Origin of the sequence: Mesorhizobium sp. WSM3626 (assembly GCF_000513935.1) — a bacterium.
Taxonomy (GTDB): Bacteria; Pseudomonadota; Alphaproteobacteria; order Rhizobiales; family Rhizobiaceae; genus Mesorhizobium; species Mesorhizobium salmacidum.
Genome location: NZ_AZUY01000012.1, coordinates 55,273 through 111,902, shown reverse-complemented (window position 1 = coordinate 111,902; position 56,630 = coordinate 55,273). Strand labels below are relative to the sequence as shown.

54 protein-coding genes and 2 tRNA genes (2 of these 56 only partly in view) are annotated in these 56,630 nt (G+C 62.5%); 20 read left to right on the top strand and 36 right to left on the bottom strand.

Features of this window, described 5'->3' with window-relative positions:
* Positions 1 to 94 carry the beginning of a recombinase RecA gene (recA, locus tag M653_RS0112505; RefSeq protein ID WP_013895892.1) on the bottom strand. It extends 1,007 nt beyond the left edge of the window, so only the first 94 of its 1,101 coding nucleotides appear in the window; the start codon lies at positions 92 to 94; the stop codon falls past the left edge of the window.
* A gap of 302 nt (positions 95 to 396) precedes the next feature.
* On the opposite strand from recA, the gene M653_RS0112500 reads away from it, so the two are divergent.
* Positions 397 to 1,341, top strand: coding sequence for a carbohydrate kinase family protein (locus M653_RS0112500; protein ID WP_027143664.1), 945 nt, complete (start codon positions 397 to 399; stop codon positions 1,339 to 1,341).
* A gap of 57 nt (positions 1,342 to 1,398) precedes the next feature.
* Positions 1,399 to 2,316, top strand: a complete 918-nt coding sequence (locus M653_RS0112495) for a pseudouridine-5'-phosphate glycosidase (RefSeq protein WP_027143663.1) — start codon at positions 1,399 to 1,401, stop codon at positions 2,314 to 2,316.
* Positions 2,317 to 2,500: 184 nt separating this feature from the next.
* On the opposite strand, the gene M653_RS0112490 is transcribed toward M653_RS0112495, so the two are convergent.
* Complete coding sequence (locus M653_RS0112490; protein WP_027143662.1) at positions 2,501 to 2,824, bottom strand: TfoX/Sxy family protein; 324 nt, start codon at positions 2,822 to 2,824, stop codon at positions 2,501 to 2,503.
* Positions 2,825 to 2,914: 90 nt separating this feature from the next.
* On the opposite strand from M653_RS0112490, the gene M653_RS0112485 reads away from it, so the two are divergent.
* Positions 2,915 to 3,412, top strand: a complete 498-nt coding sequence (locus tag M653_RS0112485) for a GFA family protein (RefSeq protein WP_027143661.1) — start codon at positions 2,915 to 2,917, stop codon at positions 3,410 to 3,412.
* A 35-nt stretch (positions 3,413 to 3,447) separates the two neighbouring features.
* On the opposite strand, the gene sufA is transcribed toward M653_RS0112485, so the two are convergent.
* From sufA to M653_RS0112450, 7 genes are all read right to left on the bottom strand, one after another.
* A complete protein-coding gene (gene sufA, locus M653_RS0112480) occupies positions 3,448 to 3,828 on the bottom strand; it encodes a Fe-S cluster assembly scaffold SufA (protein ID WP_027143660.1) in 381 nt (126 codons plus the stop codon).
* A 101-nt stretch (positions 3,829 to 3,929) separates the two neighbouring features.
* Positions 3,930 to 4,322: an SUF system Fe-S cluster assembly protein gene (locus M653_RS0112475; RefSeq protein ID WP_027143659.1), complete on the bottom strand. Its 393-nt coding sequence runs from the start codon at positions 4,320 to 4,322 to the stop codon at positions 3,930 to 3,932.
* Between the two features lie 5 nt (positions 4,323 to 4,327).
* Positions 4,328 to 5,569 carry a cysteine desulfurase gene (locus M653_RS0112470; RefSeq protein ID WP_027143658.1) on the bottom strand — a complete coding sequence of 414 codons (1,242 nt, stop codon included), beginning with the start codon at positions 5,567 to 5,569 and terminating at the stop codon, positions 4,328 to 4,330.
* Positions 5,570 to 5,775: 206 nt separating this feature from the next.
* Entirely contained in the window at positions 5,776 to 7,044 is a 1,269-nt protein-coding gene (gene sufD, locus M653_RS0112465; RefSeq protein ID WP_027143657.1) for a Fe-S cluster assembly protein SufD, read from the bottom strand.
* Between the two features lie 39 nt (positions 7,045 to 7,083).
* Positions 7,084 to 7,839, bottom strand: coding sequence for a Fe-S cluster assembly ATPase SufC (sufC, locus tag M653_RS0112460; protein WP_027143656.1), 756 nt, complete (start codon positions 7,837 to 7,839; stop codon positions 7,084 to 7,086).
* Positions 7,840 to 7,869: 30 nt separating this feature from the next.
* Positions 7,870 to 9,387 carry a Fe-S cluster assembly protein SufB gene (gene sufB, locus M653_RS0112455; RefSeq protein WP_027143655.1) on the bottom strand — a complete coding sequence of 506 codons (1,518 nt, stop codon included), beginning with the start codon at positions 9,385 to 9,387 and terminating at the stop codon, positions 7,870 to 7,872.
* Positions 9,388 to 9,602: 215 nt separating this feature from the next.
* Positions 9,603 to 10,763, bottom strand: a complete 1,161-nt coding sequence (locus M653_RS0112450) for a cysteine desulfurase family protein (protein ID WP_027143654.1) — start codon at positions 10,761 to 10,763, stop codon at positions 9,603 to 9,605.
* A 254-nt stretch (positions 10,764 to 11,017) separates the two neighbouring features.
* Between M653_RS0112450 and M653_RS0112445 the strand changes: the two genes are divergently transcribed.
* The gene (locus tag M653_RS0112445; RefSeq protein ID WP_027028091.1) at positions 11,018 to 11,692 is read left to right on the top strand and encodes an alpha/beta hydrolase; all 675 of its coding nucleotides are present in this window, start codon (positions 11,018 to 11,020) and stop codon (positions 11,690 to 11,692) included.
* A 97-nt stretch (positions 11,693 to 11,789) separates the two neighbouring features.
* On the opposite strand, the gene M653_RS0112440 is transcribed toward M653_RS0112445, so the two are convergent.
* The 4 genes from M653_RS0112440 to M653_RS0112425 are packed head-to-tail and all read right to left on the bottom strand — an operon-like array spanning position 11,790 to position 15,384.
* Entirely contained in the window at positions 11,790 to 12,611 is an 822-nt protein-coding gene (locus M653_RS0112440) for a phosphatase PAP2 family protein (protein WP_027143653.1), read from the bottom strand.
* A 25-nt stretch (positions 12,612 to 12,636) separates the two neighbouring features.
* Entirely contained in the window at positions 12,637 to 14,286 is a 1,650-nt protein-coding gene (locus tag M653_RS0112435; protein ID WP_027143652.1) for a glycosyltransferase family 39 protein, read from the bottom strand.
* 38 nt (positions 14,287 to 14,324) lie between these two features.
* Positions 14,325 to 14,657, bottom strand: a complete 333-nt coding sequence (locus M653_RS0112430) for a lipid-A-disaccharide synthase N-terminal domain-containing protein (protein ID WP_010909058.1) — start codon at positions 14,655 to 14,657, stop codon at positions 14,325 to 14,327.
* Entirely contained in the window at positions 14,650 to 15,384 is a 735-nt protein-coding gene (locus M653_RS0112425) for a glycosyltransferase family 2 protein (RefSeq protein WP_027143651.1), read from the bottom strand. The genes M653_RS0112430 and M653_RS0112425 overlap by 8 nt, the downstream gene beginning before the upstream one ends.
* A 323-nt stretch (positions 15,385 to 15,707) precedes the next feature.
* On the opposite strand from M653_RS0112425, the gene tyrS reads away from it, so the two are divergent.
* Positions 15,708 to 16,961 (top strand): tyrosine--tRNA ligase, encoded by a 1,254-nt coding sequence (gene tyrS, locus M653_RS0112420; protein WP_027143650.1) that lies wholly within the window; start codon positions 15,708 to 15,710, stop codon positions 16,959 to 16,961.
* Between the two features lie 7 nt (positions 16,962 to 16,968).
* On the opposite strand, the gene M653_RS0112415 is transcribed toward tyrS, so the two are convergent.
* The gene (locus M653_RS0112415) at positions 16,969 to 20,349 is read right to left on the bottom strand and encodes a DUF3971 domain-containing protein (RefSeq protein ID WP_027143649.1); all 3,381 of its coding nucleotides are present in this window, start codon (positions 20,347 to 20,349) and stop codon (positions 16,969 to 16,971) included.
* Positions 20,350 to 20,485: 136 nt separating this feature from the next.
* Between M653_RS0112415 and M653_RS01000000132395 the strand changes: the two genes are divergently transcribed.
* Positions 20,486 to 20,911: a peroxiredoxin gene (locus M653_RS01000000132395; RefSeq protein WP_051442650.1), complete on the top strand. Its 426-nt coding sequence runs from the start codon at positions 20,486 to 20,488 to the stop codon at positions 20,909 to 20,911.
* 41 nt (positions 20,912 to 20,952) lie between these two features.
* Here the strand turns inward: M653_RS01000000132395 and M653_RS0112405 are convergent, their stop codons facing one another.
* A complete protein-coding gene (locus M653_RS0112405; protein ID WP_032935250.1) occupies positions 20,953 to 22,089 on the bottom strand; it encodes a GNAT family N-acetyltransferase in 1,137 nt (378 codons plus the stop codon).
* On the bottom strand, positions 22,086 to 23,087 hold the full coding sequence (locus M653_RS0112400; protein WP_027143647.1) for a sterol desaturase family protein: 1,002 nt from the start codon (positions 23,085 to 23,087) through the stop codon (positions 22,086 to 22,088). The genes M653_RS0112405 and M653_RS0112400 overlap by 4 nt, the downstream gene beginning before the upstream one ends.
* Positions 23,088 to 23,390: 303 nt before the next feature.
* On the opposite strand from M653_RS0112400, the gene M653_RS0112395 reads away from it, so the two are divergent.
* The 6 genes from M653_RS0112395 (at position 23,391) to M653_RS0112370 (ending at position 29,909) form a co-directional block, all read left to right on the top strand.
* Complete coding sequence (locus tag M653_RS0112395) at positions 23,391 to 24,695, top strand: M23 family metallopeptidase (RefSeq protein ID WP_027143646.1); 1,305 nt, start codon at positions 23,391 to 23,393, stop codon at positions 24,693 to 24,695.
* A gap of 277 nt (positions 24,696 to 24,972) precedes the next feature.
* Complete coding sequence (locus tag M653_RS0112390) at positions 24,973 to 26,136, top strand: ROK family transcriptional regulator (RefSeq protein ID WP_027143645.1); 1,164 nt, start codon at positions 24,973 to 24,975, stop codon at positions 26,134 to 26,136.
* Positions 26,136 to 26,900: an ATP-binding cassette domain-containing protein gene (locus M653_RS0112385; RefSeq protein ID WP_027143644.1), complete on the top strand. Its 765-nt coding sequence runs from the start codon at positions 26,136 to 26,138 to the stop codon at positions 26,898 to 26,900. Before M653_RS0112390 ends, M653_RS0112385 begins: the two co-directional genes overlap by 1 nt.
* A gap of 39 nt (positions 26,901 to 26,939) precedes the next feature.
* Positions 26,940 to 27,980, top strand: coding sequence for a sugar ABC transporter substrate-binding protein (locus M653_RS0112380; RefSeq protein WP_027143643.1), 1,041 nt, complete (start codon positions 26,940 to 26,942; stop codon positions 27,978 to 27,980).
* A gap of 115 nt (positions 27,981 to 28,095) precedes the next feature.
* Complete coding sequence (locus M653_RS0112375) at positions 28,096 to 29,091, top strand: ABC transporter permease (protein ID WP_027143642.1); 996 nt, start codon at positions 28,096 to 28,098, stop codon at positions 29,089 to 29,091.
* A 47-nt stretch (positions 29,092 to 29,138) separates the two neighbouring features.
* Positions 29,139 to 29,909: an SDR family oxidoreductase gene (locus M653_RS0112370; RefSeq protein ID WP_027143641.1), complete on the top strand. Its 771-nt coding sequence runs from the start codon at positions 29,139 to 29,141 to the stop codon at positions 29,907 to 29,909.
* 100 nt (positions 29,910 to 30,009) lie between these two features.
* Here the strand turns inward: M653_RS0112370 and M653_RS0112365 are convergent, their stop codons facing one another.
* The 4 genes from M653_RS0112365 to M653_RS0112350 form a co-directional block, all read right to left on the bottom strand.
* On the bottom strand, positions 30,010 to 31,194 hold the full coding sequence (locus M653_RS0112365; protein WP_032935248.1) for an FAD-dependent monooxygenase: 1,185 nt from the start codon (positions 31,192 to 31,194) through the stop codon (positions 30,010 to 30,012).
* Positions 31,173 to 31,910, bottom strand: a complete 738-nt coding sequence (locus M653_RS01000000132390; protein ID WP_051442649.1) for a methyltransferase domain-containing protein — start codon at positions 31,908 to 31,910, stop codon at positions 31,173 to 31,175. Before M653_RS01000000132390 ends, M653_RS0112365 begins: the two co-directional genes overlap by 22 nt.
* Position 31,911: 1 nt before the next feature.
* Entirely contained in the window at positions 31,912 to 32,991 is a 1,080-nt protein-coding gene (locus M653_RS0112355; RefSeq protein ID WP_032935246.1) for a type III polyketide synthase, read from the bottom strand.
* A 264-nt stretch (positions 32,992 to 33,255) separates the two neighbouring features.
* Positions 33,256 to 33,331 (bottom strand) — tRNA-Val (locus M653_RS0112350).
* 217 nt (positions 33,332 to 33,548) lie between these two features.
* On the opposite strand from M653_RS0112350, the gene M653_RS0112345 reads away from it, so the two are divergent.
* Positions 33,549 to 33,625: transfer RNA gene (locus tag M653_RS0112345), tRNA-Asp, on the top strand.
* Between the two features lie 299 nt (positions 33,626 to 33,924).
* Complete coding sequence (locus tag M653_RS0112340) at positions 33,925 to 34,440, top strand: hypothetical protein (protein ID WP_027143638.1); 516 nt, start codon at positions 33,925 to 33,927, stop codon at positions 34,438 to 34,440.
* An 83-nt stretch (positions 34,441 to 34,523) separates the two neighbouring features.
* Here M653_RS0112340 and rbsK read toward each other — a convergent pair whose 3' ends face one another.
* From rbsK to ugpC, 3 genes are read right to left on the bottom strand one after another with little or no spacing between them, the layout of a single operon-like run.
* Positions 34,524 to 35,453 (bottom strand): ribokinase, encoded by a 930-nt coding sequence (gene rbsK, locus M653_RS0112335; RefSeq protein ID WP_027143637.1) that lies wholly within the window; start codon positions 35,451 to 35,453, stop codon positions 34,524 to 34,526.
* Between the two features lie 4 nt (positions 35,454 to 35,457).
* Complete coding sequence (locus M653_RS0112330) at positions 35,458 to 35,910, bottom strand: RbsD/FucU family protein (protein WP_027143636.1); 453 nt, start codon at positions 35,908 to 35,910, stop codon at positions 35,458 to 35,460.
* 27 nt (positions 35,911 to 35,937) lie between these two features.
* Positions 35,938 to 36,987, bottom strand: a complete 1,050-nt coding sequence (gene ugpC, locus M653_RS0112325; RefSeq protein ID WP_027143635.1) for a sn-glycerol-3-phosphate ABC transporter ATP-binding protein UgpC — start codon at positions 36,985 to 36,987, stop codon at positions 35,938 to 35,940.
* Positions 36,988 to 37,264: 277 nt separating this feature from the next.
* Here ugpC and M653_RS0112320 point away from each other — a divergent pair, with 277 nt between their 5' ends.
* The 3 genes from M653_RS0112320 to M653_RS0112310 all read left to right on the top strand — a co-directional run bounded on the left by M653_RS0112320 (position 37,265) and on the right by M653_RS0112310 (position 41,043).
* A complete protein-coding gene (locus M653_RS0112320) occupies positions 37,265 to 38,929 on the top strand; it encodes a sugar ABC transporter substrate-binding protein (RefSeq protein WP_027143634.1) in 1,665 nt (554 codons plus the stop codon).
* A gap of 68 nt (positions 38,930 to 38,997) precedes the next feature.
* Entirely contained in the window at positions 38,998 to 40,119 is a 1,122-nt protein-coding gene (locus tag M653_RS0112315) for a sugar ABC transporter permease (protein WP_027143633.1), read from the top strand.
* A gap of 6 nt (positions 40,120 to 40,125) precedes the next feature.
* Complete coding sequence (locus M653_RS0112310; RefSeq protein WP_027143632.1) at positions 40,126 to 41,043, top strand: carbohydrate ABC transporter permease; 918 nt, start codon at positions 40,126 to 40,128, stop codon at positions 41,041 to 41,043.
* Between the two features lie 47 nt (positions 41,044 to 41,090).
* Here the strand turns inward: M653_RS0112310 and M653_RS0112305 are convergent, their stop codons facing one another.
* Positions 41,091 to 41,834 carry a creatininase family protein gene (locus M653_RS0112305; protein ID WP_027143631.1) on the bottom strand — a complete coding sequence of 248 codons (744 nt, stop codon included), beginning with the start codon at positions 41,832 to 41,834 and terminating at the stop codon, positions 41,091 to 41,093.
* 3 nt (positions 41,835 to 41,837) lie between these two features.
* Positions 41,838 to 42,404 carry an SIS domain-containing protein gene (locus tag M653_RS0112300; RefSeq protein WP_027143630.1) on the bottom strand — a complete coding sequence of 189 codons (567 nt, stop codon included), beginning with the start codon at positions 42,402 to 42,404 and terminating at the stop codon, positions 41,838 to 41,840.
* A gap of 190 nt (positions 42,405 to 42,594) precedes the next feature.
* On the opposite strand from M653_RS0112300, the gene M653_RS0112295 reads away from it, so the two are divergent.
* Complete coding sequence (locus M653_RS0112295; RefSeq protein WP_027143629.1) at positions 42,595 to 43,617, top strand: aldo/keto reductase; 1,023 nt, start codon at positions 42,595 to 42,597, stop codon at positions 43,615 to 43,617.
* Between the two features lie 84 nt (positions 43,618 to 43,701).
* Here the strand turns inward: M653_RS0112295 and M653_RS0112290 are convergent, their stop codons facing one another.
* The 4 genes from M653_RS0112290 to clpP form a co-directional block, all read right to left on the bottom strand.
* Positions 43,702 to 43,974 (bottom strand): HU family DNA-binding protein, encoded by a 273-nt coding sequence (locus M653_RS0112290; protein ID WP_027143628.1) that lies wholly within the window; start codon positions 43,972 to 43,974, stop codon positions 43,702 to 43,704.
* 196 nt (positions 43,975 to 44,170) lie between these two features.
* Positions 44,171 to 46,582 (bottom strand): endopeptidase La, encoded by a 2,412-nt coding sequence (lon, locus tag M653_RS0112285; RefSeq protein ID WP_027143627.1) that lies wholly within the window; start codon positions 46,580 to 46,582, stop codon positions 44,171 to 44,173.
* A gap of 274 nt (positions 46,583 to 46,856) precedes the next feature.
* Complete coding sequence (gene clpX / locus M653_RS0112280; RefSeq protein ID WP_023759839.1) at positions 46,857 to 48,131, bottom strand: ATP-dependent Clp protease ATP-binding subunit ClpX; 1,275 nt, start codon at positions 48,129 to 48,131, stop codon at positions 46,857 to 46,859.
* A 295-nt stretch (positions 48,132 to 48,426) separates the two neighbouring features.
* Entirely contained in the window at positions 48,427 to 49,056 is a 630-nt protein-coding gene (clpP, locus tag M653_RS0112275; protein ID WP_027028064.1) for an ATP-dependent Clp endopeptidase proteolytic subunit ClpP, read from the bottom strand.
* Positions 49,057 to 49,443: 387 nt separating this feature from the next.
* On the opposite strand from clpP, the gene M653_RS0112270 reads away from it, so the two are divergent.
* Entirely contained in the window at positions 49,444 to 50,037 is a 594-nt protein-coding gene (locus M653_RS0112270) for a hypothetical protein (protein ID WP_027143626.1), read from the top strand.
* A 2-nt stretch (positions 50,038 to 50,039) separates the two neighbouring features.
* Here M653_RS0112270 and M653_RS0112265 read toward each other — a convergent pair whose 3' ends face one another.
* On the bottom strand, positions 50,040 to 51,143 hold the full coding sequence (locus M653_RS0112265) for an FAD-dependent oxidoreductase (protein WP_027143625.1): 1,104 nt from the start codon (positions 51,141 to 51,143) through the stop codon (positions 50,040 to 50,042).
* Positions 51,144 to 51,246: 103 nt separating this feature from the next.
* Between M653_RS0112265 and M653_RS0112260 the strand changes: the two genes are divergently transcribed.
* Positions 51,247 to 52,497, top strand: coding sequence for a cytochrome P450 (locus M653_RS0112260; protein WP_027143624.1), 1,251 nt, complete (start codon positions 51,247 to 51,249; stop codon positions 52,495 to 52,497).
* 116 nt (positions 52,498 to 52,613) lie between these two features.
* Here M653_RS0112260 and M653_RS0112255 read toward each other — a convergent pair whose 3' ends face one another.
* The 6 genes from M653_RS0112255 to M653_RS0112230 all read right to left on the bottom strand — a co-directional run.
* Positions 52,614 to 52,958, bottom strand: coding sequence for a cupin domain-containing protein (locus tag M653_RS0112255; protein ID WP_027143623.1), 345 nt, complete (start codon positions 52,956 to 52,958; stop codon positions 52,614 to 52,616).
* Positions 52,959 to 52,964: 6 nt separating this feature from the next.
* Entirely contained in the window at positions 52,965 to 54,245 is a 1,281-nt protein-coding gene (locus M653_RS0112250; protein WP_027143622.1) for an O-acetylhomoserine aminocarboxypropyltransferase, read from the bottom strand.
* Positions 54,246 to 54,435: 190 nt separating this feature from the next.
* Positions 54,436 to 54,957: a CoA-binding protein gene (locus tag M653_RS0112245; RefSeq protein ID WP_027143621.1), complete on the bottom strand. Its 522-nt coding sequence runs from the start codon at positions 54,955 to 54,957 to the stop codon at positions 54,436 to 54,438.
* Positions 54,954 to 55,736: an AAA family ATPase gene (locus M653_RS0112240; RefSeq protein WP_027143620.1), complete on the bottom strand. Its 783-nt coding sequence runs from the start codon at positions 55,734 to 55,736 to the stop codon at positions 54,954 to 54,956. Before M653_RS0112240 ends, M653_RS0112245 begins: the two co-directional genes overlap by 4 nt.
* On the bottom strand, positions 55,736 to 56,158 hold the full coding sequence (locus M653_RS0112235) for a VOC family protein (protein ID WP_027143619.1): 423 nt from the start codon (positions 56,156 to 56,158) through the stop codon (positions 55,736 to 55,738). Before M653_RS0112235 ends, M653_RS0112240 begins: the two co-directional genes overlap by 1 nt.
* A 10-nt stretch (positions 56,159 to 56,168) precedes the next feature.
* Positions 56,169 to 56,630: the 3' portion of an enoyl-CoA hydratase gene (locus tag M653_RS0112230; RefSeq protein ID WP_027143618.1), read on the bottom strand. Its footprint extends 363 nt past the window's final position; only the last 462 of its 825 coding nucleotides appear in the window; its start codon lies beyond the right edge, outside the window; the stop codon is at positions 56,169 to 56,171.

Here is a 56,630-nt window from a genome sequence, read left to right as displayed (position 1 = left end):
CGAAAGCCCGCTCGATTTGCGACAGCGCCGCATCCAGAGCCTTTGATTTGTCCACTGCCTTATCCTCTACCAGCCGCAAAGAATTCTGAGCCATGATACATCACCCCTTGGTCGTCAATGAAGGCCGGACAATCCGTAATCCTTGTCATTTTGTACCTTTTTTGTTCTCATTTGGCAAGGGGTGACAACCAGTTGAAAAACAAGCGTTATCCTGATTTGTTCTTTTTTTGTCTCGCAAACCCGGGCAGGAACAGGCTCCGCCCGGGCAGGAACAGGCCGCGCATTGGGCCAGACGGCTCGATCGTATCGCCCGGCCGAATCGCCGTCCTGCATGCGAAGCTCTGTCGCGCACTCTAGCGCTTGTGCGGTCCCAACAACAAAGGTCATATCGCCGCCATGGTGGATTCCTTGAAGGTACTGGCCGTGGGCGGTGCCCATATCGACCGGCGTGGCCAAGTGTCCGGCCCCTATGTGCCGGCCGCCTCCAATCCCGGCACGATGCGCGAGGATGTCGGCGGTGGCGTCTTCAATGCGTTGCGCAGCATGGTGCGGCGCGGCCTCTGCGCATCGCTGCTTTCGGTGCGCGGTGGCGATGCGTCAGCCGATACGGTTTCACGGGCCATCGCCGAGGCAGGCATCGCCGATCTTTCGGCGGTGTTCCTCGATCGTGCCACGCCGAGCTACACAGCGCTGATCGATCGCGAGGGCGAATTGATCGTCGGCTTTGCCGACATGGCATTGTACGACCTGGCTTTTCCCAAGCAGATCAGGCGTTCCAAGATACGCCAGGAAGTGGCCGCCGCGGATGCCATCCTGTGCGACGCCAACCTGCCGTCGGCCGCACTGGAGGGGTTGCTGTCGCTCGCCGCCGGTAAACCGGTTTTCGCCATCGCGATTTCCCCGGCCAAGGTGACGCGGCTGATACCGGTGCTCGGCGGACTGGCCCAACTCTTCATGAATCGACGGGAGGCCGCTGTGCTGGCCGGCGTCAACGCAAGTGCCGGCGAGCGGGAAATGATCGACGGGTTGCGGTGCAGCCGCCTTGCCAGCGGCGTGGTCACGGCAGGCAGCGGCCCTGTGCTGGGTTTCGACGGTACGGGCGCCTTCTCGATCCTGCCGCCTGCCCCCAGAAAAGTCGCGGATGTCACCGGCGCCGGCGACGCGCTGGCGGGCGCGACGGTCGCGGCGCTGCTGCGCGGCCTGCCGTTGCGCCAGGCCCTGCGCGAAGGCGTCGCGGCGGCAATCCTGGCCATCGAAAGCGCCAACGCGGTGCCCGAATTCACCGCGGCGAGCTTCGCGGAGGCGCTGGCTCTTGTGCCGGATGCCAGGGAAGTGGCATGAGACCGGCAAATTCATAGAGCGCAGTGGATGCGCCGCACTCCGGATTGAAGATCAGAGATGACGCCAGAAACCGCCCGCCCTTTCATCGATATCCACGCACCGGTGGCGCAAGCCCTGGCCGACGGGCGCCCGGTGGTGGCGCTCGAAAGCACCATCATCACCCATGGCATGCCCTATCCCGACAATGGCGCCATGGCGGCCAATGTCGAAAAGATCATCGCTGACGGCGGCGCGGTGCCGGCGACGATCGCCGTGATTGGCGGCCGCATCAAGATCGGCCTCTCCGACGGCGAGCGCGAATCGCTGGCGATGACGGGTGGCGCCATGAAGCTGTCGCGCGCCGATTTCGGCTTCGCCGTCGCGCAAGGCCGCACCGGGGGCACCACGGTCGCGGCGACCATGATCGCGGCTGACATGGTCGGGATAAAGGTATTCGCCACCGGCGGCATCGGCGGCGTGCACAAGGGCGCGGAAAAGAGTTTCGACATCTCGGCCGACCTCGATGAACTGGCGCGCACGCCGGTCATCGTCGTCTCGGCCGGCGCCAAGGCGATCCTCGACATCGAAAAGACGCTGGAAGTGCTGGAGACGCGCGGCGTGCCCGTTATCGGCCATGGCTGCGAGACGATGCCGGCCTTCTGGTCGCGGCAGTCGCCGTTCCGGGCGCCATTGACGCTGCACAAGCCGGAAGACATCGCGCATTTCTATCAGACGCGCCTGGCTCTGGGTTTGGGCGGCGGCTTGCTGATTGCCAATCCGGTGCCGGAAAACCACGAAATCCCCGCTGAAGAAATGGCGGGCTACATCGAAGCCGCGCAGAAAGCGGCCGAAGACCTCAACGTCACCGGCAAAGCGGTGACACCGTTCCTGCTGGGAAAAATCCTCGAACTCACCGGCGGCCGCAGCCTGAAGACCAACATCGCGCTGGTCGAGAACAATGCAAGGCTGGCGGCTGAGATCGCCAAGGCCTTGTAGTTCACGCGGCGAAGGCCCCCTCACTCGGATTGCCAAAACCGAATTGCAAAGAGCAATTCGGGGCAATCCGACCTCTCCCCGAGGGGAGAGGAGCTTGCAGCGCCGACGCCGACCTCTTCTCCCCTCGGGGAGAAGGTGGCCGCGAAGCGGCCGGATGAGGGGGCGGCCTCGCGCTTGCCGGAATCTACTTCCCCGCGCGCCGCCCCGCCTCATAGGCGCGGCGTGCCCAGACCGTCATTTCGTCCGGATCGTCAAAAGCGCTGTCGGGAATGCTCCAGTAGGGCATTGCCACCAGCTTGCCGTGGCGCGTGCCGGTGTAGGTCCACTGCCGGCAGCCCGCGGCTTCGAAATCCGGTGCGCTTTGCTCGTCGGCTTTCAGCAGCAATTCGCCACGCAGGACAATGGCGACGATGACGCCGTCGAAATAGATGCCCTTGCCGCCGAACAGTTTTCGGATGCTGACCGGACCGAGGCCCTCGAACAGTTCGGCGATGCGTTCATTGTCCATGCCGCGATCATGTCACCGGCATTTGGCCTTGTCATCGCCGCAACCAAAATCATGCTGACAGGTTGAGGCTATCCTGTCGGAGATTTTGCCATGCCTGTGCTGCTCAAGGGGTCCTGTCGCTGCAACGCCGTGCGTTTCGAAGTGGAAAGCCACACGCCCGTGCCGTTCATGCTGTGCTACTGCTCGATCTGCCGCAAGCAGCAGGGCGGCGGCGGTTTCGCCATCAATCTCGGCGCCGACTACGAAACGCTGAACATCAGGGGCAAGAGAAACCTTGGCGTCTATCGCGCCGAGATCGAGGACGACGAGCATCCCAACTGCGAGGTCTCGACCGGCGAGCGCAATTTTTGCCGCAAATGCGGCTCAGCGCTGTGGCTCTACGACCCGACCTGGCCGGAACTGGTGCATCCCTTCGCCTCGGCGATCGACAGCGACCTGCCGAAGCCGCCCGAAAAAGTGCATCTGATGCTGAAATACAAGGCGAACTGGGTCGAGCCCGATATCGGGCCGAAGGACAAGGTGTTCGACGTCTATCCCGAGGAATCGATCGCCGGCTGGCACAAGCGGACAGGCATGTGGGTGGATTAGCTTTCTTCACGCCGTAAACGGGGCGAAGGAAATGCTCAGGCCGAAGCGCGCGCCTCGGCCAAGGCTTTCAGATCGGCCGGCTTCAATTCGACCGATTCGCCGCAGCCGCAGGCCGAGCTCTGGTTCGGGTTGCGGAAGGTGAAGCCGGTGCGCAGCGTCGTCTGCTCGAAATCCATCTCGGTGCCGAACAGGAAAAGGGCGGCCTCGGGCGCGACGTAGACATGGGCGCCGTCGCGTTCGATGTGGTCGTCCTTGGCGTTGGGCTCGGTCACCAGATCGACCGTATATTCCATGCCGGCGCAGCCGCCCTTCTTGATGCCTAGGCGAATGCCATGCGCGTTATCGCGCGTGGCGACGATCTCGCGCACCCGGTCGGCGGCCTTTTCGGTCATCGTGATGACGGCAAAGCGTCCCATGTTTTTCCTTCTCCATTCTGTGCAGGTTCAAGGCCTGCCGAATGATTCCTCACCTAAAATGGTGAAGTTTTACCACTGGCGCAAGTGTACTGGGCTCGGTGCTAGTACCAGCCCACCGCGACCTGCGCCTCTTCCGACATGCGGTCGGGCGTCCAGGGCGGATCGAAAGTCATGTTGACCTCGACCCCGGACACGCCTTCGACGGCGCCCACGGCGTTCTCCACCCAGCCAGGCATTTCGCCGGCAACCGGGCAGCCGGGCGCGGTCAGCGTCATGTCGATCTTGACCGAGCGGTCGTCCTCGACGTCGATCTTGTAGACGAGGCCGAGCTCGTAAATATCGGCCGGAATTTCCGGGTCGTAGACCGTCTTCAGCGCCGAGACGATGTCATCGGTCAGCCGCGCCAGTTCATCGGCCGGGATGGCCGAGGCGGAAACGACGCTGTTGCCGGCGGTTTCCGGCGTAGCTTCGGTGGTGGTGCTCACATCATCCATGGTCGTCACCCGAAAAACTTGCGCGCTTTTTCAAGCGCCTCGGCCAAAGCGTCGACTTCGGCCCTGGTATTATACATGCCGAACGATGCCCTGCATGTGGAGGTTACGCCAAAGCGTTTCAACAGCGGCTGGGCGCAATGGGTGCCCGCGCGGACAGCCACGCCTTGCCTGTCTATCACCATCGACACGTCATGGGCATGAATACCTCTTAGTTCGAAGGAGATGATGGCGCCCTTGCCAGGCGCATCACCGAAGATGCGCAGCGAATTGATGGCGCGCAGGCGCTCATGGGCATAATTCTTGAGGTCTTCCTCGTGTGCCGCGATGCGCTCACGGCCGACAGAGTCCATGTAGTCGAGCGCGGCACCCAGTCCGATCGCCTGGACGATTGGCGGCGTGCCGGCCTCGAAGCGATGCGGCGGGTCGTTGTAGGTGACGATATCTTCCGTCACCTCCTCGATCATCTCGCCGCCGCCCATGAAGGGCCGCATGCCGGCGAGACTATCCTTCTTGCCGTAGAGCACGCCGATGCCCGAGGGGCCGTAGACCTTGTGGCCGGTAAAGACGAAGAAATCGCAGTCGAGATCCTGCACGTCAATGGGCATGTGCACGGCGCTCTGGCTGCCGTCGACAAGCACCGGAATGCCGCGGGCGTGAGCGATCCGGACAATCTCCTTGATTGGCGTCACCGTGCCCAGCGCATTCGACATCTGCGTGATGGCGACCAGCTTGGTGCGGTCGGTCAGGCGTTTTTCGAATTCCTCGATGTGGAAGACGCCGAGGTCGTCGACCGGCACCCAGACCAGCTTGGCGCCCTGGCGTTCGCGGATGAAATGCCACGGCACGATGTTGGAATGGTGCTCCATGATCGACAGCACGATCTCGTCGCCCTCGCCGATATTGGGCATGCCATAGCCATAGGCGACGGTGTTGATCGCCGAGGTCGTGTTCGAGGTGAAGACGATGTTGTCGGTGCTTGGCGCGTTGAGGAACCGGCGCACCGTTTCTCGCGCCTTCTCATAGGCGTCGGTAGCGGCATTGGAGAGGAAATGCAGGCCGCGATGGACGTTGGCATATTCCTGGCTGTAGGCGTGCTGGATGGTGCCGAGCACCACCTGCGGCTTCTGTGCCGAGGCGCCGTTGTCGAGATAGACGAGCGGCTTGCCATAGACTTCGCGCGACAGAATCGGAAAGTCACGGCGGATCGCCTCGACGTCGTAGGGGGTGGTTTCGATCTTCTGGTCCATCACAACTTCATCGCCTCATTCTGCCGCGCACCCCTCATCCGACCGCTTCGCGGCCACCGCCCAGGGCGAGTCACTTGCCTCGTCCGCCCTTCAGGCCCCACAATGGGAGAAGGAAGAGCGCTTTACCTTCTCCCCTTGTGGGAGAAGGTGGATTGGCGCGCAGCGCCAAGACGGATGAGGGGTGGCTTAGCCAGGCCCCATCCACTTCACCCGTGCGTCACGAACCACTCATCGAGCCGCGCTTCCAGCGCCTCGACGATCGCTTCGTCATCCAGTTCCTCGATCACCTCGGCGACGAACGCCTTGACGAGCAACCCCCGCGCGCTCTTTTCGTCGACGCCGCGCGCCATCAGGTAGAACAAATGATCGTGGTCGATCTCGGTGACCGTCGCGCCATGGCCGCAGACGACGTCGTCGGCAAAGATCTCGAGCTCCGGCTTGGTCGAGAACTCGCCATCGTCCGACAAAAGCAGCGTGTTGCAAGCCATCTTGGCGTTGGTCTTCTGCGCATATTGATGGACGTTGATGCGGCCCTGGAACACGCCCCGCGCCTTGCCGGTCACCACATTGCGGATGACCTCGGTCGATGTCGTATGCGGCACGGCATGGTCGAGCACCATGGTGACGTCGGTATGGGTGTCGCCGGCCAGAAGATTGATGCCGCGCAGCTTGAAGTCGGCGCCTTCGCCCGTCGTCTTGACCATGACTTCCTGGCGCACCAGCCTGCCGCCGGCGTTCATGACGAACAGCGTCAGTTTGGCATCCTTGCCGATATGGGCCTTGAACTGCGCCAGATGTGTCGCCGTATCCGGCTGCTCCTGGACGATCAGCCAGGTCACCTCGGCGCCCTCGCCAAGCACGAGCTGGCTGACCGAGCTCGTCAGCGCCGCGCCCTCGCCGGCCTGACGCTCGACGATGACCGCCTTGGCGCCGGCGCCAACCCGCACCGGCAGGCGCACATGGGTCTGGCCACCGGCCTGCAGGTTCTGCAGCTCGATCGGCTTTTCCAATTCAATACCGTCGGCGATATCGACAAAATAGCCGTCGGCAACGAAGGCCGTGTTCAGCGCGCCTATGGCATCGTCGCTGCCATAGGGATCGAGCCCCGGCGCTATGCTGCCGTCGGTCAGCTTTTCGGACAGACGCTGGACGCTGACGCCGTCGACGACCGGCGCCTTGGCGCTTGATACGCCGTTCAACAGGATGAGGACCGTCGAACCCTCGACGATTGGCGCGATGGCTTGCGCGGCGGCGGCCGGATCGAAGTCCGGCACCGCACTCAGCAGCCGGCGCAGGTCTGTATAGTGCCAGGATTCGATGCGCCGCGTCGGCAGGCCGTGCTTGACCGCCTCGATGGCGTCATCACGCTTCAGCATCACCGCGCCGTCTCCCGGCAAAAGCGACAGCCGTTCGCCGAAGGCGTCGATCAACGCTGTCTCGGCCGGTGTCCGCTGCGGTTGTGTGTGCATATTCATCAGTCTCGCCTGTCTTTTGGAACAAAATGACTTGGCACGTTACGCGGCTTGCCCGATGACGCCGGCATAGCCGTTCGCTTCAAGATCGAGCGCCAGCGACTTGTCGCCCGACTTGATGACCTGGCCCCTGTAGAGCACATGCACGCTATCAGGCACGATGTGTTCGAGCAGGCGCTGGTAGTGGGTGATAACCAGGAACGCCCTGTCCGGCGAGCGCAGTGCGTTGACGCCATCCGAGACAATCTTCAGCGCATCGATGTCGAGGCCGGAATCGGTCTCGTCGAGCACGCACAGTTTCGGCTCCAGCAGCTTCATCTGCAGGATCTCGGCGCGCTTCTTCTCGCCGCCGGAGAAGCCGACATTGAGTGGCCGCTTCAGCATCGCCATGTCCATGCTGAGCGAGGCGGCGGCTTCCTTCACCCGCTTCAGGAATTCCGGGATCTTCAGCGGTTCCTCGCCGCGCGCCTTGCGCTGCTCGTTCATCGCCACCTTGAGGAATTCCATGGTCGCCACGCCCGGTATTTCCATCGGATATTGGAAGGCGAGGAAGATGCCGGAAGTGGCGCGCTCGGCCGGGTCCATTTCGAGGATCGACTGACCGTTGTAGAGGATGTCGCCCTCGGTCACCTCATAGTCCTCGCGGCCGGCGAGGATGTAGGAGAGCGTCGATTTGCCCGACCCGTTCGGCCCCATGATCGCGGCGACCTCGCCGGCTTTCACCGTCAGGTTCAGGCCCCGAATGATCTCAGTGCCGTCATCGACGATGCGGGCGTGCAGGTTCTTGATCTCAAGCATTTTTGTTTCCTGAATATTTGTCCGGGCCGGTCAGCCCACCGAGCCTTCCAGCGAGATGCCGATCAGCTTCTGCGCCTCTACGGCAAACTCCATCGGCAGCTGCTGGATGACATCCTTGACGAAGCCGTTCACGATCAGTGCGATGGCTTCCTCTTCCGGGATGCCGCGCTGCATGACGTAGAACTTCTGGTCCTCTGATATTTTCGACGTCGTCGCCTCATGCTCGAACTGCGCCGTCGAGTTCTTGGCTTCCATGTAAGGCACGGTGTGCGCGCCGCACTGGTCGCCGATCAGCAGCGAGTCGCAATTGGTGAAGTTGCGGGCGTTGGTCGCCTTGCGGTGCGCCGAGACCTGGCCGCGATAGGTGTTCTGCGAGAAGCCGGCGGCTATGCCCTTGGAGATGATGCGGCTCGACGTGTTCTTGCCGAGATGGATCATCTTGGTGCCGCTATCGACCTGCTGGTAGCCGTTCGACACGGCAATCGAATAGAACTCGCCCGAGGAATCGTCGCCGCGCAGGATGCAGCTCGGATATTTCCAGGTGATCGCCGAACCGGTCTCGACCTGCGTCCACGAGATCTTCGAACGATGGCCACGGCAGTCGCCGCGCTTGGTGACGAAGTTGTAGATGCCGCCCTTGCCCTCGGCGTCGCCGGGGTACCAGTTCTGCACCGTCGAATACTTGATCTCGGCATCGTCGAGCGCGACCAGTTCGACCACGGCGGCATGCAACTGGTTCTCGTCGCGCTGCGGCGCCGTGCAGCCCTCGAGATAGGAGACGTAGGCCCCCTCCTCGGCGATGATCAGCGTGCGCTCGAACTGGCCGGTGTTCTTCTCGTTCATACGGAAATAGGTCGACAGCTCCATCGGGCAGCGCACGCCCTTGGGCACGAAGACGAACGAGCCGTCGGTGAACACGGCCGAATTCAGCGTGGCGTAAAAATTGTCGGAAGTCGGCACGACCGAGCCGAGATATTTCTTGACCAGTTCTGGATGCTCGCGGATCGCTTCGGAGATCGAGCAGAAGATGACGCCGGCCTGCGCCAGCTCCTTCTTGAAGGTGGTGACGACGGACACGGAATCGAACACGGCGTCGACGGCGACGCGGCCCGATTTATAGACATTGTCACTGACTTCCTCGAGCTCCGAGGCGTCGGTCTTCTGCACGCCGGCGAGGATTTCCTGCTCCTTCAACGGAATGCCGAGCTTCTCGTAGACTTTCAAGATCTCGGGATCGACGTCGCTGAGCGAAGTCGGTCCGGGCGTGCTCTTGGGCGCCGCGTAATAGTAGATGTCCTGGAAATCGATCTTGGGATAGTTGACGCGCGCCCAGGTCGGCTCTTCCAGCGTCAGCCAACGCCGATAGGCTTCGAGGCGCCATTCCAGCATCCAGGACGGTTCGTCCTTCTTGGCCGAAATGAAACGGATGATGTCTTCGCTCAGACCCTTGGGAGCCTTGTCGACAGCGATCTCGGTCTGGAATCCGTATTTGTATTGGTCGACGTCGATCTTTCGGACCCGATCGATCGTGTCCTGCACAGCAGGCATATGCGTTCTCCATCCACGCCGGGGTCAAGGCCCGACAGTTTTCAAACTATGGCACCGCCAAATGAACGCCCGAGAAGCGTCCGCGGCAGCGTAAGTTTCATATAGTGCGCCTCGACCGGAAATTCACCCGGCCAGCATGAAACGCACGGCTCTACCAGGCCGAAGCCTGATCCTTTTTCTCAAGCATCGGATTTCCCGGTCCGATGCCCCAACCGCTACGCGGCCTTCTCTCTACCCGCCCGACGCGCGGCAATGCTTGCCAGCGCGGTGCGGAACAGTTCGATGTCCTCGTCGGCGGTCGCGGCACCGACCGACACGCGCAAGGCACCAAGGCTGTCGCCGTGTCCCATGGCCTTCAGCACATGGCTCGGCCCGACCTTGCCCGACGAGCACGCGGAACCGGCGGAAAGCGCCACGCCCGCCAGATCGAAGGCGATCTGGGTGGTTTCGGCTTTGACGCCGGGAATAGCGAAGAATGTCGTGTTGGCAAGCCTTGGAGCGCCGGCTCCGAAGATTTCCACGTCCGGCACCAGCGTCTTGATTGACGTTTCGAGCTCATCGCGACGCTGACGCACGGCGCCGATAGCCTCCAACCCGGCCAGCGCTTCTCGCGCGGCGGCGCCAAAACCGGCAATGCCGGGCAAGTTCTCGGTGCCGCCACGGTGGCCCTTTTCCTGGCCGCCGCCATTGATCAGCGGCCTCGGCATCATCAGGTCGGCAGCAGCAACGATGGCGCCGGCGCCCTTGGGGCCGCCGATCTTATGCGAGGACAGAATCACATAGTCGGCGTATCCGGCCGACATATCGATCGAAACGCGGCCCGCGGCCTGAACGGCATCGACGACAAGAATGCCGCCCGCCGCCCTGACGATCTCCGCAATGCGGTCGATGGGCTGGATGACGCCGGTTTCGTTGTTGGCGGCGTGGATCGCGACCAACGGCAAGCCATCGGCCTTGTCGTGACCGCCGAGCGCTGCCGTCAAGGCGTCGAGACTGACGATGCCATCAGCGCCGACACCGAACCGCGTCACCAGGTTTGCCGGAAAGCGTCCGCCATTCAGCAGGCACGGATGGTCGGCCTCGCAGACGTAGAGCCGGCTCATGCGAATGGCGCCGCGCCCCATCTGCCAGTCCGGCGTCAGCAGTGTCGAGGCGGCCTCGGTCGCACCCGAGGTGAAGACGACATGTTCGGCCTTGCCGTTGACCAATGCCGCCACGTCGCGCCTGACATTGTCGACCAGCCTGCGCGCGGCGCGCCCCTCGGCATGGACCGACGAGGGGTTGGCTGCGTCAAACGCCGCGACCATGGCCTCGCGCGCCGCTGAAAGCAGCGGCGCGCTGGCATTATAGTCGAGATAGGCGCGTATCGCGGCCATTTTCGTCCAGTTCTTCCCGTCAAAAGCCATTCCGCCGACGTATGGCGTTATTTCCTTGAAATTCCAAGGCAAGCCGTCCTATTTACGCGGCTTGCGGCGAGTGCGACCGGGCGATTGCGTTTCGGCCACCCAGTTTTGAACAATTCTAAACTAGCTTCTAGGAAGACGCTCGCCCTGCGTCAAGGTCTGTGGAAGCGGGGCCAGAGCAAGAGTTCCGGGCGCCGCGCATTTGTATATGTCACGTGGAGTATTTCATGCCTGAGGTCATTTTTACCGGTCCGGCCGGCCGCCTGGAGGGACGCTACCAGCCCTCGAAGGAAAAGAGCGCGCCGATTGCCATCGTGTTGCATCCGCACCCGCAGTTCGGCGGTACGATGAACAACAAGATCGTCTATGACCTCTTCTACATGTTTCAGAAGCGCGATTTCACCACCCTGCGCTTCAATTTTCGCGGCATCGGCCGCAGCCAGGGCGAGTTCGACCACGGCACCGGCGAGTTGTCGGACGCGGCGGCCGCGTTGGACTGGGTGCAATCGCTGCATCCGGATTCCAAGAGCTGCTGGGTGGCCGGCTATTCCTTCGGTTCGTGGATCGGCATGCAACTCCTGATGCGCCGGCCCGAGATCGAGGGCTTCATCTCGATCGCGCCGCAGCCCAACACCTATGATTTCTCCTTCCTGGCGCCCTGCCCGTCCTCGGGCCTGATCATCCATGGCGATGCCGACAAGGTGGCGCCGCCGAAGGATGTGCAAGGCCTGGTCGACAAGCTGCACACGCAAAAGGGCATCACCATCACGCAGAAGACCCTGCCCGGCGCCAACCATTTCTTCGCCAACGACGCCGACGTGCTGATCGAGGAATGCGCCGACTATCTCGATCGCCGGCTGGCCGGTGAATTGTCCGATCCGCGGCCGAAGCGGCTGCGTTAAGACATTAGGCGATCCGTATCCCCGGGCTATGAGCGGGCGGGCAAGGCCCGCCCCCTCGACATGAGGCCGCCGCGGTGCGGACGGGTCCGGCAGCGACCTATTTTTCCGGGGCAATAAGCCGGAACGATGGCTTGCGGACCGGCAATCCTGAAGGTGCTGGCCTGAAGATGAAGCCGAGCCTGGCAAAGACCAGTCCGCACGCCAGCGCGAAGGCGCAGCCGAGGCCGAAGCCGGCAACGGTGTCGCTCGGATAGTGCGCGCCGACGAAGACCCTGGTCGAGGCGATGCAGGCCGTGACCACCAAGGCGATGTACCAACGCCGCGGAAACAAAAGCAGCAGGATGCCGAACACGGCGCCCATCGTCGTGGCATGGCCGGAGGGAAAGCCGGCAAAGCGCGCATCGAAGGCAAAAGGGTGCAGCGCAAGGACACCGAAATCCTGAAAATAGAGCGGGCGGGCCCTGCCAATGGCATATTTGAGGACATTAACCGTCAGGCCGGACAGGCCAACGGCGCTCAGCACCAGGAAAGCCAGGCAGGTCCAACTGTAGACCAGCATCAGCGCGCGCCGCGAAAGGCTTCGCCAATCCGTCAGATTGGCCGCGACAAGCAGCAGCGCGGACGGGACGAGATACCAGCCGCCCAGTCCGAACTGCGTGAAGAACTCGGCAAGCCTGGCGGCGCCCGCCGACCACTGGCCATGTGCTACTCCTGCCGGCGTATCGAGACGGACAAAGGCCGCGGCCGTCAGAAAGACCCAGACCAGGCCCCAGGCCCACCATGCGATGTTGGGATTGCGAGCGGGGCGAACGGCAAGGCGCCGTCTGGCGATCTGCAGGGTGTCACGAAAATTGCCGAGGGACCGGCGTCCTATCCCGAGGAGCGAACCGTAAACTGGAGGGCGCGGTTTCACGAGCATTGGGAACTCGACCCCATCATCGAAGTCATTGCGCTATACGGTAGAGACCGAGCGACAGTTTGTCTCCCGACGAATAGTTGAGGCCGTCGACTTCGGCGAGGCGGTTCGCCGACTTGCCTTGCACCGACAGCATGCCATTCAATTTCTGCTCGTCGCCGATCGGCACCAGGCCCAAGGAGCAAGCGGGATCGCCGAGCAGATGTTCCGCCACGCCCCCGACATCGGTCAGCACCGTTTTCGTGCCGACCAGGAACACCAGGCTCGGCTCCTGATAACGCGCCGAGGCCAGCACGGTCGTGTCGCAAGGTTTGTTGGCGCGCACCGCGTCCCTGATTGCCGGGCTCAGCCAGATCGGCTTCAGGGACGGGGCGATGACGCCGAACAGCAAGGCGTAGGCGATGCCCGCACAGGCGGCGGTGGCGCCGATGCGGGGCAGCGGCACCTGCAACTGCCGCGAAAACGCGAAATAGCCCGCGCCGAGTGCGGCCGCGGCCGCCGGAATGCTCCACCAGGAAAAAGTGTGGGTAAGGTAGATCGGCGCTCCGATGCAGACCGCCGCCAGGCCCAGACTGACCACGACAAGACCGAATGCGGTCGACCACCACAACCATTGCTGCCAGCGACTGAGCGGCGCATTGGCGTCCTGCGGCTGCAATGTCAGCAGCCAGCCGATCAGCAGCGCCATGCCGGGATAGGCGGGCAGGACATAATGCGGCAGCTTGGTGGGAATGAGTTCGAAAACGAGCCAGAACGGAATGTACCAGGCGAGGCAGAAGCGAAGCCTGACATCGTCGCGCATGCGGTTGAGGGCCTGCAGGCCAGCGCCTACCGCGATCAGGCCGAACGGCCACATGAACAGCGAATAGGTCAGCATGTAGAAGCCGGGCGGCAGGCCGTGCGATTCCGCGCCCGACGCGACCTTGCCGAGCATGTCCTTGCCGACCGCCTGCTGCAGGAAAGCACCGTGGCTCTTCCAGGTGATCGCGGCGAGCCAGGGCAGAGCAATCACCAAGACGAGTAGCAGGCCGCGCCCAACCCTGAGCTTCGACAGCCAACGCCCTTCGCGCTCGAAGGCAAACAGCACGGCGATGGTCAGCGCCGACAGCAGCGGCGCGATCGGTCCCTTGATCAGGATCGCGGCGCCTTGCGCGATCCAGAAGATCCACCAGAGATGGCCGGCGACCGCTTCATTGCGGCGCGATGCGAGATAAATCTGCGCCAGCGCGCCTTGCGCCGCAACGCAGCAGGCCAGCAGCATCGCATCGGTCTTGGCGTCGCGGCCCTCGAAAGCCGTGGCGAAGATCGCGGCCATCACCAGGCCGGCCACGAGACCGGCATTGGCACCGAAAAGATTGGTCCCTGTCCAGGCAATCGCCAGCACGGCAAGGGCAATGCCAAGTGCCGAAACGGTGCGATAGACCCAGATCGGTGCCTCGGCCCCCTGCCCGCTCAGCGCCACGGCCGCCGATTGCAGCCAGTAGATGCCGATCGGCTTCTGGTAGCGCGAGGTCTCCTGGAAGCGGATGTCGACATAGTCGCCGCTCTCGACCATCTGCTTGGAGGCCTGGACGAAGCGGGGCTCGTCACGGTCGACTGGCGGCATGGATGCCAAGCCTGAAGCCGTCATCACCAGGCTGAACAGGAAGAGGAAGATGTAGTTCCTGTTCAACGCCATTTCTGAGTCTCTCCGATCATTTCTTTTTGGGCGGTTGCTCAATCGACCTTGGTCATCGCCGCCTTGCGCTCATTGGCGATCAGCCAGAGATTTCTGATGTAGATGAACATGCCCATGGCCTGCCCGGCGATGAACACCGGATCCTGGCGCTGAATGGCATAAATCAGAAGCAGGCCGCCGCCGAACAGGGAGAAGAACCAGAAGGCCACCGGCACGACGCTGCGCTTGGCCTTTTCCGAGGCCAGCCACTGCACGACGAAGCGCATGGTGAAGAAGAACTGGGCGACGAAGCCGAGCAGGATCCACGCATCGAACTGCTTGATGAAAACCTGATGAAGCCAGGTTCCCAGTTCCTGAAGCACATTAAACACGCTTGATTTCCTCTATTTTTGGCATTCTGCGGCGCCTGCGGCGCAACCACCAGACACCGCAGAGATCGAGCACACCCTGCAGGCCGCGATCGAAAATGCCGTAATTCGATTTGCCGTGCCGGCGCGAGCGGTCGACGACATCGCAATGCACGACGCGATACCCCTCCTGGATGACCAGGGCCGGAACGAAGCGATGGGTGCCGTCGAAGAACGGCAGTTTGCGCAGGATATCGGTATGAACCGCCTTCAGGCCACAGCCGGTGTCGCGCGTCTCGTCATGCAGGATGGCGTTTCGCAGCCAGTTGGCGAAACGCGACGCCAATTGTTTGACCTTGCTGTCGCGGCGCTTGAGGCGCTGCCCTTGCGCGGCGCCGAAATCGGGCCCGGCTTGGCGCAGCGCATCGACCAGCACCGGAATGTACTGCGGATCGTTCTGGCCGTCGCCGTCGATGGTCGCGACGATGCCGCCGCGCGCCGCCCAGGCGCCCGAACGCACCGAAAGGCTCTGGCCGGCGGACTTCCGATGCCGCAATTCGCGTAGCGGAAACGGGCGTCGCGCCGCCTGTTCGGCGAGCACGGCAGCCGTCTCGTCGGTCGAGCCGTCATTGACGATGATCAGTTCGAAGTCGCGGCCGGCCATCGCCGCCTCGATCTCGTCGATCAGCAGTGGCAGGTTTGCCGCCTCGTTCCTGCAAGGAATGACAATGGATATCAATGCGTCCGGCATGTCGCGTCGGGGCTCTGTCGTCGGATATGGCATTTTATGGATGCCGTGCGGTGCCGCTTGAGGTCGTGGACTGTTAGAACCTTGTGGCGCGGCGCCTCATTACGCCAGCCGAAACAATGAAGCAAGCATTGCGGCCGGACCGCCGCTGGCACCATCCGCGCGGCCGCAAAACCGGAATCCACTTTTGCTGATCGCCAACTCTTGCTTGGCGCGCGATCCGGCGCAAAACCGGAATCCACTTTTGCTGATCGCGCTTGGGTGCTAAACGCGCGCGTTCACATATGCCCGCCACGGACCGTGGCGTACGCTTCGGGAAAGAAAACATGCCTGCCTTCAAATCCGATTTCCTGCGCACGATGAGCGAGCGCGGTTTCATCCACCAGACCTCGGATGGTGCCGGTCTCGACACTATTTTCGCCAAGGAAACGGTGACGGCCTATATCGGCTTCGACGCCACGGCCAAGAGCCTGCATGCCGGCTCGCTGATCCAGATCATGATGCTGCATTGGCTGCAGCAGACCGGCCACCGGCCGATCGCGCTGATGGGCGGCGGCACGTCGATGATCGGCGACCCCTCCTTCAAGGACGAGGCGCGCAAGCTTTTGACGCCTGCGGATATCGACGCCAATCTCGCCGGTATCCGCCGCAACTTCATGCCCTACCTCAAATTCGGCGGCGGTCCGAACGACGCGGTCATGATCAACAATGCCGACTGGCTGATGGAGATCAACTACGTCAATTTCCTGCGCGATGTCGGGCGGCACTTTTCCGTCAACCGCATGCTTGCGTTTGATTCCGTCAAGTTGCGGCTCGATCGCGAGCAATCGCTGTCGTTCCTCGAATTCAACTACATGATCCTGCAGGCCTATGATTTCGTCGAACTCTACAAGCGCCTCGGCTGCCGCCTGCAGATGGGCGGCTCCGACCAATGGGGCAACATCATCAACGGCATCGATCTCGGCCGCCGCATGGAGGATGCGCAACTCTACGCACTGACCACGCCGCTGCTCACCACCTCGTCCGGCGCCAAGATGGGCAAGTCGGCCTCGGGCGCGGTCTGGCTCGATCCGGAGATGCTGAGCCCCTACGAATTCTGGCAGTACTGGCGCAACACCGAGGATGCCGACGTTGCCCGGTTCCTGAAACTCTACACCACGCTGCCTTTGGAAGAGGTCGCACGGCTCGAGCGGCTGGGCGGTTCCGAGATCAACGAGGCAAAGAAGATCCTCGCTACCGAGATCACCGCTCATCTGCATGGCCGCGCGGCCGCCGAACAGGCCAGCGAGACGGCGCGCAAGACCTTCGAGGAAGGCGCGCTCGCCGACACGTTGCCGACCGTCGAGACGGACAAGGCCGCGCTCGAAGCCGGCGTCGGCATCCTGTCGCTGTTGGTCAGCGCGGGGTTGGCTTCATCCAACGGCGAGGCACGGCGGCACATCCAGGGTGGCGCCGTGCGCCTGAACGACCAGCCGGTAAGCGACGACCGTCGACTGGTCACGCTTCAGGATTTGAGTCCGGAAAACGTCGTAAAGCTTTCATTGGGCAAGAAAAAACACATCCTGGTGAGACCGGCCTGAGTACCCCTCACCGGTATTCGAAGATCGACCTAAATATCCCCGGCGCGATCACCGACAGCGGGTTGACGTCGAGCACCGGCTTGTTGGCATTGCCCCTGAGCCGGAAGGTGACGCCGATCAGGCCGCGGTCGCGGCCATTGCCCAGAAGCGCGCCGACGATGGGCAGTTCGCCGAAAATGCGGTTGAGGCCGTAGGCCGGCATGAAGGTGCCGGTCATGTCCATATTGTTGTTCTGGTCGTAGAGGATGCCCTGGAACGTCGTGCCGATGCGCGGGCCACGCAGCACGCCATTGGTCAGCTTCAGATAGCCGCTGCCCTTGTCGATCTCGGCGTAACCACGTTCGAATTTCACCCGCGACGTGTCGAGCTTGCCCTTCACCGCCTGGTTGAGGCTGCGGCTGTCGCCGGCCGGCGTGGTCGAGACGATGGAGGCGAGCTTGGGTTCGTTGACGACGAAGAAATTGCTGGTGTCGACCTTGCCCTTCATCGGTCCGTCGCTGGCCCCCGTCAGCGCCAGCGCGATCGACCCGCCTTCCATGTGCTCATAGATGTTGAGGAACCGCAGGATCGCGCCGGCGTCCGCCGACTGCACGTTGAGCGAGCGCCTGCCGCCGCCGGTGGTGTTGCTGATGGCGATGGCTGCGCCGGAACTCGCCGTCGCGCTGACCTTCAGTCCGTTGACCCTTGAACCAGCCGCACTGTAGTCGAGCTTCAGGTTGGACAGTTGCTCATCGTGGAAGCCGGTCAGCTGATCGACATCGGCGCTGACGGAAATGTTGTCTGTTCCCGTCGTCTTGGTTGCGGTGTCCACATCGGACGTGAACTGCTTGATGAGCGAACGAGCGTCGAGCGCGTTGCCAGTGATGTCGACCGCATAGCCCTTGCCCGATCGCTTCACCGAAACCGCCACGTCATCGCCCCTGTTCAAGGTGACCTTGCCAAACTTGGCCGAAGACAAGGCGCCGTTGACCAGCACGATGCTGCCGTCGATGGAGAACGTCTTGCCGTCGAGCTCGAAGTCGGACAGCGTCGTGGTGTCGCCGGACTTGGTCATGACAAATGTGGCGCTGGCAGGAACCCCCGCCCCCTTGCTCCAGCCGGCCCAGGGAATGTCCAACCTGGCATTGGTGAGGTCGGCCGACACATTCTGGTTGCCGCTGCCGCTCTTGTCGATCGCGACCTTCACCGTTCCGGCAAGCAGCGGCGTCAGGCCGGGCATGGCGGCGGCGCGGATCTTGTCGTCGAGTACCAGGGCTACCTTGCGGCTACGCGCCGGCCCGTCATCCGCCAGCGGCTCGACGAGATCGAGTTCGGCCGGAATGCCGTTTAGCGATGCCTTGGCCGAAATGACAGCCTTTTGCGGGTCGACGGTGATCGAGCCATCGGCATCGGTAACGGCCTGTCCCTCGAACGGCTTGGCCAAAGACAGGCCGGTGTAGTCGAGCGACACCAGCCAATCGAGCTTCGCGGTGTCGACGCCCGACTGCAGCGGAATGTCCGCCTTGACGTGGCCGGTGACGCCGCCGGAAAGGTCCTCCGGCAGAATGCCGACATGGCGCATGGCATTGATCGGTTCGTAGGATGCAAGTTCGGCGACGGCAGACGCATCGCCGGCAACGTCGATATCGAGAGCGCCGATGACCGGCGGGCGGTTGGCTGCCTTGACGGCCAATGTCCCGTTGCTGGCCGCCACCACGCGGCCACTGGGCATGAAGACGGTGCCCGACGACAACGAAATGTCGACGTCGTTGCCGTGGAATCCGACGACGCCCACCGCATCGCGTATCGGCGGAATGCGGCCGGCCGTGTCGAAACGCGCCCCCTCGATCTGGAAGCGGCCAAAGACCTCGTCGGCTGAAAGCGGCACGCCATTACCGAGGCGGTCCGGCACTACCTGGAACTGGAGATTGGCGTCGACCACACGGCCGCCGAACAGGTTGTCCAGACACCAGAGCCGCGCATTGCGCGCCGAAAACCACGGCCACAGCTGTTTGACATGCGAGACCGGCATGTCATGGATGTTGAGCGCCAGATTGATCCCGGGAGCCTTGCCGTCGACGAATTGCATCGCCGCGGTGCCAAGCACCTCGCCGGAACCGGCGGACCGAACCGCGATCTGCTCGGCCACCAGTTTACGGCTTTGCGGCTGGTAGACGCCGGCGATCCGCGCCAGGAAGATCAACGCGGGCTCAGGCGATTCCGATGGCGCCAAGGTCGAACCGTCGCTGGTCAGGTCGTAACGGTAGGAGGGTTCCTCGCCCGCCACCCCGGTTGCCGGTTTTGGCCCGATCGAGCCGCCGAAATCGAATGAAGACCGGCCGGTTTTCAGCAGCAACCTGTCTACCTGGATCTTGTTGGAGCCGTGGACCAGCGTCGCATTGACATCGGCATCCGCCGGCAGCAGCCCGCGCGTGCCAAGATCCAGCACCGACCCGGTGGACGAAAGGGCGGCCATCAAACGTGATGCGGTGGCACCTGAGCCTTCCGATCCTGTCAGCTTCAACGCGACGGCACCAAGCTTGCCGGAGCCGGCAGCAGTGTCACCAGCATCCGCCAGATTGATGCTGGCATCCAGGCTTATCACCCGATGCGCGGCGATATCGCGGGTGGCGGAGGCGGCAACGGTGACTGTCCTGCCGTCGACATCCGCCTCGGAGGTAAACTCCATGCCGCCCGGCCCCGACTGAACGACGGTGGCGTCGGCGATCTTGACCAGTTTGATCGATCCGGCGTCGGGCAGCACGAACTCGACATTGCTGAGATCGATGCGGCGCATCGAATCCTCCCGCACGGCGTCGAGCGCGCGATGGATGTTGCCGAACACCGCGTCCGATAGTTTTTCCGGATCGACGAGGCCGTTCTCGTTGCGCAGCGACGCGGTCCAGTCGCCGCCGGACGGCATCGCCGCCATGACGATGCGGGCATCGGAGATCCTGGCGCTGGTCAACCGCACCTCACCCCATAGCAGCGGCACGAGACGCACGCCAAAGCGCACACGACCGGCATCCGCCATCGGTTTGCCGTCTGATGTCTTCAGGCTGACATCGCTCACCTGGAGGGCGACGAAGCTCGAACTGTCGAGCGTGATGCGGGCTGGCCCGACCGCGACATCGACGTCGACGCCCGCCAGCCTCTCTATGGCGCTCTCCGCCTCGACGCGCAGCCTGTCCGACCCGATGCCGGAAAGGCCGATGAGATAGACGGCGACCGCGGCCAGCAGCATGAATGCGACCACGCCGGCAAACACGCGCGAAAGGATGCGAAAGCCGCGGCCGATCGCCGCCTGGCCGAGAGGCGGGACGCGGCACGCGGACGGCAAGGCTCCCAGGTCGGTGATTTCGTCCCGCCTGAACCGGATCTTCTCGTGCTGCGGTTGGTCCTGATCCACGCAATCTTCCGTTGTACAAACTCGCTCGTGGACGAATCCCCGCTCGACACTATATCGGTGTGGCTTCGCGCGTAACCTTAAACAAGGGCATCGATATGGCTGACCTGGAGTAGGCGATCCCGCGCCGCAATTCGATCTGCCGCGGGACGGCGGCGGATCGCTCAGCCTGGCCGCATCCGCCGGCAAGCCGGTCGTGCTCTATTTCTATCCGCAGGACGATACGACAAGCTGCACGCAAGAGGCGATCAGCTTCTCACAGCTGAAGCCGGAATTCGAGAAGGCCGGCGCCGTCGTCATTGGCCTGTCGCCCGACAGCGCCAAGAAACACGACAAGTTCAAGTCGAAATACGATCTCACCATCGATCTTGCCGCCGACGAGGAGCGCAAGGTGATCGAGGCCTACCATCTATGGGTCGAGAAATCGATGTATGGCCGCAAATACATGGGCGTCGAGCGGGCGACGTTCCTGATCGGCCGTGACGGGCGGATCGCCAGGATTTGGCGCAAGGTCCGGGTCAAGGGCCATGCCGAGGCCGTGCTGGAAGCTGTTCGCGAGCTTTGAGCGTCGCCGAAGCCCACCAAAGCAATCGACAATTATGGTCGCTACTCGTCAGGTGCCTCGGCCTTCGGCTGCCGCCCAGTCCTCCAGGATTTCGAAACATGGCTCACATGATCGGCCAGCGCGGCGAGATGACCACGCAGGCCGCGCGCGCCCATCATCGATGACAGCGTGACTGATTGCGTGGCGAAGCGCCGCTTGAAATCCTCGCCGCCGCAGAGAAAATCAATTGTGGCAAGGCCGCGGTCGAACGACCACTGGATATAGTCCATCATCAGTACCATACCCGGCGAGCCGCGCTCATATTCGGGATCGTAGGTGGTGACGAAAGCCATCATCGTGCCGTGCTGCTCGAAATTGATCGAGACGGCGACGATCGTGTCGTCAAGCTCCAGCACGAAGATGCGCAACAGCCCGAGATCGGCAAGCACCGAAATAAGCGCGGAGAGAACTGGCGAGCCCTTATCGAATAGATCCGAGGCGCGACCATGCCGGGCGAGCCAGAGGCGCTTCAACGTCGCGACCCGCTCGAGCACCGGCTCGCGCGGGTCCTCCGCATCTAGGAGCCGGAAACGCAATGCACCGCTCTCTTCCATGGACTTGCGGCCACGACGATAGTTCTGCCGGCCCTTCTTGGACAACGTCTCGAACCATTCCGCCCCACGTTGCCAGGGACCCGCAACACGATAGCTGATTTCAGTGCGGTGGTTGCGCCGAAGCGCCTTGCCATGGGCCGGTCCCAACAGGGCATGAACACCGGCATCCGGCAGCAGACGGTTGAGATAGATCAGGTCGAAGCCGCCCTGGTCAAAAACATACTGCCAAAGGCCGGAGATCGCTCGCGGGTCGCTGTCGGGTGCAACCAGCGCATCGCCATAGTCACTGTGATCCTTCGCCGCCCATTCGAGCATGCGGATGCCGGAGCGCCTGAAGGTCGCGAGCGCTATCACGCCATCGAGCCGGTCACCGTTCCAGGCAAGCCCGATCCTGAGCGCGCGCCGCTCCTGATGCGGGGTGGTGCGCCACCAGGCCGCAATCCAGTTCGGATGCTGGAAGACAAGCCCGCCGGCCCGCTGCCAGAGCGCACTCCAGGCCGGCGCGATCTCGGCCAGGCGCACCGCCGATGTCACGACTTCGAAGGTGCGTGTTCGCGGGATCGCGAGCACAACGGGAGCATTCATGGCCGTGTTCCTTCCGATGACCGCGCGGTCCTTGGCCGTGGCTTTCCTGGCCGCATGCGCCTGGCGATATGCCCCCACATCCGCTTCAGCGGCATGACGTAGAGCCCGGCGAGCGACTGGTAGTCACGCACATCGCGGTCGACCAGCCCGAACTTGAAGTCCTCGTCGGGCCTCGGCACACACAATGTTCCGAAGAGCCGATCCCAGAACGAGAAGAGCAGCCCGAAATTCTTGTCGTAGTGGCGCGGATCGACGCTGTGATGCAACTGGTGCCAATGCGGACACAGGATCAAATTGTTGAGCGGGCCGAACGAGATCTTGAAATGCGTGTGCCTGACGAAATCCATCATCAGTATGTTACGCATGACATAGACGTTGACGCCAAAGACGGTCAGTTCGACAAGGTTCAGCGAAATCAGCGACCAGATGCCGAAGCACAGCCCCACGATGAGGCCGTCCCAGGCTCGGTTCATCAACTCGTCCAGCGGATGGACCCTGTCTTTGGTGATCCCGACCATCACCTCGGCCGAGTGATGCACCTTGTGCAGTTCCCAAAGCAGCGGATAGCGATGCTGGGCGACGTGATAGAGATAATAGGAGATGTCGTAGGCCAGCAGCATGCTGACGGTGAAGATCAGCACCGTCACCGGCCCTGCCGGCCCCTCGATCAGAGGCGGCTGAAACTGGAACAGTGTCGAAAACAGCCAGTTGGTCCCGTAGCCCACCGCCGTGACGAAAACGATTCCGGCGGGGAGCATCAGGAAAGGCATCAAGGCCTTCTTCGTCACCCAGAACAGCAGGTCGGCCTTCGCCGAGGGATGGGTGATGACCTCATGTGGGATGACGAACTCGAAGAACTCCTTCCAGCTCTTCTCCTCGACCGTGCGCCAATAGGCCACGAGCGCGCTGACAAGGGCAGTCAGCAGCAAAAGCCCGGTCGCCAGCAGACTGGTGGCCGAAATCTTGTCGAGGATCTTGCCAATCAGATCGTTCAGCATCCCTACCGCCACGGTGAATCCGAAGTACCAGCACGCCTTTACTCGAAAAACGTCAACTAAATGCAATCGAAGACGGTTAAGAAACCCAAGCCTTGCTCTGCGGGCGACAGGCCACTGCTGACGGAGCATTGGTGCTCATCGCCAACGATTTCGCGACATGGCGGCCGCACCCCGGCGGTTTTCATGCAACCTCTTGCGCGCGCTGCGTGCATTCGGCGCGACGCAGCGGACAAGGCAAGCCTTTGTTAACCCTAATAATGTGTAATCAGGCTGTCGTGGTGTCGTAAACGAAAGCTTGGTCCCGTGAACGTAACCGGTCAGTCCGCAGTCTTCGGCAGGCGCAAGGAACCCCATACGGTCATCATCGCCCGGGGCAACGAGATCAGGCACTTCACGATACGGCCCTGGCTCGCGGCATGCATAGGTTCGGCACTCGCCGCCATTGCCATCGGTTATCTCCTGGCCACATCCTATCTTGTGCTGCGCGACGACCTGATCGGCGCAACCACCGCGCGCCAGGCGCGCATGCAGCAGGCTTACGAGGACCGCATTTCGGCGCTTCGCGCCCAGGTAGACCGCATCACCAGCAGGCAGTTGCTCGACCAGCAATTGATGGAAACCAAGGTCAGCGAACTGCTTCAGCGCCAGACACAGCTCAGCCAGCGGCATGGCCGTCTCGGCCCGCTGTTCGAACGTGCCGAGAACGACGTCGGAACGGTGCCCGCGGAAGATCCGGCCGCGACCGCCAAGCCGGACAAGCGCGCCGAGGTGACCGGCAGCATCAACCAGCCCGCGCAGACCTACGCGGTCGCCGGCCTGGGCGCCGACCTCGGCAGCGCCGACACAAGGCCCTTCTCCTTGTGGTCGACCCGCGCCGATCCGCTGCCCAGCGATTCATCCGCCGATCGTGCCGACAAGCTGTTCGTCTCGATCAACCAGTCGCTGAAATCCATCGAGAATGATCAGCTCAGCCGCATCAGCACGCTCGCGGACAACGCCTACAAAAGCGCAGATGCCATCCAGCAGGCGCTGCAGGCGGCCGGACTGCCGGTCGACAGCGATTTCGGCAAGAACGAAAGCGATGTCGGCGGACCGCTGATCCCGCTCGACTCCTCGATGATCTTCGACAGCAAGGTCAAGGAACTGGACGAGGCGCTGGACACGCTCGATCAGCTGAAAAAGGAAGCGCGCCGGCTGCCGCTCGCCAACCCCGCCCCCGGTCACTCCGTCACCAGTCCGTTCGGCGTGCGCACCGATCCCCTTCTCGGCACGGCCGCGCTGCATTCGGGAATGGACTTCAGGGCGCCCATCGGCATGGCCGCCAAGGTCACCGCGCCCGGCATCGTAACCAAGGCCGGCTGGAACGGCGGCTATGGCCGCATGGTGGAAGTCGATCACGGCAACGGCTTTGCGACCCGTTACGGGCATCTGAGCGAAATCGACGTGACCGTCGGCGAGAAGCTGGACGCCGGCGCCATCATCGGCAAGACCGGCAGCAGCGGCCGCTCGACCGGCCCGCATCTGCATTATGAAGTGCGGCACAATGGCGAGGCGATCGATCCGCTGCGCTTCCTGACCGTCGGCAGGAAAGTCGCGCAATATCTTTAGCAAGGGCAACCGCCCGCCTGCGGGCTGAATCGGGACCACCGGCCAGCTACGCCTCTCCCTCGCCAAGCAGTCTCCCGCACGGCGTCAAACTGCTGAAGGCCATCCGCCACTACAACGGCAGGACCGCAAACCGTCGCCTCTTAGTCTCATCCCTAATCCACACCGAAGGTGAGAAGCCGTGGAATCGGCGGCTCGGTCTGCGTTCCGATTATTTTTGAATTCCATTTGACTGAATAAATATTTGATGCGAACCTCACGTCAAGCAGGGGCGCAAGGCATGGCATTGCGAGGAACCAACCAGGAGTTCGGGCGGCCGTACAACCGGCGCATCGTGTTGGAGTCCATCCGCCGTCATGGCCCGATCGCCCGTGGCGACATCGCCAGGCATGTCGGGCTCACCGTCCAGACCGTGTCGACCATCGTTCGCGAGCTGGAGGAACAGGGCTATATCCTGTCCGTGCGCGAAGAGCCGAAGGGCCGTGGCCTGCCACCGGCGACACTGCGCATCAACCCGGAAGGCGGCTATGCCGTCGGCATCCACCTGACGCCGCTTGGAATAGACGCCGCACTGATCAATCTCAGCGGCGACGTCATCGAGAGTTCACGTCGCGAAGCGCCCAACGCGGCGCCCGATCATGCGTTCGAACAGATTGGCGCCATGGTCCGCGACCTGACGGGCAAGCGGCCCGGCGGCCGCGTCATCGGCATCGGCATGGCGCTTCCCGGCCCGTTCGACGTGGACTCCATGAGCTTTGTCGGCCCGACCACGATGACCGGCTGGAAACACGTGGCGCTGCGTGAGTGGCTGACGGCCGCGACGGGATTGCCGGCGTTCTTCGAGAGCGACATGGCCGCCGCCGCGATGGGCGAGCGGCTCTATGGCATCGGTGCCCGCCATTCCGACTATTATTATCTCTATTTCGGCGTTGGGCTTGGTGGCGCCATGATGCATGATGGAAGCGTTCTGCGCGGCGCCTGGGGCAATGCGGGCGAGATCGGCCATATTCCCGTGGTCCCTGACGGCGAGCTTTGCCCCTGCGGCAACCGAGGCTGCCTCGAGCGCTATCTCTCGCTCGAAGCGCGGGGCCGCCGGGCCGGCAATGACGCCGATTGGGTGGCGCAGGTCGGCCCGATCTTCCGCAACACCATCGCCATCATCGAAAACCTCTTCGACCCAGAGACGGTCGTGCTCGGCGGCCTGGCGGCATCGGAGTTGCTCGAACGCCTGGCAGACGCGGCCGAACCGCTGCACAATTCGGTTTCGGCCCGCGCGGACCGCAAGACGCCGCGCGTCGTCGTCGCCAGCGGCGGCCAGCATGCGGTGCTGCGCGGCGCGGCGGCACTCGCCGTTTCCGGGGTGTTGTCGCCACGCTTCGGCCAGATGTTCGCCGCCGAACGCGAGCGCGGCCGCGACAGCCTTTCGGCCAGGGAGGTTGCCTGATGAGCGAACCCCTGCTGGTGCTCGACAACGTGACCAAGAACTATGGCGCGATCGAAGCGCTGAAGGGGATCAGCTTTTCCATCGGCAAGGGCGAGGTGGTGGCGTTGCTCGGCGACAATGGCGCCGGCAAGTCGACGCTGGTCAAGATCATTGCGGGCGGTCTCGAACCGACCTCCGGCCGCATGCTCTTCGAGGGCAAGGAGTTCCTGGCCCGCTCGCCGGCGGAAGCCAAGGCGGCGGGTATCGAGACCGTCTACCAGGACCTGTCGCTCTGCACCAATGTCGACGTGGTGGCCAATTTCTTCATGGGCCGCGAGATCACCAGGAAGGTGCTTGGCATTCCCGTGCTCGATGAGCGTGCCATGGAAGCCGTCGTCGGGAAAGCGCTGGCCAGCGCCGGTACCCGCATTCCTTCACTGCGCACCAATGTCGAGCATCTCTCGGGCGGCCAGCGGCAGGCCATCGAACTCAACCGCTTCGTGCACTGGGGCGGCAAGCTGGTGCTGCTGGACGAACCGTTCGCCGCACTTGGTGTCGAGCAGACGCGGCGCGGCCTCGACATGATCCGCCAGGTGGCGAGCCAGGGCATCGGCGTCGTCATCATCACCCATATCATGCAGCAGGCTTTTCAGGTCGCCGGCCGGATCGTCGTGATCCGGCAAGGCGTCGTGGCGGGCGATGTCGCACGCAACAAGACAAGTCCCGACGCGGTGATCAACATGATCACCGGGGAGACGCTTGCCGGTGCCGGACCGGCGGGCTGAGGGACAAAGAGGGGTCCGGCTTAACAGGGAGCCAACGACATGAAGCGAATACTTCTTGCTGTCTTCGGTATCCTGGCACTGGCTTTTGCCACACTCACGCCGGCATTCGCGCAGTCCAAGGGTATTGTCTACTACATGGTGCCGACACTGCTCGACGAGTTCCAGACCGGCTCGGTGAGCGCGCTGGAGCTGTTCCTGAAACAGACCGGCTACGACATGAAGACGCTGAACGCCGACAACAAAACCGACGCCCAGCAGTCACAGATGAACGACGTCATCGCGCTGAAGCCGACGGCTATCATCCTGGCCGCCGTCGATTTCAATGCGCTGAAACCGTCGATCGAGGCAGCGCGCGCCGCCGGCATTCCGGTGGTCGAGTTCGACCGCCAGATCACGTCGACGCCGTCCGACTTCACGTCGGTCGCGGGTACCGTCGAGATCGGCTACGTCGCCGCCGACCAGGCCGAAAAACTTCTGAAAGCCAAGAACGGCTCGGTGAAGGGCAAGGTCCTGCAGGTGCTTGGCGATCCCGGCGATCCCTACACGCTCGACATCCAGAAGGGTTTTGAAGAAAAGATGAAGGCGTTCCCGGACGTCAAGATCATCTCGCTGCCCGCCATGCAATGGGAAGCCAGCAACGCCGGCACCATCGTTGCCGACCAGATGCTGGCCAATCCCGACATCGACCTGATCTTCAGCCATGCCGCGCACCTGTCGGTCGCCGCCGTCGCTTCGCTCGAGGCCGCCGGCAAGAAGCCTGGCGACGTCATGCTGATGAGTTCGAACGGCGCGCCGGTCGGTCTCGACCTGATCCGCAAGGGCTGGCTCAACGTCGAGGTCGAGCAGCCACTTTACGCACAGGCCGCGGCCGTCGCCATGTTCATGGACAAGGTCGTCAAGAAGGAAGAGATCAAGCCCGGCGAATACGATGTGCTTGGCCTGAAGTCGACCGTCACCAAGGAAGCCTGGGGCCCGAACATCAAGATCCCGGGCGCCGCAATCACCAAGGAGAATGTCGACAATCCGGCCTTCTGGGGCAACCAGAAGCCGCCGACCGATACGGTCAAACCGGTCGAATAGACAGATGGCCCAACCGCTCCGGGCCATACCCGGCCCGGAGCCCTTCCTGTCCGTATAGAATAAGACGCAGGCAATGTTCTGCGGCCTTGATTGCGCACGCCAACCGGATCGACATATGAACCCTCGCACACGCAACGCCCTGGAGTTCGTCCTCGACAACCTCGTCTGGTTCATGCTGCTCCTTGTCCTGGTCGTCTTCTCGCTGTTCATCCCGAACTATTTCCAGCTCGGCATCTTCGCCAACATCATCGAGGCGTCGAGCGTGCTCGGCGTGATGTCGATCGGCCTGGCGCTGGTCATCATTGCCGGTCACATGGACCTGTCGGTCGAATCCGTCGCCGCGCTCAGCGCCATGGCGGTGGGCATCCTGTTTTGTTCCTCGGGCATCGGCCTCGGGGTCCAATTGCACCCGGAATGGCTGATGGTTCCGGTGTCGCTGCTGCTGGCGCTGGCCGTCGGCGGCCTCATCGGCGCCTTCAACGGCTATCTTGTGGTCAAGGTCAAGATGAGCGCCTTCATCATCACGCTCGCCTCCTACATCTGGGTGCGCGGCCTGGTGCTGGTCATTTCGGGCGGCCGCTCGGCTCAGGATCTGGCACCTGCCATCCGCTGGTTCGGCATCCAACGCCTGATGGGCCTGCCGCTGACCGCCTGGATCGCGGTGGCCTGTTTCGTGGTGTTCTCGCTGATCATGGCCAAGACGCCGTTCGGCAGGCACCTCGTGATGATCGGCGGCAATGAAACCGCAACCTTCCGCGCCGGCATCCGGGTGAACCGCAACCTGATCATCGCCTTCGTGCTCGCCGGCGCCATAGCAGGGCTCGCCGGCTGGCTGCTGGCGATCCGCACCTCGGGCGCCACGGCCAATCTGGGCGTTGGCCTTCTGTTCAACGCCTTTGCCGCGGTCGTCATCGGCGGCGTCAGCCTGAAGGGTGGTGTCGGCACCTTGCCGGGCGTCTATGCCGGCGTGCTCCTGCTCTCTGCCATCAACACGGCGATCAACCTGATGGGCCTGCCCGCCAACTTCACCCAGGTCATCCACGGCCTGCTGGTTCTGGCAGCGGTGTTGCTCGACGCATTCAAACAAACCATTCGCCAAAGACTGGCGTGAGAGGGGATTGGCGTGAGGCGGGGATTTGGCATGACAGGACGGCTCGCATGACAGGACGACTGGAAGACAAGGTGGCGTTGATCGTCGGCGGCGCGCGCGGCATCGGCAAGGGCATCGCACTGCGCTTCGCCGAAGAAGGCGCAAGGCTGGTGCTGGCCGATACGGAGGAGGAGGCCGGGCAAGCAAGTGCGGATGAACTCGGTGTCCCCTTCATCCGCACCGACATCTCGCAAATGAGAGACGCCGAGGCCGCGGTGGCGATGGCGCTGAAACACCACGGCCGCCTCGACATCATCGTGCAGAATGCCGGCATCTATCCCTGGCAGTTGATCGAAAACACCAGTGCCGACGACTGGGACCGCGTCATGGCCGTCAACCTGCGCGGTACTTTCAATGCCAGCCGCGCGGCCCTGGTACCGATGAAGGCGCAGCGCTTTGGCCGCATGCTTTACACCTCCTCCATCACCGGCCCGCATGTCACCAGCCCTGGCCATGGCCATTATTCGGCGACGAAAGCGGGCATCAACGGCTTCATTCGTGCTGCGGCGCTGGAGTTCTCCGGCTACGGCATCACCGTCAACGGCGTCGAGCCGGGCAATATCCTTACCGAAGCCATCCAGCAGCATCGCGGCGCCGCCTATATCAAGAACATGGAAGATTCGATCCCGCTCGGCCGGCTCGGCAGCCCGCGCGACGTGGCCAACGCTTTCCTGTTCCTCGCCTCGGACGACGCCAGTTACATCACCGGAACCACCATTGTCGTCGATGGCGGGCAATTGCTGCCCGAGGGCAAGGATTTCCGGATGGTGCCGCCGTGAGCTGGGGGCAGCCATACGCCACGAACCGTGTGCCTGCTGAATTGCCGATTTGGCTCGAGCGCTTCGGCGAATTCCTCCAGGCGTCCGGCCGGCTCAGCCCTTACGGATGGCTGAGGGCAGGCAAGGCTTTCGTCTTGCCGGACAATCTGGCCCCTAAGGTCAGGCTATTCGGGAACCACCCCACGAACGCCTTCATCGCCGTATTGGACCTGGGGAGGACGGCAATGCGCGCCAACAGTGCGGCCGCATGAATGCGAGTGGCAAATTGCCGGCTCCACGCTCTTGAATAGCGGTTGCCGACGGCGAGGCGCGCCGTCCGGTCCCATTGTTCGAACCTTGCCAATTCGCCAGCGAGAAGCCAGCTGGACTGCAGGGCCATGGAGATGCCTTCGGCGATGATGGGATGGGACTCGCCGGCGATGTTGCCGACCCGAAATATGTCGTCGGCAAATCGTGGGCGCATCCCCGGACGTATGGGACCGGCGGCAAGCCATTCACCTTCGAGGCTGGCGTCGCCGATCGTGGAAACCACCGCCGGGCACGATGCCAGTATGTGCGCGTGAACGGCTTGGGCTGCTGACGTGGCACCGCCCTTTTTGCGCAGCCTGGCCAACACGTCGCGGCGTATGCAGCACGACAGCGATATCCTGTCCTGATCCGCCCACACTATGCCACCATAGCCGCCCGGAAACACCAGGAGCGGCATGAGATCCTGAGCGAGCGAAGCTCCCCTGAAATGGGCCTTGAAGCCAAACAGATCGGAGGCCGCGTTGCTCTTTGGGAGATTGGTCGGCAACCTGCCCTGGCCCCAGGAGCCATGCGCCGCAATCACCACCTGCCCGCTAAGACTTGTCTGACCGTCCTTGTTGGCGATCCGGACGATGGCACGATCGCCATTGCTGGCGATCTCCACCGCGCGCCACGGCTGAAAAACGTCGGCTCCGGCGTTGCGCGCCGTGTCCAAGAGGATGCCGTCCAGAACGTCCCGTCCAAGCGCCCGCCCGAAAGCATCTCCGGCGGCGCGCGGCATGCCTGCTTGTATGCAAGGGCCCGACGCGAACAACGCAACCCGCTTGACCTCCGGTCCTGCCTTGGCGCGAACCGCGGCGCCCGCCTCCAAACGGTCCAACAGCTCCAGATTGACCGCCGACATGAATTCGCCGCAGACCTTGCGGCGTGGAAACTCGCCTGCTTCGATGATGGCCACGGAACGACCTTGGCCGCGCAAGGCCAAGGCAGCCGACGAGCCGCTTGGGCCGGCACCTATGACGATGGCATCGTACATCGCGCAAATCCTTCCTTGGGGAAAACGCGGAAGGCGTGGGTAAACGGGCCAATCCTGCGTTCTTCACACTGCTGCGCGGAACCGAGAGGCCACAAACCGGAAAGTTCCTTGCCAGCGAAACCTGCGCGGACGCTCGCCGCCGCATCGTGCATGGTGACCTGGTTTGCACCGACAAGGCGCAGGAGCGAGCATGCTTTCAAGGCGATAACGTTTCGGCTTGGCTCGGCGGCGAGGAACACCGGTGCCAAACGGCGCAGGGCTTCGAACAGGATCTTTAAGGCGGCGTCGGAAAAATGGTGCAGGAACAGATTGGCCGAGACAACGTCGTACGCGTCACCCCCGGGTTTTGCGATCCAGTCGAAGACATTGTCGGTGAGTGTTTCAACCCGCCAGCCCAGTGCCGCGAAATCGGCGCGCCGCCGGTCGGTGATGAGGTCAACCTGGTCGAGCATGACCAGCTCCACGTCGATCCACTTCCTGGCGAGGCGCCTTGCAACCGAGAGCATGAATGCACCGTCACCGGACCCGACTTCCAAGATTCTGATCGAACCCTCGCGCACGCTTGCCTTCAGGAGGCTGGACATGATCGCATGTTGAAACATCAGCGAATTTATCCAAATCAAGTCACGCCGGGAGCCAATCGCCTTGGGATCGTCGGGAGGCAAATGATCGAGCAGTTCCGGCTGGATATGACGGCTGTCGAGACCCGTGGCCATGTCAGGCACTGCCGGCAGTGTGGAACATCATCGTCTCAGCCGTGAGGCCGGGGCCGAATGCGATTGCACAGCCCACGTCATCATCCGTGAACCCGCGAAGCATCCGCTCCAGCACGAACATCACGGTGGCGGAGGACATGTTTCCGTTTTCGCGAAGCACGTCGCGCGACAGCAACAGCGCATCGGGAGGAAGATCCAGCGCGCGCTCCACGGCGTCGAGAATGGAACGCCCACCCGGGTGAACAGCCCAAAGGTCGACGTTGGCGGCGGTCCTGTTTCCCAGGATGGCGCCGACGCCCTTGCCAAGCGCATTCTGGATTGCAGCAGGAACCTGCCCCGACAGAACCATGTCGAACCCGTCGTCGTGCACGCTCCAGCTCATCAGGTCGCGGGCGTCGGCATCCACGATCGCGTGAAAACTGTCCAGGCCGATGCCGAACGGGCGGGCGGTCACCGACGCGGCCGCGCAGCCATCGCCCCAGAGGGAGAAAGATAGCAGTTTTTCGAGATCAGCCGTCTCCTTGAGATGGAGCGTACAGAGTTCGATGCAGACGATCACAACGTGGGCCGCAGGTTCCGACAGGACGATGTGCCGCGCCAGTTTGAGCGCATTGATTGCCGCATAACATCCCATGAAGCCGATGATCGTGCGCTCCACGGTGGTGGGCAGATTGCACCGGGCGATTATTTCCAGATCGATGCCGGGGGCGGAGAAGCCCGTACATGTGGTGACAATCAGATGCGTGACACCCTTCCTGTCTTCGCCCTCCAGGAGCCGCTCCAATGCTCGCTCGGCCAGCGCGGGCGCGGCCGTGGCAAACATTTCCATGCGTTTGGCCGTACCTGGAAACGCACCGCGCTTGAAAACACCCGCCAGGTCGACGCTCAGACCCTCAGGATCACTGGCGGGTGCGAAGCAGGAATAGCGATGTTCGATGCCGCCCTTGTCGGCCATGCGATCGAAAATTGCGCGGCGGCGGGGATCTGCCAGCTGGGAGCCCGCAAATTGAAGGAAGAATTCGTGGACACCATGATCAGGGACGGCCGTGGCAATTCGGTTGATGAAAGCTTGAACGGGCATTTTCCTTGACCTGCAGCCGCAAATCCGTGGTCGCGAACCGAGAGGCACAGTTGCCTTCGGCGGGAGCTGTGGCCCCCACGGCAATGGCTATCTCTATCGAAGTGAACGCTGGGAGGCCCAAAAGATTTCCCGAAAATGCCGCTCACCCGTGAAAAAGCAATGCACACCCTCAGGAGGGAGAACAGGTGAGCTGTGCGCGGAACCGTTGTCGACGCGGCGATTCGTGCGCCCGCAAACCGGAAAACCTCAACTGGTGGAAAGATATGGTGGGCGATGACGGGCTCGAACCGCCGACATCTTCGGTGTAAACGAAGCGCTCTACCAACTGAGCTAATCGCCCGCTCCGGGCCGGACCTTTAAGCGGTCGGGACTTGCTTCGCAAGGCTAAATGAATGTGGGATGCCCTGTTCGCAGGCCCGATTTGCGAACAAAATGCCGGCTGTCAAAAAACCTTCTCCTGTTTGGCGTTATGATGGTTTGGTGCGCTTGACACCCGGTAGCGAACCCCTTATCCAGCGCCCCAACGACGAACACGGCTGACACGTGCTCGTCAATGCGCGGGTGTAGCTCAGTTGGTTAGAGTGCCGGCCTGTCACGCCGGAGGTCGCGGGTTCGAGCCCCGTCACTCGCGCCATTTCCCTCAAGGATCATGATCCTTGGCTCCAGGGAAATGCCGACATGAATTGTCAAAGTTCTCTTCAGAAATAGTGTGCCGAAGGCCTTCTTCGGCCTGGCTGTCCTACGGTCCAAAATCACCCTTGCATGAGCGATACCGTGGAACCCACTAGCTGACAAACAACGGACGAAGCAGCCCTGCAGACCGCGAACGAGTTGGTCGTTGCGAATCTGCTTGCGCAATCGCCCACAAAGCGCTCGATTCATGCCGCAGGCAGCCAGATTGCAGTATGCTGCCGGAATGGCATGGAGGACGTAATGTCAATTGCACCGAACATTTCCACGCGCACGATATTCACGCTGATTTGCCTGGGCGGCGCGACGACGGCCGCCTCTATCCTTTTTCCCGCCGCCGCGTCGGCGGACCGGCTGCAGCGATGCGCGCGCGAGGGCGAGATCTGCCGCCTGCCCTATCCAGCCGAGGTCGTCTACGGCGCCAAGGGCCGCACGACCTCGCGTTACATCGAGCGCAACGCGATACCCTGTTCGAACCGCGTTTTCGGCGATCCTGCGCCAGGCAAGGAAAAGTTCTGCTTCATCGTGAAGCGCGACCGCGAGGAGTCGAACGACGATTACGATGAGCCTCGGCGCGAGAAGTGGGCGGTCTGCGCCGAGGAAGGCGAATTCTGTGATTTCTATGGCCGCAAGGTGGTCAGGTATGGCGCCCACGGCCGGTTCACGCAGGACGTGTTCCGCAATGGCGTCCAATGCGACAACGATGCATTCGGCGATCCCGCTCCGGGTCAGGGAAAGCGCTGCTACGTCAGGCAGTAGCTTCGCAACGCTCATCGAACATGAGACTCCGGAAGCCGGAACGGTCTGGCCTCCGGGGTACCCTGCGAGTTCCGGGCAATTGCTCAGCCCTTGGCCAGCAGCGCCTCGACCTCCTGCAATGTCGGCATCGACGGTGCTGTGCCTGGACGTGTCACGGAAATGCCGGCAACGGCACAGGCGAAGCGCACCGCCTCCAGCGGCTCCACGCCGCGCGAAAGTGCTGCGGCCAAGCCGCCATTAAAGGCGTCCCCCGCGCCGGTGGTCTCGACGACAGGGCCGGCACTGATGGCTGGAACATGCTCGGACCGATCCTTCGCGTGCAGCAGCGCCCCCTTGTCGCCGAGCGTGACGATGACCGTGCCGACACCCTTTTCAAGCAGCTTGTCCGCGGCGGCGCGCGCTTCATTGACCGAGGAGACTTGCAGTCCGGTCAATTCCTCCGTCTCTGTTTCGTTCGGCGTGAGATAGTCGCAGAGTGTGTAGATGCGGTCGGGAAGCTTTGCCGCCGGTGCCGGATTGAGAATGGTCGTCACCCCGGCCCCGCGCGCGATCTCAAGCGCCCGTATCGCGGCATCGATCGGCTGTTCGAGCTGCGTCACGAAAACACCGGCACCACGGATCAGGTCGACATTGGCTTCGATATCCTCAGGCGTGATCAGCATGGCAGCGCCGGGACTGACGATGATGGCGTTGTTGCCGCTTCCCTCCTCGACGAAGATGTAGGCGGCACCGGTATAGCTGTCCGGCGTATCTATGGCGGCGCTCTTCACGCCGGCATCGTTCCAGGTCCGCCTGGCCATGTCGGCGAAGGCATCGACACCGAGCCTGGTCAGGAATGTGACGTCCGCCCCGAGCTTGCCGGCGGCCACCGCCTGGTTCGACCCCTTGCCGCCTGGCCCCAGCTTGAAGGAATTGCCGAGGATCGTTTCGCCCATGCGTGGCTGGCGCTGCGCCCTGTAAGCCGTATCGGCAACAAAGACACCGAGGATAACAACCGGCTTGCCCGAGGCCATGCCGCTACTCCGCATCCGGCGGCACGACGCCCTTGCGGAAGGCAAAGCAGCCGTAGAAGCGGCGTTCGCCGGTCTGGATGACGCAATAAGCCTGCTTGGCGCGCTCATAGAAGGCGTAACGCTCGACCGGCACCATCGGCCAGGACTTGCCCTCGGCGGCGTCGATCTCCTTCTGCACTTCCTTCTGCACGGCTGGGATCTCGTCCGGCTTACCGACGATCTCCATGCGGGCGGCCGAATCATCGACGAAGGTGTCCAGCGGGTATAGCGACAGCACGGCCTTCACCACCCGCGCCGCAGAGGCATCGATGCGCAGCACTCGACCGAGCGCCGTCCGACGCGCTACCGAATCGGAGGGAAAGTTGGTGTCGGCGATGATCAGGTCATCGCCATGTCCCATCGCCCGCAATGCTTGGAGCACGTCGGCATTGAGCAATGGATCGATCCCTTTGAGCATGATGGTCCTCGTGAAGTGCGTTTGAGATCAGAGACGCTTGCCGGTCTCGGCGTCGAACAGATGGAGATGGTCGAGCCTTGGCCGAAGCTTCAGCGTGTCGCCCGGCTTGAAGTCATGGCGCTCGCGAAACAGCGCCACCATCTCGCCGTCGCCGAAACGCAGGAAGACCAGGGTTTCCGAGCCGGTCGGCTCGACCACCGAAATCTTGGCCGGCACGCCATCGGGGTGGATCTCAAGATGTTCGGGGCGCACGCCATAGACGACGGAGCGCCCCTCCTCGACGGCGTTGTTCGGAGCAACCGGGAACAGCGTTCCGGCAATGTCGACGCCGCCCTTGCGCCCGGTGCCCTTGAGCAGGTTCATCGAAGGCGAGCCGATGAAACCGGCGACGAAAAGGTTCGCCGGCCGGTCGAAAAGCTCCAGCGGCGCGCCGACCTGTTCGATGCGGCCGTCGCGCATGACGACGATCTTGTCGGCCATCGTCATGGCTTCGATCTGGTCGTGGGTGACATAGATGGTGGTGGTCTTCAGCCGCTGGTGCAATTCCTTGATCTCGGTGCGCATCTGCACGCGCAGCTTGGCGTCGAGGTTCGAAAGCGGCTCGTCGAACAGGAATACCTGCGGATTGCGCACAATGGCGCGCCCCATGGCGACGCGCTGACGCTGGCCGCCGGAAAGCTGGCGCGGATAGCGCTTCAGATAGGGGCTGAGGTCGAGGATGTCTGCGGCGCGCTTGACCCGCTCGGCAACCACGGCCGGATCGGTCTTGCGCAGCTTGAGGGCAAAAGCCATGTTCTGCTCGACCGTCTTGTGCGGATAAAGCGCATAGTTCTGGAACACCATGGCGATGTCGCGCTTTGCGGGCGGCAGGTGATTGACGACGCGGTCGCCGATGGCGATCGTGCCGCCGGAGACAGTCTCCAGCCCCGCCACCATCCTGAGCAGCGTGGACTTGCCGCAACCGGACGGGCCGACAAGCACGACGAACTGACCATCGGCAATGTCGACGCTGACTTCGTGCAGAACCCTGACGGTTCCAAACGCCTTGGCCACATTGCTGATCGCGACTTGAGCCATCGTTCCTCCATCGGCTCCACTGGCCGTAGGCGCAGAAGCTAACCAACGCGACCGGTCAGGGCAAGTCGGTCTCTTATAAACAAAAACCGTTCTCGTTGACACGGCGTTTGGTTGCGAGAATAGTGACGAGCGCCGATCCGAAACGCTGGTACTCTACCCGAAAAACGGAACGCGAAGCGACGCAGGTTGGGGTCCTACGTTTCGCTTCTGAACAAAGCCAGCGCCCGGCGCGATTCGGCACTTCGATTCACGACTAATGTCCTGGGAGGAATAGTCCATGCGAGTAGGTCTTTACGACAAACTGGTCCGTGCCGGCGCTACAAGGCGCGACATATTGAAGGGCGCGGCCTCGATGGCCGCGATCGCGGCCGCATCCGGCGCCGGACTTGGCGCGCTGACGCGCCCGGCTGCCGCCGCAAGCGAACTGCGCTCGAAAATCCTGCAGATCCCCGGGGTTGGCAAAGGCCAGCCGACCGACGCCGACTTCCAGAAGGTTGGCGAGCTTTGCCTCGAGGCGACCAAGGCCAATGTCAAGGAAGGCGAGTTCGCCGGTGTCGAGCTCACCTTCATGGGTCTCAACAACCAGAACCTGCACAATGTGCTGTTTCGTGGTTTCCTGAAGCCATGGGAGACCTATACCGGCGCCAAGATCAGCTGGATCGACCTGGCGCAGGCCGACTACAACGCCCGCCTGCAGCAGTCGATCGCCACCGGCACCGTCGATTTCGACATCATCGAGATGGGCGCCCCGTTCGAGGGCGACGTCTGCGGCAAGGGCCTGACTTCGGAGATGCCCGACTGGGTCAAGAAGCAGATCGACTTCGACGATCTCGTCAACTACCTCAAGCCGCCCGTTGGCACCTGGGATGGCAAGCAGTACCGGGTCACCATCGACGGCGACGCGCACAACTTCAACTACCGCACCGACGTGTTTGCAGACGCCGACCTCGCCAAGCAGTGGAAGGATGGCGGGGCGACCAGCGAATGGGGCGTACCGAAGACCTGGCAAGAGGTTCAGGCCGTGACCAAGTTCCTGAAGGGCAAGAAGTTCAAGGGCCAGGATGTCTACGGCTATCTCGACGCGCCCAAGCCCTGGGGCGGTTTCGGCTTCTATTTCCTGGGCAGCCGTGCCAGCGCCTACGCCAAGCATCCCGATGACAAGGCCTGGCTGTTCGACGCCGACACGATGAAGCCACGCGTCAACAATCCGGCTTGGGTACGGGCCATCCAGGATGTCATCGACGCCCTGCCGTCGGAACCCGCCGACCAGATCAATGCCGACCCGAACACCACCGCCTTCCAGCAGTTCCTGGCCGGCACCGGCTCGATGATCCCCTGGTGGGGCGATGTCGGCTCGAACGTCAAGACCAATGATAGCTCGGTCATCGGCGATGTCACCGGCTTCTCGATCCTGCCGGGCTCCGACGATGTCTATAACTCCAAGACCGGCAAGTGGGAGAAGCTCGCCAGCGGCCCGAACTATGCGCCGAACTGCGCCTATCTCGGCTGGGGCGTCTATGTCATGGCCCGTGTCGATTCGGATGAGAAGAAGAAGAAAGCGGCATGGTCGGCGGCCGCCCATCTCGGCGGCAAGGACCTGTCGATCTGGACGGCGATGTATCCGTCGGGCTTCCAGCCCTACCGCAACTCCCATTTCGACATTCCCGAATGGGTGGCGGCCGGCTACGACGAGGCTTTCATCACCTCGTATCTCAAGTCGGAAGGCGACAGCTACAACCACCCCAACGCGGCGATCGAGCCGCGCATCCCCGGCATCTTCCAGTACTACAGCGCCGCCGAGGATATCCTGGCCAACACTTTCGCCGGCAAGATGAAGGCGCAGGAAGGCGCCGATGCCATCGCGGCCGCCTGGGAGAAGCTGACCGACCAGATCGGCCGCGACAAGCAGGTCAAGCTCTACAAGGCCTCGCTCGGCATGTAAGCTGCCTTTGAACCGTGGTCCGGCGGCAACGCCGGACCACAGCCTTCCCTTCCAAACGGGCGAGATTTGTGGCTGACCAGACTTCGACCGCGACCGGGTGGCCGGCAGACGCCGCCTCCTATGATCTGATCCCGCCAGGGCGCAGGCGTGTGGGCTGGGCGCTGATGGCGCTTGTCACGCTTGGCCTGCTGGCAACGATCGTGCTGCAGATCCTCTACAAGACCGAGGTCGATACGATCGGCTTCGAGACATGGCGGCCCGTGGTCTACGCCTATGTGCTGTGGGGTGTGGCGATCGGCATCGGCCAGGTTCTGACACGTGGCGAGGACGGCCAGCGCGCGCTCTTCCTGCTGCCGGCCCTTTTGTTCACCATCGCCATGGTGATCTTCCCGACGCTGTTCGGCTTCTACATCGCGCTCACCGACTGGAATCTCAGTTCGTTCAGCGGCCGCAGGTTCAACGGGCTCGACAATTTCTGGCAGATGCTCGCCGACCCCTACTACCGCAACGCCCTGATCAACATGGTGCTCTACGTGCTGGCGGTGCTGGTCGAATATGTCGTCGCCTTTGGCCTGGCGCTGCTGCTCAACGCGCAGATCCGCGCCCGAAAATTCTTCCGGGTGGTGTTCCTGATGCCGCTGATGCTGTCACCGGTCGCCGTGTCCTGGATGATCGGCAAGTCGCTGATGGAATACCGCTTTGGACCGGCAGCCACGCTGGCGCGCCATCTCGGCTGGGAAGACCCGGCCTTCTTCTCGAACCCGATCACCGCCCGCATCTCGATCATGCTGCTGGACGCCTGGACCTTCATTCCGTTCATGATGATCATGCTGCTGGCGGGACTGCAGGCGATGTCGCGCGAGGTGCTGGAGGCGGCACGTGTCGATGGCGCCACGGCCTGGCAGACCTTCTGGCAGGTCACTTTCCCGCTGATGCTGCCGGTGTCGGTGACGGCGGTGATCCTGCGCATCATCTTCAAGCTGAAGCTTGCCGACATCATCATCACGGTCACCTCGGGCGGTCCGGGCGGCGCCACCGATTCGGTGTCGAGCTTCATCTACCGCGAGTACCGCGACCGCTCGAATGTCGGCTACGGGACCATGCTGGCGATGGCCTATCTGGTCATCATCGTGGTGTTCGTGACCTGGCTGTTGAAGTTCGCCAGCCGTTTCGTGCGCAATGTGAATTAGGGCAAGATGAGCGTCCAGACCACAGACTACGTCGCCTCCGAAATCCGCTCGCCGGCGAGCTTCGTCGCCAGCCGCGTCTTCATCTATGGCGCGCTCGCCTGCTGGGGCTTCATCTGCCTGTTTCCGATCTATTGGACCATCACCACCTCGTTCAAAACGGCGGTGGATGTCACCCAGGGCCATCTGATCCCGTTTGTCGACTTCCAGCCGGATTGGAAAGGGTGGCGATCGCTTGGCCTGTCGCCGGACTCGATCTTCCAGACTTCGACCGTGCGCGACGAATTCCTCAAGCGTTTCATGAATTCGGTCATCACCTCGGTCGGCGCGTCGAGCCTGGCGATCATCATCGGCAGCCTCGCCGCCTATGGCTTGACCCGCTATCGCTACCATTTCGCCTGGTTCAAGAACGAGGACATCTCGTTCTTCTTCCTGTCGCAGTTGATCCTGCCGCCGGTGGTGCTGGCCTTACCCTTCCTGGTGCTCTACCGCGAAGTCGGGCTGCTCGATACGCGCATCGGGTTGATCCTGCTCTACACGCTGATGGTGCTGCCGATCGTTATCTGGATCATGCGTGACCAGTTCAACTCGATTCCAGTCGAGCTCGAGGAAGCAGCCCTCGTCGACGGCCTGTCGATCTGGGGCGCCTTTTTCCGCATCGTCATGCCGATCGCGCTGCCGGGCATGGTCGCAGCCTTCATCCTGGCAATGGTGCTGTGCTGGAACGAGTATTTCTTCGCCGCCCTTTTGACGTCGACGGACGCCAAGACGATCCCGGTCATGGTCGCCAGCCAAACGGGGTCGCAAGGTATCAACTGGTGGTCGATGGCTGCTCTGGCCACCGCGGCGATCGCGCCGCTTGCGGTCATCGGCATCGCGCTGGAGCGTTACCTGATCATGGGCATGACGGCTGGTGCGGTGAAGTAACCGGGCGCCTCTTTTTTCGCTCCGCTGTGGGCGAAGGAAAGGTCGGGCTAGACCTTCAGGATCGCGCGCAGATGATCCATGATCATGGCGACGCCCTGCTGTCCGAGTTCTGCCGAAGCATCCGCCGCGCTCGCCGTATACCAGCTTTTGTTGTCCGCGAAGTGCGCGGCATCCACTGCTTCCGGACATAGCGCCAGCATCAGCGACGTCTCGCCGATGCCGGCATGGTCGAACGGATACTTGCCGTTCATGGCGGCCGGCATCAGCGGATGCACCTGCACCCAGTTGAAGAAATTTTCGCCCGCGGCATGTCCGGCATAGTAGTCGGCCATCGTCTCGGAACCCCACCAGCCCTCGCCGCGCTGCTTCTCGAGGAAGCGGAAGATCGCCTGTCTGCCGGCGGTCTTGAAAGCGAGATCGGTCGGCATGCCGGCGGCGAAATTCTCGGTCTGGTGATGAATGATGGCGTGGATGTTGCGAAAGCCGATGCGCATCAGGCTGTAGAACAGCTCTTCGCCGAACGGCGCCAGTTGATTGCCGCCGACCTGAACGGAGCCGCTGCCTTCAGGCGGTGCGACGGCATAGCTCGCCGCCCCGTAATAGAAGGGCGGCAGGATGACGATGTCGCTCTCTTTTTCGAACAGTTCCAGCGTCTTGATGACGGCCAGCGTGTCCATGCCGACGGCCATGTGCTCGCCATGGTATTCCAGCACGCCGAGCGGCAGCGCGACCGGCCAATTCTGCGCGATCGCCTTGCGGATCTGGTGCGGCAGCATCAGTTCATAGCGCATGGTCTATTCCATGTTGGTGTGACGGGCGCGCATGGCTTCCGGCGACGCCGCGGTCAATTCCCTGAGTTTCAGCACCATGATCTCGAACAGCAGGAACAACGCGCCCTCGAATACAGAGCCCATCGGCAGCACCGACGTCTTTTGCGGCCCCTGGTCGTCGGCCATGGTCTGCGCCGGGATCAGCAGCGTCAAATCGGCTAGCCCTACAGCGCTGCCGCCCGCCTGGGCGGTCAGGAGCAGGACGGTTGCGCCGGCCTCGCGCGCAATGCGCATCAGGGTGAGTACAGTCGAGGTTTCGCCAGGCCCGGAACTGACAAGCAAGACATCGCCCTGCCCTACAGGCGGCGTGGTCATGTCGCCGACGACCGAAACCGGCAGGCCCAGATGATAGAGCCGCATGGCGAAGCCCTTCACCTGCAAGGCCTCGCGGCCGCAGCCATAGACGACGATCTGTCTGGCATCCGCCAGCATCCCGCAAGCGGCGTCGATCCGATCGCGGTCGACGCGCGCCAGCACCGCGCCAAGCTCGTCGAGCGCGGTCCTGAACATCTGCAAGCCGGAGTTGCTCATGGCCGCGTCACCGGCGTGCCAGTAGTCGAAGATGATTGGCAATTTCCGATCATGCTCTTCCCCGGAACAGCTTGATTTCGTTCATGCTAGCAACCGCGAAAATGCGTGTCCAACGCTCAGCGGTGCTTTTGCCGAGCCACGAGCATGATAGTGTCATGTTAGACAAATCAATCCGGGAAAATTTCAAGACATGAAGACACGGCATTTCGACCGCATCGGCAATGGCGGCATCGCCTTTACGGAGCTGGGCTTCGGCACGGCTCCGCTCGGCAATCTTTACCGCGCCGTCTCCGACGAGGACGCCAATGCGACGCTGGAGGCCGCCTGGGCGACTGGCTGCCGCTACTATGACACCGCACCCCTCTATGGGCTCGGCCTGTCGGAAACGCGCCTCAACCCGTTCCTGCGCTCCAGGAAGCGCGACGACTATGTGCTGTCGAGCAAGGTCGGCCGCATCATGCGCGCCTGCCCGCCGGAGGAGCGCACGGCCATCGGCAAGTTCTTCGACACGCCGTCGCGCAAGGAGGTCTACGATTACAGCTATGACGGCGTCATGCGCTCGTTCGAGGCCTCGCTGGAGCGGCTTGGCGTCGACCGCATCGACATCCTGTTCGTGCACGATGTCGACATCTTCACCCATGGCAGCAAGGAGGCCTCCGACCAGCGCATCGATGAATTCATGCGCTCGGGCTATTATGGCCTGCTTGCCTTGCGCGACCAAGGCGTCATCAAGGCGTTCGGCGGCGGCATCAACGAGTGGCAGGTGGCCCAGACGCTGGCCGAGCGCGGCGATTTCGACCTGTTCCTGCTTGCCGGTCGCTACACGCTGCTGGAACAGGAGGCGCTGACATCGTTCCTGCCGCTTTGCCAGAAACGCGGCATCGGCATCGTTCTCGGCGGCCCCTACAATTCCGGCATCCTGGCGACCGGACCGAAGCCCGGCGCCTACTACAACTATTCCGAAGCGCCGCAGGATGTGCTCGACCGCGTGACGCGCATCGAGGCTGTCTGCAAACGCCATGATATCAGGCTGATCGAGGCCGCCCTGCAGTTCCCGCTGTTGCACCCGTCGGTGGTTTCGGTCATCCCCGGCGGCCAGAGGCCTGAAGAAGTCGAGAGCAACCGGTCGCTGCTGGACGCGAAACTCCCCGCAGCGCTCTGGGCCGATCTCAAGAAGGAAGGCTTGATGCGCGCCGACGCCCCGACTGTTTGAGGAGCTTCCGATCCGATCGACACGAGTCCAAAAATGAAAAGCCGGGCAAGCCCGGCTTTTCTGGTTTTTGAAAATTAAATGCGCTTAGTTGACGGCGTCCTTGAGGCCCTTGCCGGCCGAGAACTTCGGCACGGTGCGCGCCGGGATCTGCACTTCGGCACCGGTCTGGGGGTTGCGGCCGGTGGATGCAGCGCGCTTTGACACGGTGAAATTGCCAAAGCCGACAAGCCGGACATCGCCGCCCTTCTTCAGTTCGCCGGAGATGACAGAAAACACTGCATCGACCGCCGACTGCGCGTCACCCTTCGAAATGCTCGCGGCGTCGGCGACAGCGGACACCAGTTCGTTCTTGTTCATAAAAATTCCCTTCCATGAGAACACCGGAACTTACGACTCATCCGGCAGGAAACGGACTTTAGAAAGAAGCGTTGCCGCAACCAAGTCGAAAAGGCAGGAAAAAAGCGGAAAAAGCCCGGAATTCCGGGGTTTTTCACATGAAAAAGCCGGGCGCGAGGCCCGGCTTTCTGTTTGTGCGCTGCAACTTTAGAAAAAACTAATGCGCAAGCGACTTTCCGGCATCGTCGGCACTGTCGGTCGCGGCCGGCGGATTGACCGGCTCGACCCATTCGATCGGCTCCGGCATCCGCACCAGCGCGTGGCGCAACACCTCACCGACGCGTGAGACCGGAATGATTTCCATGCCGTTCTTCACGTTGTCCGGAATCTCCGCCAGATCCTTGGCGTTGTCTTCCGGGATCAGCACCTTCTTGATGCCGCCGCGCAGCGCGGCGAGCAGCTTCTCCTTGAGGCCACCGATCGGCAAGATGCGGCCGCGAAGCGTTATCTCGCCAGTCATCGCCACATCGGCCCGAACCGGAATACCCGTCAGCACCGACACAATGGCCGTAGCCATGGCCGCGCCCGCGGACGGGCCGTCCTTCGGCGTTGCGCCTTCCGGCAAGTGCACGTGGATGTCGCGCTTGTCGAACAGCGGCGGCTCGATGCCGAAATCGATGGCGCGCGAGCGGACATAGGAGGCCGCCGCCGAAATCGATTCCTTCATCACGTCGCGCAGATTGCCGGTCACCGTCATGCGGCCCTTGCCGGGCATCATGACACCTTCGACCGTCAGCAGCTCGCCGCCGACCTCCGTCCAGGCAAGACCGGTGACGACACCGACCTGATCGTCAGCCTCGACCTGGCCGAAGCGGTAGCGCTGAACACCGAGATAGTCGGCGAGGTTCGCCGCCGTGATGCTCACCGTCTTCTTCTTCGTCTTCAGGATCTCGGTCACCGCCTTGCGCCCGAGCTTCATCAGCTCGCGCTCCAGGCTTCTGACGCCCGCTTCACGGGTGTAGGTCTGGATGATGGCGCGGATCGCGTCCTCACCGACGGAGAACTCCTTCGGCTGCAGCGCGTGATCGCGGATCACCTTCGGCATCAGGTGCCGCTTGGCAATCTCGATCTTCTCGTCCTCGGTGTAGCCGGCGATACGGATGATCTCCATGCGGTCCATCAGGGGCGCAGGGATGTTCAGCGTGTTCGCCGTCGTCACGAACATCACGCTCGACAGGTCGTATTCGACCTCGAGGTAATGGTCCATGAACGTCGAGTTCTGTTCGGGGTCGAGCACCTCGAGCAGCGCCGACGACGGGTCGCCACGGAAGTCCTGGCCCATCTTGTCGATCTCGTCGAGCAGGAAGAGCGGGTTGGACTTCTTTGCCTTCTTCATCGACTGGATGACCTTGCCGGGCATCGAGCCGATATAGGTGCGCCGGTGACCACGGATCTCGGCTTCGTCACGCACGCCGCCGAGCGCCATGCGGATGAATTCGCGACCGGTCGCCTTGGCGATCGACTTGCCGAGCGAGGTCTTGCCGACACCGGGAGGGCCGACGAGGCACAGGATCGGCCCCTTCAGCTTCTTCTGGCGGCTTTGCACGGCAAGGTACTCGACGATGCGATCCTTGACCTTGTCGAGGCCGAAGTGATCGGTGTCGAGGACGTTCTGAGCGTAGGCAAGGTCCTGCTTGACCTTGGAGTTCTTGCCCCACGGGATCGACAGCAGCCAATCGAGATAGTTGCGCACGACTGTCGATTCAGCCGACATCGGCGACATCGTCCTGAGCTTCTTCAATTCGGCTTCCGCCTTTTCGCGAGCCTCCTTGGAGAGCTTGGTCTTCTTGATGCGCGCCTCGATCTCGGCGGCCTCGTCGCGGCCGTCCTCGCCTTCGCCGAGTTCCTTCTGGATCGCCTTCATCTGCTCGTTGAGGTAGTATTCGCGCTGCGTCTTCTCCATCTGGCGCTTGACGCGCGAGCGGATACGCTTCTCCACCTGCAGGACGGAGATTTCGGCTTCCATGAAGCCCATCGCCTTTTCCAGCCGCTCCTTGACGGAAAGCGTGGCCAGCATTTCCTGCTTTTCAGGGATCTTGATGGCGAGATGCGAGGCAACCGTGTCGGCGAGCTTGGAATAGTCGTCGATCTGGCTGGCGGCACCCACCACTTCGGGCGAGATCTTCTTGTTCAGCTTGACGTAGTTCTCGAAGTCGGTGACGACCGAGCGGGCAAGGGCCTCGACTTCTACCTCTTCCTCTTCCGGCTCGACCAGCGCCGCGGCCTTGGCCTCGTGGAAGTCGGGACGGTCGGTGAAGGAAACGATTTTCGCACGCGAGGCGCCCTCGACCAGAACCTTGACGGTGCCGTCGGGCAGCTTCAGCAATTGCAGCACATTGGCGAGCGTGCCGATGTCGAAGATGGCATCGGGCTCGGGATCGTCATCGGCGGCATTCATCTGGGTGGCAAGCAGGATCTGCTTTTCCTGACCCATCACCTCTTCCAGCGCCTTGATCGACTTTTCACGCCCGACGAAGAGCGGAACGATCATGTGCGGGAACACCACGATGTCGCGCAGCGGGAGGACTGCGAAGACGCCGTCGCTGGGAGCCTTGGATATTTTGGCCATTGTCCAACCTTTCATGTCGCGGCCACCATCAGACCAACCGCGAATCTCATATTAACGACCGGGGATCGTTCCGCCTACCACCGTTTATGACGGGAGTTTTACAGCACAGAAATCGGGCACCTCGGCCTTCTCGTGTTAGGTGGAGGCAGGCGGGCCAAAGATCAAGAGTTAACATGATCCGCAATCCATTCCATCGCGAAGGTGTGCCGGTTCCTCACAGCAAAACGGCGCCGCATGGGCGCCGTTCCACAAAAATATAGGGCCAAGTGCCATGTCAGGCGCTGACATTGCCCTTCTTTTCCTTCTGTTCGGAATAGATGTAGAGCGGCCGAGCGCTGCCGGTCACCACCTCTTCCGAAATCACCACCTCGCGCACGCCTTCGAGCGCGGGCAGCTCGAACATCGTGTCGAGCAGGATCGCTTCCATGATCGAACGCAGGCCGCGCGCACCGGTCTTGCGCTCGATGGCGCGCTTGGCGATCGCCGAAAGCGCGTTCTCGTGGAACGTCAGGTCGACATTTTCCATCTCGAACAGGCGCTGATACTGCTTGACCAGCGCGTTCTTCGGCTCGGTCAGGATCTGGATCAATGCCGGCTCGTCGAGATCTTCGAGCGTCGCCAGGACCGGCAGACGACCGACGAATTCCGGAATGAGGCCGAATTTCAGCAGATCCTCGGGCTCGACCAGGCGGAAAACGTCACCAGTGCGGCGATCCTCCGGCGACGCGACGATGGCGCCAAAACCGATCGAGGTTTTCCTGCCGCGGTCCGAGATGATCTTGTCCAGCCCGGCGAAGGCGCCGCCGCAGATGAACAGGATGTTGGCGGTGTCGACCTGCAGGAATTCCTGCTGCGGGTGCTTGCGGCCGCCCTGCGGCGGCACGGAGGCGACCGTGCCTTCCATGATCTTGAGCAGCGCCTGCTGCACGCCCTCGCCCGACACGTCGCGGGTGATCGACGGATTGTCGGACTTGCGCGAAATCTTGTCGATTTCGTCGATGTAGACGATGCCGCGCTGGGCGCGCTCGACATTGTAGTCGGCCGACTGCAACAGCTTCAGGATGATGTTCTCGACGTCCTCGCCGACGTAACCGGCCTCGGTCAGCGTCGTGGCGTCCGCCATGGTGAAGGGCACGTCGATGATGCGGGCCAACGTCTGTGCGAGCAGCGTCTTGCCGCAGCCGGTCGGGCCGATGAGCAGGATGTTGGACTTGGCCAGCTCGACGTCGTTGTTCTTGCCGGCATGCGCGAGGCGCTTGTAGTGGTTGTGGACCGCCACCGACAGCACGCGCTTGGCGTAGGGCTGGCCGATGACGTAGTCGTCGAGAACCTTGAGGATCTCCTGCGGGGTCGGCACGCCCTCGCGCGACTTCACCATCGAGGTCTTGTTCTCCTCGCGGATGATGTCCATGCACAGCTCGACGCACTCGTCGCAGATGAACACCGTTGGGCCGGCGATCAGCTTGCGCACCTCGTGCTGGCTTTTGCCGCAAAACGAGCAATAGAGCGTGTTCTTGGAATCACCGCTGTTGTTGCCGACCTTGCTCATTTTCATGTCCTTTCATGGCCGCCCGCCGATGGTCTGGCTGAAAGGGCGCATACTCTATTTATCGCGGGAATCCGCCGCCGCCAGTCTTCCGGCTCCCGCAACGTATTCCGTACGAAACACAAATCAGAAAACGTGGCAATGATTCGCAGCTTCCCCACGCAAAGCTAAGCCGTCGAAAATCAACATAGCCTTAACGTAGGCAATCCCGACCTCCGAGGGAACAGCCAATTGTGGCCGAAATGACGCAAGACGCGCCAAAAGCGCGTGATGGTGCCATCCAACTGCCAACTAGCCTTTATGCCAACGCTCCCTCGGCCGCCTCGCGCGACGAAATGACCTTGTCGATCAGGCCGAAATCCTTGGCCTCGTCGGCGGTCATGAAATGGTCGCGGTCGAGCGTCTTCTCGATCTCGTCATAGCTCTTGCCGGTGTGCTTGACATAGACCTCGTTGAGGCGACGCTTCAGTTTGATGATGTCCTGGGCGTGACGCTCGATATCGGACGCCTGGCCCTGGAAGCCGCCGGACGGCTGGTGAACCATGATGCGGGCGTTCGGCGTGGCGAAGCGCATGTCCTTGTGGCCGGCGGTCAGCAGCAGCGAGCCCATCGAGGCCGCCTGACCGATGCACAGCGTCGACACGGCCGGCTTGATGAACTGCATGGTGTCGTAGATCGCCATGCCCGAGGTGACGACGCCACCTGGCGAATTGATGTAGAGGTTGATTTCCTTCTTCGGGTTCTCGGCTTCGAGGAACAGGAGCTGAGCGCAGACCAGCGTCGCCATGCCGTCCTCGACCGGACCGGTGATGAATATGATGCGCTCCTTGAGGAGGCGCGAGAAAATGTCGTAGGCCCGCTCGCCGCGATTGGTCTGTTCGACCACCATCGGAACGAGGTTCATGTAGGTTTCGACGGGATTCTTCATCAGTTATCTCTTGTCTCGCGGTGGGATTCCGGCGCCGGACAGGCTGGCAGCTCGGGCAGAATCGGTTCTGGATCGTCAAGATGTAAATAGGATGCCGGCTCATCCTTGTGCAAGGCCGACCCGTCCTAGCCATCTGGGTAAGTCGAATCAAGCTTCCGGGCAAGGATTAGCAGCAGCTGATGCCACGCCGACCCGAAATACCGAGCCGGCCCCGCCAGGTAGCAGTTTCTTAACCTCGTCACTTAACGAAATGCGCCGAAACCGCTTTTCTCCGCAACGGCCTCCCCTACAATTCAACGTTGAACTTGTGTTTTTATGCATGTCGTTGCCCCAAAACCGAGGTTCACTTTTGGGCGCCATGCAATAGAGTTCAAACGGGGGAGTGCCATGTCTGGGAAAACCGCATGCTTCACCATCGCCGGGCTGACCCTGCTCGGCTCGATTTCGCAAACGGCGGCAGGCGGCCGCGCCGTCGAATGCTACGAGCCCGTCCGCACACCGGCCGTTTACGACACCGTCTACGAAGACATCATGGTCAGCCCTCCCGGCCAGCAGATCGTCGACTATGATCCGCCGATCTATGGCACCCGTGAGCGTGTGGTGATGACCGTTCCGGCACAAGTTCAATATGAAGTGGTCCCGGCAATCACCCGGACCATCTACCGCACCGTCAGGGTCGATGGCGGCGGCTACTCCTGGGAATGGCGCGTCATCCATGGCCGCCGGGTGCTGTGCAAGGTCTGGCACAAGGCACGCTACGAACGCGTCGCCGAGACGGTGGTGATCCAGCCCGAGCGAACGCGGCGCGTCGTCATTCCGGCACAATATGACAGCATCGCCGAGGAGGTACTGGTGCGGCCCGAGCAAAGGCGCGTCATCGATATTCCCGCCGCCTACCAGACCGTCCCGCGGCGCGTGCTGGTCAGGGAAGGCTCATCCGGCTGGAGGCGGGTGCATATTCCCAGATATTGCCGGGACTGAGCCTAGGCCACCTCGGCCCGCAGCCAAGCCTTAAGGCCCGCGACATCGTTATCGCCAATGGCTTTGGCAACACGGCGCCCGACGGCGGCGCCAAATTTGTAGCCGTGGCCCGAGCACGCGGAGACGACCAGGCACTTGCCTGTCTCATGCGCCAGGAATTTCTCGTCTGACGTGAAGGTGTAGGCGCAGGTAACCACTTCGGTCACCTTGTACTCCTCGATCCGGGCGATCGGCGGCGAAAACAGGTTGCGGATCGCCTCGCCCTCGCCCGGCACCGGCTCGCGATTCCAGTCGGCGTCGCTGGTCGGCACCTTGTGCAGGCCTGAGCCGAATTTCATGCCGGCGCCACGGGTGGGCGGGATCATGTAGCCGTCGGTCTTGCCGCCGACATCGAGAATGACGGGCGCCGCCTCCCAGGCCGCCTTGAGGTCGGCGGGGGGTTCGACATAGGCGAGCGCGGTGCGAAAGGTCTTCAATTCGCCGCCGAGTTCGGGGAATAGCTTCAGCACCCAGGCGCCGACGGCAACGACTATGCGGTCTGCCTGCATCGTCTCGCCGCTTTCCAGCACGATATGGCCGGCCTCGGCATCGATCTCCGTCACCTTGCTGTGCTCGTAGACGTTGGCTCCGTTGGCGCGCAGCCAGTTGGCCAGCCCCGCCGCTATTCCGCGGCAATGCAGCGCGCCGCCTTCCCTGGAGAAATAGGCATAGCGGAACGAGCCGGCCTCAAGGAACGGCCAGCGCTTCACGGCAGCGTCCGGCTCCAGCAGTTCGAAAGGGAAATTCCCCTCTTCCAGGCCCTCGCGGTATTCCTCGGCCTCATCGCCGGGCTCGCGCGAAACGCAGACGAACCCGCGCGCGTCGAGGTGGTTCTCGCCGAGATCGGCCCACATCTCGTCCCAGGCCTCATAGGCTTCGGTGATCAGCCGCCCATAGCCGGTTCCAGCGCGGTAGGCGCGGCGAATGATACGGTGATGGTCGCCCGATGCCGCCAGCGGATTGGGAATCGGCCCCTGCTCGACGATCGACACGGCGTGGCCCGCCTTGACCAGAGACCACGCCGTGGAGAGACCGGCGATACCCGCGCCGACAACGATCACATTCATCCGTCCAAACTTTCCGCAACCCTATGGCTGGCTCAATGCATCGGGCTGTCGGACGCAACATACGGTCTGGAACCTGGCTGGCAAGCCGCGCTATGGGTCTGGCATGACCAAATCGACGCTCCCGTATCTGGCCTTTGATCCAGCCACTCGCCGGCTCAGGCTCGACCCGCGCGAACCGGCTTTCTTCCTGAACCCGTACGAGGCCTACGGCTTCCTGCACGACGCATCGAATGCATTTTTCTGGGAAGAGTTCGGCTTCTGGTGTTTTGGCGGCTTTGGCGATGTCAACAGACTGCTGCGCGACCGCCGTTTCGGCCGCCAAAACCCGGCCGGCATCCCAGACAGCCGCGGTGTCGGCCAAGACAGGATCCATCTCAAGGCATTTGACGGCATCGAAGCCAACTCGATGCTGGAACTGGAGCCGCCGGTGCACACGCGGTTGCGGACATTGGTCAACCGTGCCTTCGTCTCGCGTCAGGTCGAACGGTTGCGGCCGCGTATCGAGGCACTCGCCAACGAATTGATCGATCGTTTCGAACCTGGCAAGGCCGTTGACCTCCTGCCGGCCTTCGCCTCCCCGCTGCCGATCACCATCATCGCCGAAATGCTCGGCGTGCCGGTGGAGATAGGCCCGCAACTGCTCGACTGGTCGCATCGGATGGTCGCCATGTATATCCATGGCCGCACCCGCGAGACCGAGGACACGGCCAACCGTGCCGCGGGCGAATTCTCCGACTTCCTGCGTGGCTACGTGACCGAGCGGCGCAAGAAGCCGGGCGATGACCTGCTGTCGCTGCTGATCTCGGCCCAGGAAGACGGCCAGAAACTGTCCGAGGACGAACTGGTCTCCTCGGCCATCCTGTTGCTCAACGCCGGCCATGAAGCGACCGTGCACCAGACCGGCAATGCCGTACATTCCATCCTGGTGCAAGGCGGCGACCCGCGCCGCTTCTTCACCTCACCGGAAGCGACGGCAGCGACGGTCGAGGAATGCCTGCGCTTCGACGCGCCGCTGCACATGTTCATGCGCTATGCCTATGAGGAGATCGAAATCGCGCTCGGCATCGTCGTGCGGCCGGGCCAGACGATCGGGCTTTTGCTTGGCATGGCCAATCATGACCCGCACGCCTTTGCCGAACCGCAGGCCTTCCGGCAGGAGCGCACCGACCAGAAGAATGTGTCTTTCGGCGCCGGTATCCATTTCTGCATCGGCGCGCCGCTCGCCCGCCTCGAACTGCAGGTTTCGCTGAAGACTTTGTTTGATCGGCACCCGCGAGTGCATCTTGCCGAACAGCCCCGCTTCCGCGACAGTTACCACTTCCATGGGCTGGAGGCGCTCTCCGTGCGCTTCTGACCGTGGTGGGCTGGGGCTTTTCGAGAGGCGCGATCGCGCTCGCCGTGACGATTCTGCTCGGCTGCATGGCTGACGCCGTGGCTCCAGAAGCCGGAGAATATCCGGCGGCAAGATGATCAAAGCTTAATCACATACTCCTTGCGAGTCGTTTCAAGCACTTCCCAGCTTCCCTTGAAGCCCGGCCTCAGCACGAAGCTGTCGCCGGCTTGCACGGTGCGCGCCTCCCCACCCTCTTCCGCGATCACCGAGACGCCTGAGAGAATGTGGCAGAATTCCCATTCGTCATAGACGATGCGCCATTTGCCGGGGGTCGATTCCCAGATGCCGGCATAGAGGCCGCCGTCGCGCTCCTCGACGTTCCAGGTGCGGAATTTCGGATCGCCCGAGATCAGACGATCCGGCGCGGGCGCGCCGGATTCGGGCTCGACGCTTTTGGTGTCGACGGAAAGAAGCGCGGTCATATCAGGTCAGACCTTGGCGAGTGCCTGTTCGAGGTCGGCGACGATGTCGGTGACATCCTCGATGCCGATGGACAGCCGCACAGTGTCCGGGCCAGCGCCGGCCTTGACCTTCTGCTCGTCGGAAAGCTGGCGGTGCGTGGTCGATGCCGGGTGGATGACCAGCGACTTGGTGTCGCCGACATTGGCCAGATGCGAGAAGAGCTCGAGTGCTTCGACGAACTTGATGCCAGCCTCGTAGCCGCCCTTGAGGCCGAAGGTAAAGACGGCGCCGGCGCCTTCAGGCGAGTATTTCTTCTGCAACGCATTGTTCTTGTCGCTGGGCAGGCCGGGATAATTCACCCAGGCGACCTTGGGGTGGTTGGACAGCCAGCCGGCGACCGTGATCGCGTTGTCGCAGTGCCGCTGCATGCGCAGCGGCAAGGTTTCGAGGCCGGTGAGGATAAGGAAGGCATTGAACGGCGAGATCGCCGGGCCGAGATCGCGCAGGCCGAGCACACGGGCGGCGATGGCGAAAGCGAAATTGCCAAAGGTTTCGTGCAGCACGAGGCCGCCATATTCGGGGCGCGGTTCCGACAGCATCGGGTACTTGCCCGACTTCGACCAGTCGAAGGTGCCGCCGTCGACAATGACGCCGCCGATCGAGTTGCCGTGGCCGCCCATGAACTTGGTCAGCGAATGGACGACGATATCGGCGCCGTGCTCGATCGGACGGATGAGGTAGGGCGAGGCCAGTGTGTTGTCGACGATCAGCGGCAGGCCATGCTTGCGGGCGATGTCGCCGATCTTCTCGATATCGACGAAGGTGCCGCCCGGATTGGCCAGGCTCTCGATGAAGATCGCCTTGGTCCTGTCGTCGATCTGGTTCTCGAAGGTCGAGAGATCATTGGTGTCGGCCCAGCGTACCTCCCAGCCATAATTCTTGAAGGCATGGCCGAACTGGTTGATCGAACCACCGTAAAGCTTGTTGGCGGCGACGAAATTGTCGCCGGGCTGCATCAGATTGTGGAACACGATGACCTGCGCGGCATGGCCGGATGCAACCGCAAGCGCAGCCGTGCCGCCCTCGAGAGCCGCGACGCGCTCTTCGAGCACTGCCTGGGTGGGATTCATGATGCGGGTGTAGATGTTGCCGAACGCCTTTAGCCCGAACAGCGAAGCGGCGTGGTCGGCGTCATCGAAGACGAAGGAGGTCGTCTGGTAGATCGGCGTGGCGCGCGCGCCGGTGGCCGGATCGGGCTTGGCGCCGGCGTGGACCGCGAGCGTGTTGAAACCGGGCGAACGGGTCACTGAAACCTCCCTTTGAAACTTTTAATTGGCGGGGCATTCTTGGCGAAGCGCGGCCTGGAATGCAAAGAAGAAAATACCTTTCGGCGTGCGATCCGCGATGAACGCACGGGAAACTCAATCGCTTCCCGGAAAAATTTTGCGCACCGGCAGTTGACTGGAATCTTTTGCGAAAAAGCGATCCCGGATCACGTCACTTCTGGCGCACGCCAAAACTCTGGAAGCCCTGGCGCATCAGCGGCTTTTTCGACGACAGGACGCCGGAATTGACGCCGGTCCAGCCGATCTCGCCGGAGAGCTTGCCATATTCGATCTTGGGGCAGCGGTTCATCACCACCTTGATGCCGGCGGCTTCGGCGCGGGTGGCTGCCTCGTCATGGCGCACGCCAAGCTGCATCCAGATGACTTTCGGCAAAGGATCGAGCGCCAGCACTTCGTCGACGATACCGGGAACTGCAGCTGCGTTGCGGAAGACATCGACCATGTCGATCGGCTCCGGGATGTCGGCCAGCCTAGCATAGGTCATCCGGCCGAGGATTTCCTTGCCGGCCTGGCCGGGATTGATCGGGAACACCGAAAACCCCTTGGCCAGCAGATATTTCAGCACGAAATAGCTCGGCCTGACATCATTGGCCGACGCGCCGACCATGGCGACGGTCTTCACCGCATTGAGGATGCCGCCGATATAGGTGTTGTCGTAGCTATCGTGGTTCATGCCTCGTCCTCATACAACGCCTCAGCGAGAAAACCATCCGGGTCATTGCTGAAATCACGCAGCATGCGGAAGTGGTCGGTATCACGAAAGTCAGAGGGCTCGAGCCCGAAGCGGCTGAGGCGGAACAGTTGCGCGCCGGGACAGGCCATCAGCAGCGGCGAATGAGTCGCCATGATCACTTGCGCTGTGCCCGACTGGTCCATGCGCCGAAGCATCTTCAGCAATTCGATCTGGCGCGTCGGGGAAAGCGCGCTTTCGGGCTCGTCGAGAATATAGATGCCTTGCCTGCGGCAGCGCTCCTCGAAGAAGCGGATGAAGCCTTCGCCATGCGACCAGGACAGGAAATCCGGCGGCGGCGGCTTGAACGGGTCCTCCAGCGCCGCCTGATCGAGATAGCGAGCCACGGAGTAAAAGGATTCAGCACGAAAGAACCAGCCGGCGGTGACTTTTGGCAACCAGTGGCCACGGAATGTGTTCGCCAGTGCGGCGCCACTCTTGTCGATGGCACTGGCATGGTCGACCGGTCGGTAGCCCTTGCCGCCGCCGGCCTCGTCATAGCCGGCCAGCGCGCCGATCGCCTCGAGCAGCGTGGATTTACCGGTGCCGTTCTCGCCGACGATGATGGTGATGGGCGTGGCGAATTCGAGCTCGAACTCGTGGCCGCGAAACAGCGGCAGGTTCCAGGGGTATTTCTCCCAGTCCGTCACGCGCTCCGGGTCGAGCAGAATGCGCTTGAGATACGGTGCCTTGAGCCGTGTCAGCTGCTTGCGATAAGCCATCAATCAGGCAGCGAAATCGTGCCGTCTTCCGCGATTGGGAAGGCCGGATTGTGCGCCACTTCCCAAACATGCCCGTCTGCATCGGCGAAGTACCCATACCAGCCGCCCCAGAAGGCACGGCCGGCCGGCTTGACGATACGCCCGCCGGCCTTCTCGGCCATGGCGAGCACCTCGTCGACTTCGGCGTCCGAGCGGGTGTTGTAGGCGAGATAGACGGCCGAGGGCGCCTGGGCGAAGGTGATGCCCGAATCCTCCTCGGCGCTGGCGCGCGGGAACAGACCGAGGATGGCGCCGCCCATCTGGAAAAAGGCGACACCGTCGGTGATGCCCGCGTGGCGCCTCAGACCCATGGCCTCGTAGAAACGCACGGCAAGATCCAGATTGTCGGTGGCGATGGTGATGATGGAGATGCGCGGTTCCATGATCCTGGTCCTATTCGTCCGTCCATTCCGGCTTGCGCTTGCCGATGAAAGCACCAATGCCCTCTTCCGCGTCCCGCGCGAGCATGTTCTCGACCATGACGCGGCCGGTATAGGCATAGGCATCCGCCAAGCCCATCTCGGCCTGCGCGTAAAAAGCTTCCTTGCCGGTCTTCACCACCAAGGAGGATTTGGAAGCAATGGTTTGGGCGTATTTGGTGACAATCTGGTTCAGGTACTCGCGCGGCACGACGCGGTTGACGAGGCCGAATTCCTTTGCCGTTGCCGCGTCGATCGTCTCGCCGGTCAACAGCATCTCCATCGCCTGTTTGCGCGAGACGTTGCGCGACAGCGCCACCATCGGCGTCGAACAGAACAGGCCGATATTGACGCCCGGCGTGCAGAAGGTCGCCTCATGCGAGGCGATCGCGAGGTCGCAGCTGGCGACCAGTTGCAGGCCGGCGGCTGTCGCCAG

Coding starts and splice junctions, on each gene's coding strand:
- M653_RS0112500 (WP_027143664.1), top strand. CDS start 397: ATGGTGGATTCCTTGAAGGTACTGGCCGTGGGCGGTGCCCATATCGAC.
- M653_RS01000000132390 (WP_051442649.1), bottom strand. CDS start 31,910: ATGGCCACGGGTCTCGACAGCCGTCATATCCAGCCGGAACTGCTCGAT.
- M653_RS0112425 (WP_027143651.1), bottom strand. CDS start 15,384: ATGCCGGACGCATTGATATCCATTGTCATTCCTTGCAGGAACGAGGCG.
- M653_RS0112400 (WP_027143647.1), bottom strand. CDS start 23,087: ATGCTGAACGATCTGATTGGCAAGATCCTCGACAAGATTTCGGCCACC.
- M653_RS0112305 (WP_027143631.1), bottom strand. CDS start 41,834: ATGCGCTATGAACTGATGCTGCCGCACCAGATCCGCAAGGCGATCGCG.
- M653_RS0112295 (WP_027143629.1), top strand. CDS start 42,595: ATGAAGACACGGCATTTCGACCGCATCGGCAATGGCGGCATCGCCTTT.
- M653_RS0112375 (WP_027143642.1), top strand. CDS start 28,096: ATGAACCCTCGCACACGCAACGCCCTGGAGTTCGTCCTCGACAACCTC.
- M653_RS0112340 (WP_027143638.1), top strand. CDS start 33,925: ATGTCAATTGCACCGAACATTTCCACGCGCACGATATTCACGCTGATT.
- M653_RS0112485 (WP_027143661.1), top strand. CDS start 2,915: ATGCCTGTGCTGCTCAAGGGGTCCTGTCGCTGCAACGCCGTGCGTTTC.
- M653_RS0112260 (WP_027143624.1), top strand. CDS start 51,247: ATGACCAAATCGACGCTCCCGTATCTGGCCTTTGATCCAGCCACTCGC.
- M653_RS0112475 (WP_027143659.1), bottom strand. CDS start 4,322: ATGGATGATGTGAGCACCACCACCGAAGCTACGCCGGAAACCGCCGGC.
- M653_RS0112255 (WP_027143623.1), bottom strand. CDS start 52,958: ATGACCGCGCTTCTTTCCGTCGACACCAAAAGCGTCGAGCCCGAATCC.
- M653_RS0112405 (WP_032935250.1), bottom strand. CDS start 22,089: ATGAATGCTCCCGTTGTGCTCGCGATCCCGCGAACACGCACCTTCGAA.
- M653_RS0112490 (WP_027143662.1), bottom strand. CDS start 2,824: ATGGACAATGAACGCATCGCCGAACTGTTCGAGGGCCTCGGTCCGGTC.
- M653_RS0112470 (WP_027143658.1), bottom strand. CDS start 5,569: ATGGACCAGAAGATCGAAACCACCCCCTACGACGTCGAGGCGATCCGC.
- M653_RS0112390 (WP_027143645.1), top strand. CDS start 24,973: ATGGCATTGCGAGGAACCAACCAGGAGTTCGGGCGGCCGTACAACCGG.
- clpP (WP_027028064.1), bottom strand. CDS start 49,056: ATGAAGAATCCCGTCGAAACCTACATGAACCTCGTTCCGATGGTGGTC.
- M653_RS0112440 (WP_027143653.1), bottom strand. CDS start 12,611: ATGCTCGTGAAACCGCGCCCTCCAGTTTACGGTTCGCTCCTCGGGATA.
- M653_RS0112240 (WP_027143620.1), bottom strand. CDS start 55,736: ATGGCTTATCGCAAGCAGCTGACACGGCTCAAGGCACCGTATCTCAAG.
- clpX (WP_023759839.1), bottom strand. CDS start 48,131: ATGAGCAAGGTCGGCAACAACAGCGGTGATTCCAAGAACACGCTCTAT.
- M653_RS0112385 (WP_027143644.1), top strand. CDS start 26,136: ATGAGCGAACCCCTGCTGGTGCTCGACAACGTGACCAAGAACTATGGC.
- sufA (WP_027143660.1), bottom strand. CDS start 3,828: ATGGGACGCTTTGCCGTCATCACGATGACCGAAAAGGCCGCCGACCGG.
- M653_RS0112355 (WP_032935246.1), bottom strand. CDS start 32,991: ATGCCCGTTCAAGCTTTCATCAACCGAATTGCCACGGCCGTCCCTGAT.
- M653_RS0112365 (WP_032935248.1), bottom strand. CDS start 31,194: ATGTACGATGCCATCGTCATAGGTGCCGGCCCAAGCGGCTCGTCGGCT.
- rbsK (WP_027143637.1), bottom strand. CDS start 35,453: ATGGCCTCGGGCAAGCCGGTTGTTATCCTCGGTGTCTTTGTTGCCGAT.
- M653_RS0112265 (WP_027143625.1), bottom strand. CDS start 51,143: ATGAATGTGATCGTTGTCGGCGCGGGTATCGCCGGTCTCTCCACGGCG.
- M653_RS0112300 (WP_027143630.1), bottom strand. CDS start 42,404: ATGAGCAACTCCGGCTTGCAGATGTTCAGGACCGCGCTCGACGAGCTT.
- M653_RS0112310 (WP_027143632.1), top strand. CDS start 40,126: ATGAGCGTCCAGACCACAGACTACGTCGCCTCCGAAATCCGCTCGCCG.
- M653_RS0112245 (WP_027143621.1), bottom strand. CDS start 54,957: ATGAACCACGATAGCTACGACAACACCTATATCGGCGGCATCCTCAAT.
- ugpC (WP_027143635.1), bottom strand. CDS start 36,987: ATGGCTCAAGTCGCGATCAGCAATGTGGCCAAGGCGTTTGGAACCGTC.
- sufB (WP_027143655.1), bottom strand. CDS start 9,387: ATGCCTGCTGTGCAGGACACGATCGATCGGGTCCGAAAGATCGACGTC.
- tyrS (WP_027143650.1), top strand. CDS start 15,708: ATGCCTGCCTTCAAATCCGATTTCCTGCGCACGATGAGCGAGCGCGGT.
- sufC (WP_027143656.1), bottom strand. CDS start 7,839: ATGCTTGAGATCAAGAACCTGCACGCCCGCATCGTCGATGACGGCACT.
- M653_RS0112445 (WP_027028091.1), top strand. CDS start 11,018: ATGCCTGAGGTCATTTTTACCGGTCCGGCCGGCCGCCTGGAGGGACGC.
- M653_RS0112235 (WP_027143619.1), bottom strand. CDS start 56,158: ATGGAACCGCGCATCTCCATCATCACCATCGCCACCGACAATCTGGAT.
- M653_RS0112435 (WP_027143652.1), bottom strand. CDS start 14,286: ATGGCGTTGAACAGGAACTACATCTTCCTCTTCCTGTTCAGCCTGGTG.
- M653_RS0112270 (WP_027143626.1), top strand. CDS start 49,444: ATGTCTGGGAAAACCGCATGCTTCACCATCGCCGGGCTGACCCTGCTC.
- M653_RS0112450 (WP_027143654.1), bottom strand. CDS start 10,763: ATGGCCGCGATACGCGCCTATCTCGACTATAATGCCAGCGCGCCGCTG.
- M653_RS0112320 (WP_027143634.1), top strand. CDS start 37,265: ATGCGAGTAGGTCTTTACGACAAACTGGTCCGTGCCGGCGCTACAAGG.
- M653_RS0112495 (WP_027143663.1), top strand. CDS start 1,399: ATGACGCCAGAAACCGCCCGCCCTTTCATCGATATCCACGCACCGGTG.
- M653_RS0112330 (WP_027143636.1), bottom strand. CDS start 35,910: ATGCTCAAAGGGATCGATCCATTGCTCAATGCCGACGTGCTCCAAGCA.
- M653_RS0112290 (WP_027143628.1), bottom strand. CDS start 43,974: ATGAACAAGAACGAACTGGTGTCCGCTGTCGCCGACGCCGCGAGCATT.
- M653_RS0112370 (WP_027143641.1), top strand. CDS start 29,139: ATGACAGGACGACTGGAAGACAAGGTGGCGTTGATCGTCGGCGGCGCG.
- lon (WP_027143627.1), bottom strand. CDS start 46,582: ATGGCCAAAATATCCAAGGCTCCCAGCGACGGCGTCTTCGCAGTCCTC.
- M653_RS0112380 (WP_027143643.1), top strand. CDS start 26,940: ATGAAGCGAATACTTCTTGCTGTCTTCGGTATCCTGGCACTGGCTTTT.
- sufD (WP_027143657.1), bottom strand. CDS start 7,044: ATGAATATGCACACACAACCGCAGCGGACACCGGCCGAGACAGCGTTG.